46 protein-coding genes, 1 rRNA gene and 1 riboswitch (1 of these 48 running past the window's edge) are annotated in these 57,671 nt (G+C 67.7%); of the genes, 32 read left to right on the forward strand and 15 right to left on the reverse strand.

Annotated features, from left to right (window positions below; genetic code table 11):
• The first annotated feature begins 3 nt into the window (after positions 1-3).
• A 5S ribosomal RNA gene (gene rrf, locus AC5P8C_RS05015) occupies positions 4-118 on the forward strand.
• Positions 119-597: 479 nt separating this feature from the next.
• Here the strand turns inward: rrf and AC5P8C_RS05020 are convergent.
• The 3 genes from AC5P8C_RS05020 to hemH form a co-directional block, all read right to left on the reverse strand.
• Positions 598-2,703, reverse strand: coding sequence for a methyl-accepting chemotaxis protein (locus AC5P8C_RS05020; protein WP_495218395.1), 2,106 nt, complete (start codon positions 2,701-2,703; stop codon positions 598-600).
• 290 nt (positions 2,704-2,993) lie between these two features.
• Positions 2,994-3,848 carry an alpha/beta fold hydrolase gene (locus AC5P8C_RS05025; protein WP_019661775.1) on the reverse strand — a complete coding sequence of 285 codons (855 nt, stop codon included), beginning with the start codon at positions 3,846-3,848 and terminating at the stop codon, positions 2,994-2,996.
• On the reverse strand, positions 3,845-4,807 hold the full coding sequence (gene hemH / locus AC5P8C_RS05030) for a ferrochelatase (RefSeq protein WP_019661774.1): 963 nt from the start codon (positions 4,805-4,807) through the stop codon (positions 3,845-3,847). Before hemH ends, AC5P8C_RS05025 begins: the two co-directional genes overlap by 4 nt.
• 165 nt (positions 4,808-4,972) lie before the next feature.
• Here hemH and AC5P8C_RS05035 point away from each other — a divergent pair, with 165 nt between their 5' ends.
• From AC5P8C_RS05035 to tatC, 4 genes are all read left to right on the forward strand, one after another.
• Positions 4,973-5,863, forward strand: coding sequence for a lipid-binding SYLF domain-containing protein (locus AC5P8C_RS05035; RefSeq protein WP_495218396.1), 891 nt, complete (start codon positions 4,973-4,975; stop codon positions 5,861-5,863).
• Positions 5,864-5,938: 75 nt separating this feature from the next.
• Positions 5,939-6,166 (forward strand): Sec-independent protein translocase subunit TatA, encoded by a 228-nt coding sequence (gene tatA / locus AC5P8C_RS05040; RefSeq protein WP_026347229.1) that lies wholly within the window; start codon positions 5,939-5,941, stop codon positions 6,164-6,166.
• 15 nt (positions 6,167-6,181) lie between these two features.
• Complete coding sequence (tatB, locus tag AC5P8C_RS05045; protein ID WP_019661771.1) at positions 6,182-6,643, forward strand: Sec-independent protein translocase protein TatB; 462 nt, start codon at positions 6,182-6,184, stop codon at positions 6,641-6,643.
• Positions 6,640-7,389: a twin-arginine translocase subunit TatC gene (tatC, locus tag AC5P8C_RS05050; RefSeq protein WP_058979271.1), complete on the forward strand. Its 750-nt coding sequence runs from the start codon at positions 6,640-6,642 to the stop codon at positions 7,387-7,389. The genes tatB and tatC overlap by 4 nt, the downstream gene beginning before the upstream one ends.
• A gap of 85 nt (positions 7,390-7,474) precedes the next feature.
• Here the strand turns inward: tatC and AC5P8C_RS05055 are convergent, their stop codons facing one another.
• From AC5P8C_RS05055 to AC5P8C_RS05065, 3 genes are read right to left on the reverse strand one after another with little or no spacing between them, the layout of a single operon-like run.
• A complete protein-coding gene (locus AC5P8C_RS05055) occupies positions 7,475-8,386 on the reverse strand; it encodes a BPSS1780 family membrane protein (protein WP_019661770.1) in 912 nt (303 codons plus the stop codon).
• A gap of 49 nt (positions 8,387-8,435) precedes the next feature.
• Positions 8,436-9,182, reverse strand: coding sequence for a glutamine amidotransferase (locus tag AC5P8C_RS05060; RefSeq protein WP_134732171.1), 747 nt, complete (start codon positions 9,180-9,182; stop codon positions 8,436-8,438).
• Positions 9,154-10,989: a GspE/PulE family protein gene (locus AC5P8C_RS05065; protein ID WP_233653522.1), complete on the reverse strand. Its 1,836-nt coding sequence runs from the start codon at positions 10,987-10,989 to the stop codon at positions 9,154-9,156. The genes AC5P8C_RS05060 and AC5P8C_RS05065 overlap by 29 nt, the downstream gene beginning before the upstream one ends.
• Before the next feature lie 83 nt (positions 10,990-11,072).
• Here AC5P8C_RS05065 and glyQ point away from each other — a divergent pair, with 83 nt between their 5' ends.
• The 8 genes from glyQ (at position 11,073) to AC5P8C_RS05105 (ending at position 27,588) form a co-directional block, all read left to right on the forward strand.
• Positions 11,073-11,984 carry a glycine--tRNA ligase subunit alpha gene (gene glyQ, locus AC5P8C_RS05070; RefSeq protein WP_019661767.1) on the forward strand — a complete coding sequence of 304 codons (912 nt, stop codon included), beginning with the start codon at positions 11,073-11,075 and terminating at the stop codon, positions 11,982-11,984.
• A 73-nt stretch (positions 11,985-12,057) separates the two neighbouring features.
• Entirely contained in the window at positions 12,058-14,133 is a 2,076-nt protein-coding gene (glyS, locus tag AC5P8C_RS05075; protein ID WP_019661766.1) for a glycine--tRNA ligase subunit beta, read from the forward strand.
• A 206-nt stretch (positions 14,134-14,339) separates the two neighbouring features.
• Positions 14,340-16,136 (forward strand): autotransporter assembly complex protein TamA, encoded by a 1,797-nt coding sequence (locus AC5P8C_RS05080; RefSeq protein WP_495218618.1) that lies wholly within the window; start codon positions 14,340-14,342, stop codon positions 16,134-16,136.
• On the forward strand, positions 16,133-19,987 hold the full coding sequence (locus tag AC5P8C_RS05085; RefSeq protein WP_495218397.1) for a translocation/assembly module TamB domain-containing protein: 3,855 nt from the start codon (positions 16,133-16,135) through the stop codon (positions 19,985-19,987). The genes AC5P8C_RS05080 and AC5P8C_RS05085 overlap by 4 nt, the downstream gene beginning before the upstream one ends.
• 179 nt (positions 19,988-20,166) lie before the next feature.
• Positions 20,167-22,314 carry a S46 family peptidase gene (locus AC5P8C_RS05090; RefSeq protein ID WP_019661761.1) on the forward strand — a complete coding sequence of 716 codons (2,148 nt, stop codon included), beginning with the start codon at positions 20,167-20,169 and terminating at the stop codon, positions 22,312-22,314.
• 206 nt (positions 22,315-22,520) lie between these two features.
• On the forward strand, positions 22,521-25,979 hold the full coding sequence (locus AC5P8C_RS05095; RefSeq protein ID WP_495218398.1) for a hybrid sensor histidine kinase/response regulator: 3,459 nt from the start codon (positions 22,521-22,523) through the stop codon (positions 25,977-25,979).
• Between the two features lie 252 nt (positions 25,980-26,231).
• A riboswitch (yybP-ykoY riboswitch) is annotated at positions 26,232-26,321 on the forward strand.
• 88 nt (positions 26,322-26,409) lie between these two features.
• A complete protein-coding gene (locus tag AC5P8C_RS05100) occupies positions 26,410-26,985 on the forward strand; it encodes a manganese efflux pump MntP (protein WP_111098073.1) in 576 nt (191 codons plus the stop codon).
• Between the two features lie 147 nt (positions 26,986-27,132).
• Complete coding sequence (locus tag AC5P8C_RS05105; RefSeq protein ID WP_495218399.1) at positions 27,133-27,588, forward strand: REP-associated tyrosine transposase; 456 nt, start codon at positions 27,133-27,135, stop codon at positions 27,586-27,588.
• A 54-nt stretch (positions 27,589-27,642) separates the two neighbouring features.
• Here AC5P8C_RS05105 and AC5P8C_RS05110 read toward each other — a convergent pair whose 3' ends face one another.
• Together AC5P8C_RS05110 and acs are read right to left on the reverse strand one after the other, a co-directional pair.
• Positions 27,643-28,308, reverse strand: a complete 666-nt coding sequence (locus AC5P8C_RS05110) for a response regulator transcription factor (RefSeq protein ID WP_111098071.1) — start codon at positions 28,306-28,308, stop codon at positions 27,643-27,645.
• 80 nt (positions 28,309-28,388) lie between these two features.
• Positions 28,389-30,332 (reverse strand): acetate--CoA ligase, encoded by a 1,944-nt coding sequence (gene acs, locus AC5P8C_RS05115; protein WP_495218400.1) that lies wholly within the window; start codon positions 30,330-30,332, stop codon positions 28,389-28,391.
• Between the two features lie 245 nt (positions 30,333-30,577).
• Here acs and AC5P8C_RS05120 point away from each other — a divergent pair, with 245 nt between their 5' ends.
• The 4 genes from AC5P8C_RS05120 to xth all read left to right on the forward strand — a co-directional run bounded on the left by AC5P8C_RS05120 (position 30,578) and on the right by xth (position 36,302).
• The gene (locus AC5P8C_RS05120; protein WP_019661755.1) at positions 30,578-32,005 is read left to right on the forward strand and encodes a DcaP family trimeric outer membrane transporter; all 1,428 of its coding nucleotides are present in this window, start codon (positions 30,578-30,580) and stop codon (positions 32,003-32,005) included.
• A gap of 127 nt (positions 32,006-32,132) precedes the next feature.
• Complete coding sequence (locus tag AC5P8C_RS05125; protein WP_005420402.1) at positions 32,133-33,794, forward strand: MFS transporter; 1,662 nt, start codon at positions 32,133-32,135, stop codon at positions 33,792-33,794.
• 156 nt (positions 33,795-33,950) lie between these two features.
• Positions 33,951-35,360: a coniferyl aldehyde dehydrogenase gene (locus AC5P8C_RS05130; RefSeq protein ID WP_495218401.1), complete on the forward strand. Its 1,410-nt coding sequence runs from the start codon at positions 33,951-33,953 to the stop codon at positions 35,358-35,360.
• Between the two features lie 174 nt (positions 35,361-35,534).
• Positions 35,535-36,302, forward strand: a complete 768-nt coding sequence (xth, locus tag AC5P8C_RS05135; RefSeq protein ID WP_233653532.1) for an exodeoxyribonuclease III — start codon at positions 35,535-35,537, stop codon at positions 36,300-36,302.
• Positions 36,303-36,383: 81 nt separating this feature from the next.
• Here xth and AC5P8C_RS05140 read toward each other — a convergent pair whose 3' ends face one another.
• Positions 36,384-36,635 (reverse strand): GlsB/YeaQ/YmgE family stress response membrane protein, encoded by a 252-nt coding sequence (locus AC5P8C_RS05140; RefSeq protein ID WP_005411656.1) that lies wholly within the window; start codon positions 36,633-36,635, stop codon positions 36,384-36,386.
• Positions 36,636-36,719: 84 nt separating this feature from the next.
• On the opposite strand from AC5P8C_RS05140, the gene AC5P8C_RS05145 reads away from it, so the two are divergent.
• The 8 genes from AC5P8C_RS05145 (at position 36,720) to AC5P8C_RS05180 (ending at position 44,062) form a co-directional block, all read left to right on the forward strand.
• On the forward strand, positions 36,720-37,319 hold the full coding sequence (locus AC5P8C_RS05145; protein WP_019661752.1) for a 4'-phosphopantetheinyl transferase family protein: 600 nt from the start codon (positions 36,720-36,722) through the stop codon (positions 37,317-37,319).
• A gap of 39 nt (positions 37,320-37,358) precedes the next feature.
• The gene (gene rsmG, locus AC5P8C_RS05150) at positions 37,359-37,997 is read left to right on the forward strand and encodes a 16S rRNA (guanine(527)-N(7))-methyltransferase RsmG (RefSeq protein WP_012481632.1); all 639 of its coding nucleotides are present in this window, start codon (positions 37,359-37,361) and stop codon (positions 37,995-37,997) included.
• A 113-nt stretch (positions 37,998-38,110) separates the two neighbouring features.
• The gene (locus tag AC5P8C_RS05155; RefSeq protein WP_019661751.1) at positions 38,111-38,908 is read left to right on the forward strand and encodes a ParA family protein; all 798 of its coding nucleotides are present in this window, start codon (positions 38,111-38,113) and stop codon (positions 38,906-38,908) included.
• Positions 38,908-39,831, forward strand: coding sequence for a ParB/RepB/Spo0J family partition protein (locus tag AC5P8C_RS05160; RefSeq protein WP_005411652.1), 924 nt, complete (start codon positions 38,908-38,910; stop codon positions 39,829-39,831). Before AC5P8C_RS05155 ends, AC5P8C_RS05160 begins: the two co-directional genes overlap by 1 nt.
• A gap of 85 nt (positions 39,832-39,916) precedes the next feature.
• Positions 39,917-40,882: an NAD-dependent epimerase/dehydratase family protein gene (locus AC5P8C_RS05165; RefSeq protein ID WP_019661750.1), complete on the forward strand. Its 966-nt coding sequence runs from the start codon at positions 39,917-39,919 to the stop codon at positions 40,880-40,882.
• 90 nt (positions 40,883-40,972) lie between these two features.
• Positions 40,973-41,695, forward strand: coding sequence for a glycosyltransferase family 2 protein (locus AC5P8C_RS05170; protein ID WP_019661749.1), 723 nt, complete (start codon positions 40,973-40,975; stop codon positions 41,693-41,695).
• Complete coding sequence (locus AC5P8C_RS05175; protein ID WP_058979230.1) at positions 41,695-42,042, forward strand: lipid-A-disaccharide synthase N-terminal domain-containing protein; 348 nt, start codon at positions 41,695-41,697, stop codon at positions 42,040-42,042. Before AC5P8C_RS05170 ends, AC5P8C_RS05175 begins: the two co-directional genes overlap by 1 nt.
• A 247-nt stretch (positions 42,043-42,289) precedes the next feature.
• Complete coding sequence (locus AC5P8C_RS05180; protein ID WP_495218402.1) at positions 42,290-44,062, forward strand: DUF885 domain-containing protein; 1,773 nt, start codon at positions 42,290-42,292, stop codon at positions 44,060-44,062.
• A 130-nt stretch (positions 44,063-44,192) separates the two neighbouring features.
• Here the strand turns inward: AC5P8C_RS05180 and AC5P8C_RS05185 are convergent, their stop codons facing one another.
• The 5 genes from AC5P8C_RS05185 to AC5P8C_RS05205 form a co-directional block, all read right to left on the reverse strand.
• On the reverse strand, positions 44,193-47,402 hold the full coding sequence (locus AC5P8C_RS05185) for an efflux RND transporter permease subunit (protein ID WP_495218403.1): 3,210 nt from the start codon (positions 47,400-47,402) through the stop codon (positions 44,193-44,195).
• A gap of 10 nt (positions 47,403-47,412) precedes the next feature.
• Positions 47,413-48,618, reverse strand: a complete 1,206-nt coding sequence (locus AC5P8C_RS05190) for an efflux RND transporter periplasmic adaptor subunit (protein WP_241883512.1) — start codon at positions 48,616-48,618, stop codon at positions 47,413-47,415.
• Positions 48,615-49,868 (reverse strand): TolC family protein, encoded by a 1,254-nt coding sequence (locus tag AC5P8C_RS05195; protein ID WP_495218404.1) that lies wholly within the window; start codon positions 49,866-49,868, stop codon positions 48,615-48,617. The genes AC5P8C_RS05190 and AC5P8C_RS05195 overlap by 4 nt, the downstream gene beginning before the upstream one ends.
• Positions 49,869-49,924: 56 nt before the next feature.
• Positions 49,925-50,263: a hypothetical protein gene (locus AC5P8C_RS05200; protein ID WP_155030356.1), complete on the reverse strand. Its 339-nt coding sequence runs from the start codon at positions 50,261-50,263 to the stop codon at positions 49,925-49,927.
• A 228-nt stretch (positions 50,264-50,491) separates the two neighbouring features.
• Complete coding sequence (locus AC5P8C_RS05205) at positions 50,492-50,890, reverse strand: RidA family protein (RefSeq protein ID WP_106549816.1); 399 nt, start codon at positions 50,888-50,890, stop codon at positions 50,492-50,494.
• Positions 50,891-50,998: 108 nt separating this feature from the next.
• Here AC5P8C_RS05205 and AC5P8C_RS05210 point away from each other — a divergent pair, with 108 nt between their 5' ends.
• On the forward strand, positions 50,999-51,892 hold the full coding sequence (locus AC5P8C_RS05210; protein ID WP_346469323.1) for a LysR family transcriptional regulator: 894 nt from the start codon (positions 50,999-51,001) through the stop codon (positions 51,890-51,892).
• A gap of 165 nt (positions 51,893-52,057) precedes the next feature.
• Positions 52,058-52,567 carry a DNA polymerase III subunit epsilon gene (locus AC5P8C_RS05215; protein ID WP_233653538.1) on the forward strand — a complete coding sequence of 170 codons (510 nt, stop codon included), beginning with the start codon at positions 52,058-52,060 and terminating at the stop codon, positions 52,565-52,567.
• A gap of 13 nt (positions 52,568-52,580) precedes the next feature.
• Here the strand turns inward: AC5P8C_RS05215 and AC5P8C_RS05220 are convergent, their stop codons facing one another.
• Positions 52,581-53,795, reverse strand: coding sequence for a nucleotide disphospho-sugar-binding domain-containing protein (locus AC5P8C_RS05220; protein ID WP_233653539.1), 1,215 nt, complete (start codon positions 53,793-53,795; stop codon positions 52,581-52,583).
• 278 nt (positions 53,796-54,073) lie between these two features.
• On the opposite strand from AC5P8C_RS05220, the gene rpmB reads away from it, so the two are divergent.
• From rpmB to uvrD, 5 genes are all read left to right on the forward strand, one after another.
• Positions 54,074-54,310: a 50S ribosomal protein L28 gene (gene rpmB, locus AC5P8C_RS05225; protein WP_005411638.1), complete on the forward strand. Its 237-nt coding sequence runs from the start codon at positions 54,074-54,076 to the stop codon at positions 54,308-54,310.
• A 10-nt stretch (positions 54,311-54,320) separates the two neighbouring features.
• Positions 54,321-54,488, forward strand: coding sequence for a 50S ribosomal protein L33 (rpmG, locus tag AC5P8C_RS05230; RefSeq protein WP_169411268.1), 168 nt, complete (start codon positions 54,321-54,323; stop codon positions 54,486-54,488).
• A gap of 237 nt (positions 54,489-54,725) precedes the next feature.
• Positions 54,726-56,144, forward strand: a complete 1,419-nt coding sequence (gene cls / locus AC5P8C_RS05235; protein ID WP_049471149.1) for a cardiolipin synthase — start codon at positions 54,726-54,728, stop codon at positions 56,142-56,144.
• A 45-nt stretch (positions 56,145-56,189) separates the two neighbouring features.
• Positions 56,190-57,611 carry an FAD/NAD(P)-binding protein gene (locus AC5P8C_RS05240; protein WP_495218405.1) on the forward strand — a complete coding sequence of 474 codons (1,422 nt, stop codon included), beginning with the start codon at positions 56,190-56,192 and terminating at the stop codon, positions 57,609-57,611.
• Positions 57,612-57,620: 9 nt separating this feature from the next.
• Positions 57,621-57,671, forward strand: the 5' portion of a protein-coding gene (gene uvrD, locus AC5P8C_RS05245) for a DNA helicase II (protein WP_495218406.1). Its footprint extends 2,142 nt past the window's final position; 51 of the gene's 2,193 nt are visible here — the first part of the coding sequence; the start codon lies at positions 57,621-57,623; its stop codon lies beyond the right edge, outside the window.

The raw sequence follows: 57,671 nt of genomic DNA on the forward strand, positions 1-57,671 counted from the left end.
CTCCCTGGTGAAATTAGCGCTGTGGAACCACCCGATCCCATCCCGAACTCGGAAGTGAAACGCAGCTGCGCCGATGGTAGTGTGGCTCAAGCCATGCGAGAGTAGGTCATCGCCAGGGTTTACACCCAAAACCCCGCTGCTCACGCAGCGGGGTTTTTCTTTGTGCGCGGTAAACACCGGGTAGTGCCGGCCGCTGGCCGGCAACCCGACGGTGTTACATCGCCCGGTAGATCCACGCCATCCGTGGATCCCCCTGCGAGGAACAGCGGCGCCAACCAAGGTTGGCCGCTACCAACAGCAGGCGCACACAGCGGTCGTTTGCCGGCCAGCGGCCGGCAACTTTGTGCGCGGTAAACACCGGGTAGTGCCGGCCGCTGGCCGGCAACCCGATGGCATTACATCGCCCGGTAGATCCACGCCATGCGTGGATACCCCCTGCGAGGAGCAGCGGTGCCAACCAAGGTTGGCCGCTACCAACAGCAGGCCCACACAGCAATCGGTTGCCGGCCAGCGGCCGGCACTACCAGGGGCAGGTCACGCATAAAAAGACGGCGCCCTGCGGGCGCCGTCCTCATCCACTCGCTTGGCAGACCCTGATCAGGCGGCCCGCGGGACCTCGTGTGCTTCCTGCTGGCGGAAGACCGACACCGCTTCAGTCAGCGTCCCAGCCTGCGACTGCAGCTCACGTGCGGCAGCGGTGGCCTCCTCCACCAGCGCCGCGTTCTGCTGCGTGGCCTGATCCATCTGCACCACGGTCTGGTTGATCTGCTCGATGCCAACCGACTGCTCCTGAGAGGCCGCCGAGATCTCGTGCATCAGGTGGCTGACATTCTCAACGCCACCGACAATGCCCTGCATCCGCTGGCCCGCATCGGCCACCAGCTGGGCACCTTCGCCCACCTGGCGACCCGCCTCATCGATCAGCTTCTTGATTTCCTGTGCGGCGGCGGCGGAGCGCTGCGCCAGCACGCGCACCTCGCTGGCCACCACTGCGAAGCCGCGGCCCTGCTCGCCGGCACGGGCGGCCTCCACTGCCGCGTTGAGCGCGAGGATATTGGTCTGGAAGGCGATGCCATCGATCACGCCAGTGATGTCGCCGATCCGCTTCGAGGCTCCCTCGATCGCCTGCATGGTGTCGACGACCCGCTGCATGGCGACGTTGCCGTCGCTGGCGGCGCTCTGGGTGGTGATCGCCAGCTGGCTCGCCTCGCGCGCATGGGCAGCGTTCTGGCGCACGGTGGCGGTCAGCTCTTCCATCGAAGCGGCGGTTTCCTGCAGGTGCGCTGCCTGGCGCTCGCTGCGCTCGGACAGCGCGCCGTTGCCCGCAGCGATTTCGCTCGCAGCGGTGCTGATCAAGGACGCGCACTGCTGGATACGGCCCACCATGCGCGCCAGCTGGCCGGCGGTGGCGTTGGCATCGCGCTGGATCGCGGCAAAGGCGCCGTGATACTCACCATGCATGCGTCGATCGAGGTCGCCGCTGGCCAGCGCCGAGAGCATCTGCCGCACCTCGTCAACCGTACTGCCCAACGTATCCAGCAACTGGTTGATGCCACCGGTGAGGCCATCGAGGAAGCTGGCACCTTCGGTTGCCTGCAGGCGCTGGTCGAGGTCGCCGGCGGCGGCGGCCGCGACGATGCCGGCGACGGCGTTCTCCAACGCGAGCTCATGGGTACGGTCATGCCACTCCACGGCGAAGCCCAGGCGCACGCCCTGTGCGTCGAAGACCGGAGTAACCACCTGTGCGAAGTGCACCGGGCCGATCTGTACCTTGCCGTTGTGGCTGACCTGCAGGCCATTGAGGATGGCGCGGATCCGGTCCGGGTTGGCGTGGAAGCGATGGATGCTGCTACCGACCAGGCGCTCGGCATCGAAATCGGGGAAGGCCTGGCGCAACGTTGCCTGCTGGTTACGCAGCAGGGCCACCACCGAGCGGTTCACGTAGCGGATCACGTGATCGTTGTCGGCAATCATCATCGCGGTGCGCGAGGCATCGAGGGCCTGGCGGATCTGCGCGTTCTCGGCGTGTGCCTCCGCTTCGCGTCCACGCTGGGCCTGCACATGGCGTGCGGTGTCGGCCAGCGCATGGGCCAGCGAACCTGGTGCGTAGGCGGTGGTGTCAGCATGTGCACCAAGATCGGCGCCGGTGGCGATGTCGCGCGCCAGCGCGGCCAGCCGGCGGGGACCGTGGCCGAGTGCTTCGGTCTGCTGGCGGAGCCGCAGTGCGACCTGGCCAAGGAACAGGGTCAGGCCGGCCAGCATCGCGGCCTGCAGCAGCGCCGGCCACAGCGCAGTACCGTCCAGCAGCGGTGCCAGCAGGGAGAGCGTACCGACGCCACCGGCCAGCCACACCGGAAGGCGATCACGGTGGCCCAGCAGCACGCCCAGCAGCAGGGCAATCGGCAATGCCGGTGACAGGCTGATGATCGCGCACAACACGGCCAGCTGCAGCGACAACAGCAACGCCAGACCGTTGCGGGCGACGGCCCGGCCCGCCTGGGGGCCGCCCAACCACGCGGCTGGCAATACGGCGACGGCCGCCAACGCGGCGGCTTGTGCCTGCGGCCCACGCAGCGCCAGCACCAGGGCAGCCATAGCCAATATCCCGCTGCCGATCAGCAGGCGGCGGTCAGCGCGGCGCGCGAGCTGCTGCAGATGCGGCAGGCGGGCGGTATCGGGGGGACGGGAGGATGCAACGGACATCGGCGACTCCTGGGTCAGCTAAAGACAACGGCCACGCCGCAACGCACCCAGCAGGGCGTGACGAGGGCGGGTGCCGGGAATTCGGGGAATGCGACGCGATCAGCGACGCGCAGACGGGGCACCGTGGCCACATCCTGTGGATGACGGTGCAGCAGAGCGGGCATGCGGACTTCCTTGCAGGACCAGACACACGCCGCAGGCCCGACCGGGTCCGCGTGCGGCGGGCGCAGGGGCCCGCAACTGATGTATCGGCCGCAACTGCGCGGAGTGAAGTGCGCGAACGCCGCGAATCAGCCGGCGTTGTCGTTGCTGAAGAAGTGCAGGATCACGTCTGCGATCTGTTCCGGGTTTTCCATGTGCAGGTGATGGTTGCCGGGAAACACCGCCAGCCGCCCGTTGCGCAGGTGCTGCAGGCGCTCGCTGCGCATCGGCTCGGGGTAGTAGGACTGCGCAGGCGTGGCATAGATTACCTGCGTCGGGCAGGCGATGGCCTGCAGCAGGTTGTCGATCTGGCCTTCGCTGAGGCGGATCGCGGTGGGCAGCATCAGCCGCGGATCGCTGCACCAGCGGTAGCCGCCCTCGACCGGTTCCACGCCCCGCTCGACCAGCAGCCGTGCGCATCCTTCGCTGAGCTGGTTGGTCATCATCCGCGCACGGATCGGCGCGGCCAGGTCAGGGAACACGCGCAACTGCTTGCGTGCCAGTCCCCGCGTGGCGTTTACATGTTCACGCAGACGGTTGGCCGTTTCTTCCTCGGGGCCACGCAGGCCGCCCAGTGCTTCGATCGCCACCAGCCGCTCCACGCGGTCGCTGACCGAGGCGGTGAGACTGGCGATGCCGGCGCCCATTGAATGACCGAGCAGGCTGAAGCGGTCCCAGCCCAGCGCGTCGGCGACATCGAGTACGTGGCAGATCGCGGCGGCCGTGGTGTAGCTGGCACCGGCCGGCAGGTGCGCGCTGTGGCCATGCCCGGGCAGGTCGATGGCCACCAGCTGCAACGGCGACAGGTGCGGCGCCAGCGGCACGAAGCTGGCCGCATTGTCGAGCCAGCCATGCAGGGCCAGCACGCGCGGGCCGTCGCCGTGATTGCGCAGGCCGGCGACGCGCGCGCCACCGACCTCCAGTTCAAACGGCTGCAGACTCATGCCAGCGAGGCCACGGCCAGCCGCGCCAGGGCGCGAGCGTGTTCCGGATCGGCGTTGAGGCAGGGGATGTAGCGCATCGTCGCGCCGCGCTCGGCCAGCGTCTCGGTGAAGCCCAGCGCCACTTCCTCCAGCGTTTCCAGGCAATCGGTGGCAAAGCCCGGGCAGACCACGTCGATCTGCTTCACGCCGGATTCGGCCAGCGCCCACAGGCTGGGCTCGGCATACGGCTGCAGCCAGCGCTCGCGGCCGAAGCGCGACTGGTAACCCATCTGCCAGTCGTCCCTGCCCAGGCCCAGTGCGTGGGCGATGGCCTGCGCGCTTGCCTCGCAGCGCTGCGGATACGGGTCGCCCGCGTCGGCCAGGCGCTGTGGGATGCCATGGAAGGAGAACATCAGTTTCCGGCCGCGACCGTGCTGCTCCCAGTAGCGGCGGATCGATCCGGCCACGGCCTCGACCCAGCCTGGATCGACCGAGTAATCGCGCACCAGGCTGACGGTTACGCCTGGGTTGCGGCGCTGCCACGCATCGACGCGGTCTTCGACCGAGGCGGTGGTGGTGGTGGAGTACTGCGGGTACAGCGGCAGCACCACGATGCGGCGCGCGCCGTCGGCTGCCAGGCGGTCGAGCTCGCTGGCCAGCGCCGGTTCGCCGTAACGCATCGCATGGCGCACTGTCAGGGTCGGCAACAGGGCCTGCATGGCCTGCGCCAGCTGGCGTGTATGCACCATCAGCGGTGAGCCGTCGGGCAGCCAGACCTGGGCGTACTTGGCCGCCGAACGACTGCTGCGCAGGGGCAGGATCAGTCCGCGCAGCAGCGGCTGCCACAGCAGTGGCGGGATCGCGACCACGCGGCGGTCGGACAGGAATTCGGCCAGGTAACGGCGTACGGCGGGGGCCGTCGGCGTCTCGGGCGTGCCTAGGTTGACCGCCAGCACGGCGGTATCGGGTGCGTCGAGCATGGGCGGTATTGTCGCCGATCCGGCGCCGTGCCGGGATGCAGGGTTCGGATTGCAGGCATAGCGCGCATCAATGTGAGCAGGGAACGCTCATTGGGGATTCATGACAACGCTACTAATTTCAGTCACTTGCTATATCTTCCTATGGACTGACTTCTGGAGCCTGCCATGCGTCGCCCGATCCAAGCCCTGCTGATCGCCGCCAGCCTGCTGTCCAGCCAGGCCATGGCCGGACCGCAGGAAGACCAGCGTGCGCGCAATGCCGTGCGCGTGCTTGCTGAAATCCAGGAAATCCCCGAACAGGGCATTCCGGACAAACTGCTCGACGAAGGCCGCGCGGTCATCGTCATTCCCGACACGATCAAGGCCGGTCTGGTCATTGGTGGTCGTCGTGGCCACGGCCTGATGTCGGTGCGCATGCCCAACGGCGCCTGGTCCAATCCGGTGTTCGTGAAGCTGACCGGCGGCAGCATCGGCTTCCAGGCCGGCGTGCAGTCCTCGGACGTGGTGCTGGTGTTCCGCAACGACCGCAGCCTGGACAACCTGGTCAATGGCAAGTTCACGCTGGGCGCCGATGCCGGTGTCGCCGCCGGCCCGGTCGGCCGCAATGCCGCCGCTGCCACCGACGGCCAGCTGAAGGCCGAGATCTGGTCCTGGTCGCGCGCGCGCGGCCTGTTTGCCGGCGTCGCGCTGGATGGTGCGGTGCTGCAGATCGATGATGCCGCCAATCTGGATGCCTACGGCAGCAACACCACGCCGCGCATGATCTTCGAAGGCCGCGCTGCCGGTTCGCCGTCGATGGATGTGGTGGCCTTCCGTGACCGCCTGGAAGAGGCCACCTACGCTGCACGCAGCAACCGCAGCGGCAACGGCAGCGCACCGCGTCCGGCAGCGGCCCCGGCGGTTGAGCCGGCGCCTGTTCAGGCAGCACCGGCCGCCCCGGCGGAAGCCACCACGGCGCCGCTGCAGAACGTGCCGCAGACCCCGCCACCGCAGCAGCAGGGCTTCCAGCCGGTCAATGACGGCGAAATCCGCACGGAAACGCTGGGCGGGAACTGACTTTCGTCACGCGCGCCGGCTTACAGCCGGTGCGCTATGCTCGACAGCCTGATCACTAACGTAACGAGCGTCTTTATGGGCAGTTTCAGCATCTGGCATTGGTTGGTCGTGCTGGCCATCGTCCTGCTGGTGTTCGGCACCAAGCGCCTGACCAGTGGCGCCAAGGACCTCGGCTCGGCGGTCAAGGAATTCAAGAAGGGCATGCGCGACGACGACAAGCCGAACGCGCAGCTGGGCGACGAGTCGCGCAGCCAGGATGCCTCGCGCACCGTGCAGGACGAGCACGACCGCAACCCACGCTGATCCGGAGCGGTCGCGGTGTTCGATATCGGCTTCAGCGAACTGCTGGTGATTGCCGTGGTCGCTCTGGTGGTGCTCGGTCCCGAGCGCCTGCCCAAGGCGGCCCGCTTCGCCGGCCTGTGGGTGCGTCGTGCCCGCAACCAGTGGGATTCGGTGAAACAGGAACTGGAGCGCGAACTGCACGCCGAAGAGATCAAGCGGCAGATGCAGGACGTGCGCCAAGGCATGCAGGACACCGAGAACCAGCTGCGCGCCAGTGGCGAAGCGCTCCGTCGCCAGGCCCAGCAGGCGCGGCAGCAGGGCGACGATCTGGCGCAGGAAGTGCGAGCACCGGCGCAGGCCGATCTGCCGCCGCACATGATTGCCCAGCCCGGCGTGGACCCACCGGCCCAGGCTGGCGCCGTTGCCGGGGCGGCTGCAGACGCGCCCGCTGAAGCAGCCGCGACACCGCCGCCGCAGAGCACGGAGCGCCAGCCATGAGTGAACAGGATTTCGGCGAAAGCTCGCTGGTCGAGCATCTGGTGGAACTGCGCGGCCGCCTGGTGCGCGCATTGCTGGGCCTGGGCGTGGTGCTGCTGGCGCTGCTGCCGTTTACCCAGAAGCTGTACAACGCACTGGCCGAACCGCTGGTGTCGCAGCTGCCGAACGGGCAGACGATGATCGCCACCAACCCGGCCGGCGCCTTCTTCGCCCCGCTGAAGCTGACCTTCTTCGTCGCCCTGTTCGTGGCGGTGCCGTGGCTGCTGTACCAGTTGTGGGCGTTTGTTGCCCCGGGCCTGTACGCGCGTGAGAAACGCCTGGCCGTACCGCTGCTGGTGTCGTCGGTGCTGCTGTTCTACATCGGCTGCGCCTTCGCCTACTTCCTGGTGCTGCCGGCGGTGTTCCACTTCCTCACCACCTTCAGCCCGGACGTGATCGCGATCACCCCGGATGCGAACGCCTACCTGGATTTCGTGCTGGCGATCTTCTTCGCCTTCGGCGGCAGCTTCGAACTGCCGGTGGCGATGGTGATCCTGGTGCTGCTGGGCTGGGTGACGCCGCAGCAGTTCAAGGAAGGCCGTGGCTACGCAATCGTCGGCATCTTCGTGGTAGCCGCAGTGCTGACTCCGCCGGACGTGGTCTCGCAGCTGATGCTGGCGATCCCGATGTGCCTGCTGTACGAGCTGGGCATCCACGCCGCACGCTGGCTGGTGCCGTCGTCGGTAGTGAAGAAACCCGCCGCGTGATGCGGTAGCGCCGGGCCATGCCCGGCGTGCGGGGTGCGATGTGATGCCACCGCCGGGCATGGCCCGGCGCTACCGGTGGGACCGGTCAGGCGTGGAACACGTCGCTCGAGGTCGGCGTGGTCGGGATCGGCGGCGCTGCACGGCTGCCGCGATGCACGAACATCTGCTTCCACGCGGCGTAGACCGCACCGACATACAGCGGCATCAGCACCGTGGTCAGTACCAGCTGGGCGATGAAGGCCGCGGCCAGCGGGCCACCGATCAGCATCGCGATCTGGATCACGATCACGAACAGGATGTACATGCAGAACGCGGCGATCAGGCCGAGTGCGGCGAACACGATCATCGCGCCGATGTTTTCGATGCAGCCCTGCAGGCTCAGGCGCAGCGCATGCATGCCGCTCTGCTTGTCGAACACCACCAGCGCCGGCTGGGTGAACATCGCCAGCGACAGCGCCACCGCGCTCAGGAACACCAGCAGCATCCACAGCGCAATGCGCTTTGCCGGCAGGTTGGCGACCAGCGCGGCGGCATCGTCCGGCTTGATCTGCTGGCCACTGCGGCTGATCTCTTCCATCTTGGTCATGACCTCGCTGAAGGCGGTGAAGCCCTCGCGACCGATCATCATGAACAGCAGCGCGCCCAGCAGCAGTACTGCCAGCACCTGGATCGCCAGCGGCACCAGCAGGTGGCTGACGCGGTGGTCGCGGATCGGCTGCAGCAAGTGCGAGGCCAGGCCCGGGCGGCCTTCGTCGATCTCGCCCACGGCGTAGAGCATGCCGCCGAACATGATCGGCGAGATGGCCAGGGTCATCAGCTGCACGGCCATGCCTGCCGCGCCGGGAATCAGCGTGGACAACAGGGTGACCAGCCAGCTCACCAGCAGCCAGGCCAGGCCGATCCGGGCCAGCTGCAGCGGCGCACGCCGGTACAGGGAGAACGTATCCAGCAACCACTGGGCGCCCGCCGAAGCCGGCAGCTTGCGAATCTCTTTCATGGACATCCGGGAGGGACAGGAGGGGCCGGGCGGCTGCCCGTGCCGCCGATTATCCCTGTTTTGCCATCGGCTGGGCTGAAGACAGCCGCGCCTGGCGCACGAAACGGCGCAACAGCTGGCGGGCCAGCGGCGCGGCGCTGACTGCGCGCTCGATGGTGCGGGCGCAGCCGCCGTGGCGACCGATGCAGTCGGCGCGGGCACGCACGTAGCCTCGCATGTGGTGGGTGGCGAATTCCGGATGGAACTGCACCCCCCAGGCGTGGCGGCCCCAGCGGAATGCATGGCAGCCATCCAGCGGCGAGCGTGCCAGCACCTGGGCACCCTCGGGCGCACGCAGCACGGTCTGCAGGTGGGTGGCGTGGGCGGCGAAATGCTGCGGCAGGCCCTGGAACAACGGGTCCTGTGCCGCCTGCGGCTGCAGTTCCAGTTCGATCGTGCCGGACTCGCGGCCAGCCGGGTTGTAGGCCACCTCGCCCCCCAGCGCATGGGCCAGCAACTGATGGCCATAGCAGATGCCGAACACTGGCAGACCGGCGTGGGCAGTCTGGCGCAGCCATGCCGCGCTGCGCTCGCTCCAGTCGGCGTGGTCGGTGACGAAGGCGGCCGAGCCGGTCACCAGCACGCCAGCAAAGGCATGCGGATCGGGCAGAGCATCACCGTGTTCGACATCGACCACCACCGTCTCGTGTTCTTCCAGTCCGGCGGCGACGCGAATCCAGTGTGGAAAGCGCCCATAGCGGCGCAGCGGCGGCACCGGTCGGCCGGTTTCAACGATCAGGAACGGGGCTGGATTCATCCGGGGGCGGCAGTACTGACAGGACTTCCTCGATTGTAGTCAGCCCCTGCGCCACCTTTTCAAGCCCGGCCTGGCGCAGGGTCCGCAGCCCTTCAGCACGTGCGGCACGGCTGAAACCGGCCAGATCCATGTCGGCGCGGATCTGCCCGCGCAGCCGCGAGCCCAATGGCAGCAACTCATACAGGCCGATGCGGCCAAGGAATCCGGTGCGCCGGCACTCCAGGCAGCCAACCGGCCGACAGGGCGTGGCGGCATCTGGATATGCGCCATCGCTATCAGCCAGCACCGCCCAGTCGGCAGCACCAAGGGTGTGCGGCTGCTTGCAGTGCGGGCACAGCGTGCGCACCAGGCGCTGGGCGAGGATGCCGTTGAGGGTGCTGGCGAGCAGGTAGTGCGGCACGCCCAGGTCGAGCAGGCGGGTGACCGCCGAGGGCGCGTCGTTGGTATGCAGGGTGGACAGCACCAGGTGGCCGGTCAGCGAGGCCTGGACCGCCATCTGCGCGGTCTCCAGGTCGCGGATCTCGCCGATCATGATGATGTCCGGGTCCTGCCGCAGCAGGGTGCGCACGCCGCTGGCGAAGTCCAGGTCGATGTTGGCCTGCACCTGCATCTGGTTGAACTCCGGCGCGATCATCTCGATCGGGTCCTCCACCGTGCACACGTTCACGTCCGGCGTGGCCAGCCGCTTCAGCGTGGAATACAGGGTGGTGGTCTTGCCCGAGCCGGTCGGGCCGGTGACCAGCACGATGCCGTGCGGGCGCTCGACCAGCGCATTCCAGCCGGCGGCCTCCTGCGGGCTGAAACCGAGCTGGTCGATGCTCTTGAACGCGGCATCCGGGTCGAAGATGCGCATCACGCACTTCTCGCCGAAGGCGGTGGGCATGGTCGACAGGCGCATCTCGACCTCGCGGCCACCCGGCGAGCGGGTCTTGATGCGGCCATCCTGCGGGCGTCGGCGCTCGGCCAGGTCCATGCGGCCGAGCACCTTGATACGGCTGACCACCGCGGTCATCACCGCTGGCGGCACCTCGAACACCTTGTGCAGCACGCCGTCGATGCGGAAGCGCATGCGGCCCATCTCGCGACGCGGCTCCAGATGGATGTCCGAGGCGCGCTGTTCGTAGGCGTACTGCAGCAGCCAGTCGACGATGTGCACGATGTGCTGGTCGTCGGCATTGACGTCGCCGGTGCGGCCCAGCTCGACCAGCTGCTCGAAGCTGGGCAGCGTGGTGCTGGCCTCGCCGCGCACGTCGCCGCGGGCACCGCGCACCGAACGCGTCACCCCGTAGAACTCCATGGTGTAGCGGTGCAGGTCCAGCGGGTTGACCACCGCCAGCTCGATGCGGCGGCGGGTCAGGTGCTGCAGGTCACGACGCCATTCCTGCACCAGCGGCTCGCTGGTGGCTACCAGCACGCGCTCGGCATCCACCGCCAGCGGCAGGAAGCGATGGCGGCGGGCGTAGGCATGCGACACCAGCGCGGTCACCGCAGCGACGTCCACCCGGGTCGGGTCGATGCGCAGGTAACGGCTGCCGGTGCGCTGCGCCAGCCACTCGGTCAGGCGTTCCAGGGTCAGTTCGCCGCCGCCCGTGGCGGCCAGCTTGAGGTTGGACAGCAGTACCAGCGGATGCACTTCACTGGCGTTGCGCGCGCCCTGTGCGGAAAATCGCATGCGCTCGCGGTCCTGCTCGGCCACGAGCCCATCGGCGGTCAGGGCCGCGGCAATCTGCTCGAAATGCAGCCGTCCCCAGGGCAGCGGGACGCCGCCCGCCTCGCCGGGCGTGCCTGCCGGCAGCCGATGTTCCATCTGCCTGCTCCTCCCGGGTACGGAATGCCCCGCAGGTCGGCCGTTATACTAGCGCACCCCCTTGCCGGCCAAGACTCGTACGCATGTCCGCGACCCCGACCGTTCCGATCACCTTCCAGGGCCTGATCCAGACCCTGAACCAGTTCTGGGCCCAGCAGGGCTGCGTGCTCATCCAGCCGCTCGACCTGGAGGTGGGTGCCGGTACTTTCCACCCGGCCACCTTCCTGCGTGCGATCGGGCCGGAAAGCTGGAACGCGGCCTACGTGCAGCCGTCGCGGCGCCCGACCGATGGCCGTTACGGTGAGAACCCGAACCGCCTGCAGCGCTACTACCAGTACCAGGTGGCGATGAAGCCGGCGCCGGACAACATCCAGCAGCTGTACCTGGATTCGCTGAAGGCACTGGGCATCGATCCGCTGGTGCACGACCTGCGCTTCGTCGAGGACAACTGGGAATCGCCGACGCTGGGCGCGTGGGGCCTGGGCTGGGAAGTCTGGCTCAACGGCATGGAAGTGACCCAGTTCACCTACTTCCAGCAGGCCGGTGGCCTGGAATGCCGCCCGGTGCTGGGCGAGATCACCTATGGTCTCGAGCGCCTGTGCATGTACCTGCAGAACTGCGACAACGTCTACGACCTGGTCTGGACCTACGGCCCGGACGGCCAGCCGGTGACCTACGGCGACGTCTACCACCAGAACGAGGTGGAGCAGAGCACCTACAACTTCGAATACGCCGACGTGGAAGAAATGTTCCACCGTTTCGACGCCTGCGAGCGCGAAGCGCAGAAGCTGGTGGAAGTAGGCCTGCCGCTGCCGGCCTACGAGCAGGTGATGAAGGCCAGCCACACCTTCAACCTGCTCGATGCGCGCCGCGCGATCAGCGTGACCGAGCGCCAGCGCTACATCCTGCGGGTGCGCGCACTGGCCCAGGCGGTGGCCAAGGCGTATTACGAACAGCGCGAGAAGCTGGGCTTCCCGGGCGCGAAGAAGGCCTGAAGGCCGCGCTCTCCCCCTTACTCCGGGGCGCCGGACGCGTCGCGCGCTGCGCCCCCACCACAGGATTGAAACGATGAGCCAACTGTCCCCCCTGCTGATTGAACTGGGCACCGAAGAGTTGCCGGTCAAGGCGCTGCCGGGCCTGGCCCAGGCCTTCTTTGACGGTGTTGTCGAAGGCCTGCGCAAGCGTGGCATCGCGCTGGAACTGGGCGATGCGCGCCCGCTGTCCACCCCGCGCCGCCTGGCCGTGCTGCTGCCGGGCGTCGGCCTGGAACAGCCGGAACAGCACAGCGAAGTGCTGGGCCCGTATCTGAACATCGCGCTGGACGCCGAAGGCCAGCCGACCAAGGCCCTGCAGGGCTTCGCCGCCAAGGCCGGGATCGACTGGACCGCGCTGGAGAAGACCACCGACAACAAGGGTGAGCGCTTCGTGCACCGCGCGGTGACCCCGGGCGCGAGCACCGCCAGCCTGTTGCCGGAAATCCTGCGCGAGGCGATCGCGGCGATGCCGATTCCCAAGCCGATGCGCTGGGGCGATCACGCCTGGGGCTTCGCGCGCCCGGCGCACTGGCTGGTGCTGCTGCACGGTGCCACTGTGGTCGAGGCCGAACTGTTCGGCCTGCAGGCCGGTCGTGTCAGCCGTGGCCACCGCTTCCACCACGACCAGGCCGTGTCGCTGGCACAGCCGCAGGACTACGTTGAAGCGCTGCGCGCCGCGTTCGTGCTGGTCGATCCGAGCGAGCGCCGCGCACGCATCGTCGCCGAGGTCGAAGCCGCCGCAGCCAAGGCCGGTGGCAGTGCCCGCATCACCGAGGACAACCTGGAGCAGGTGGTGAACCTGGTCGAATGGCCGTCGGCAGTGCTGTGCAGCTTCGAGCCCGCGTTCCTGGCGGTGCCGCAGGAAGCGCTGATCGAGACGATGGAAATCAACCAGAAGTTCTTCCCGGTGCTGGATGCGGCCGGCACGCTGACCGAGAAGTTCATCGGCATTGCCAACATCGAGTCGAAGAACGTGGCCGAAGTGGCCAAGGGCTACGAGCGGGTGATCCGCCCGCGCTTCGCCGATGCCAAGTTCTTCTTCGACGAGGATCTGAAGCAGGGCCTGGTGTCGATGGGTGAGGGCCTGAAGACGGTGACCTACCAGGCCAAGCTGGGCAGCGTGGCCGACAAGGTGGCGCGCGTGGCCGCACTGGCCGAAGTGATCGCAGCCCAGGTCGGTGCCGATCCGGCGCAGGCCAAGCGGGCTGCCGAGCTGGCCAAGAACGACCTGCAGTCGCGCATGGTCAACGAATTCCCGGAACTGCAGGGCATCGCCGGCCGCCACTACGCCGTGGCAGGTGGTGAATCGGCCGAGGTTGCGCTGGCCATCGACGAGGCCTACCAGCCGCGGTTCGGTGGTGATGACATCGCGCTGTCGCCGCTGGGCAAGGTGCTGGCCATCGCCGAACGCGTGGATACGCTGGCCGGTGGTTTTGCTGCAGGCCTGAAGCCGACCGGCAACAAGGACCCGTTCGCCCTGCGCCGCAACGCGCTGGGCCTGGCCCGCACGATCATCGAAAGCGGCTTCGAGCTGGACCTGCGCGCGCTGCTGGCCAGCGCCAACGGCGGCCTGGCGGCGCGCAACGTGCAGGCCGACGTCGGCGAGCTGTACGACTTCATCCTCGACCGCCTGAAGGGCTACTACGGCGACAAGGGCGTGCCGGCTTCACACTTCAACGCTGTGGCCGAGCTGAAACCGGCCTCGCTGTACGACTTCGACCGCCGCCTGGATGCGATCGGCATCTTTGCGACGCTGCCGGAAGCCGAAGCGCTGGCCGCGGCCAACAAGCGCATCCGCAACATCCTGCGCAAGGCCGAGGGCGAGATTCCGGCGCAGATCGACGCGGCACTGCTGCAGGAAGATGCCGAGCGCGCGCTGGCCGAAGCGGTCACCGCCGCCATCGATGACACCGGCGCCAGCCTGCACCAGAAGGACTATGTGGCGGCGCTGGCACGCCTGGCGCGCCTGCGTCCGCAGGTCGACGCGTTCTTCGATGGCGTGATGGTCAACGCGGAAGATCCGGCACTGCGTGGCAACCGCCTGGCGCTGCTGACGATGCTGGGCGAGCGCCTGGGCAAGGTGGCGGCGATCGAGCATCTGTCGAGCTGACGCCCGTATCGGTAGTGCCGGCCAGCGGCCGGCACTACCGGAACATCGCCGGCGGATGTCCATCGGGATCATCGCCGTCGCCGCACGCGACGTCGGCATCCTCGCGTGCGATCCCGATGATCGCCACAAAGGCGCGTATTTTGACCGCCACTTAACAACCGATCTCCAACGACGTGATGCATTTCGCATCGTCACCTCCGGTCGGTATGCTGTGCCGCATGCAGCCAAAGAAATACGCCCTGCCGCTGATGGTCCTGTCGCTGGCCGCCACCTCCGTGGCCCACGCGCGCGGCACCATCGACAAGGTGGACATCAAGGGATTGGACAAGGGCGACGACGCCGCAATCATCGAGAACATCCAGGAATCGCTGTCGCTGTTCGACACGATCGGCAAGGAGCAGGGTGAATCGCGCCTGGAGTACTTGCTGTCGCAGGCCGAGCGGCAGACCCGCCAGGCGCTGGAACCGTTCGGGTACTACAACCCGGTGATCAAGGTCGAGGCGCCGCGCCAGGATGAGCACGTGCGCGTGCTCATCCATGTCGACAAGGGGGCCCCGGTGACCGTGCGCCGCGAGCACATCGACATCACCGGCCCGGCGATGTACGACCAGTACCTGCAGGACGACCTGGCCGCATTCAAGCCCCGCAAGGGCCAGCGCTTCGAGCACACCCAGTACGAAGCCAGCAAGATCACCATCACCCGGCGCCTGGCCGAGCGTGGCTACTTCGATGCCGACTACACCCAGCGCCAGGTGCAGATCACCCGCGCCGACAACGCGGCCGACATCGACCTGACCTGGGACAGCGGCCGCCGCTACAACATCGGCCCGGTGCGCTTCCAGCAGGACTACTTCGTCGACAAGCTGTTCGACCCGCTGGTGTACTGGGAGCAGGGCAGCTACTACCACGAGGGCAAGCTGGACCGGCTGCGCGAGTCGCTGACCAAGCTGGACTACTTCAGCGTGATCGACATCCAGCCGCGTCCGGACCAGGCCGACGAAAACGGCGAAGTGCCGGTAGACGTGAAGCTGACGCGCGCCAAGCGCACCATCTACACCGCGGGCCTGAGCTACGGCAGCGAGAGTGGCCCGGGTGTGCGTGGTGGCATCGAGCGGCGGTTCCTGAACAACCGCGGCCACAAGATGAACACGCAGCTGGACTATGCGCAGAAGCGCAAGAGCCTGATCACCAGCTACCGCATTCCAGCCTTCAACTGGCTTGATGGCTGGTACACCTTCGCTGCCAGCGCCTACGACGAGCAGACCGACTACATCGACCTGCGCAACTTCAAGCTGATCGCCAGCCGCAGCGGCGAGATCAACGAACACTGGACCGCGATCGCCTCGATCAACGCGCTGCGCGAGCGCTGGCGCTATGCCTCGGGCACCGAATTCACCGACGCGGTCTACAACACCTCGACGCTGGTCTACCCGCAGCTGGTCGCCGACTACGTCGACGTCGATGACGAGCTGTTCCCGCGCAAGGGCGTCAGCGGTACGGCAACGATGCGCGCCGGTGTGGAAGGTGCGGGTTCGGACACCAGCTTCGTGCAGGCCAATGCCGTGCTGCGCTGGTACATCCCGGTGGGCGATAGCAATCGCCTGATCCTGCGCGGCGAGGGTGGCACCACCTGGACCAGCGACCTGGTGGCGATGCCGCCGAGCCTGCGCTACTTCGCCGGTGGTGACCGCAGCATCCGCGGCTACGCCTACCGTGAGGTTGGCCCGCGTACGCCGAAGCCGGACAAGTATGCGCTGGGTGCCAAGAACCTGGTGATCGGCTCGGCCGAGTACGAGCACTACTTCAACGGTGGCCCCTGGGGTGCGGCGGTGTTCGTCGATACCGGCAGTGCCTTTGACAACACCATCGACCTGCATACCGGCGTCGGCTTCGGCGTGCGCTGGAAATCGCCGGTGGGCCCGGTGCGGGTGGATATCGCGCACGGCCTGAACAACCCGGATTCGCAGTTCCAGCTGTACCTCAACATCGGAGCAGACCTGTGAGTGCCCCCGCACCGACTCCGAACAGGCCGCCGCGCGTGCGTTTCTACCGGCGCCGCCGCTTCTGGGCCTGGTCCGGCGTGGGCGTGCTGGGCCTGGTGCTGCTGGCCCTGCTGGCGGTGTACTGGCTGCTGCAGACCGTGGCCGGCCGTGACGTACTGCTGGCCCAGGTGGTGGCGCGCCTGCCGGTGGGTGCCAGCTTCACCTGGGACAAGGTGGACGGCCCGGTGGCAGGGCCGCTGACCTTGTACAACGTCGACTTTCGTTACGACGACATCCATTTCCACGCCGAGCGCGCCTACCTGGAGCCGGACCTGCGCCCGCTGCTGGGCCGCAAGCTGCTGCTGGACAAGCTGGAGCTGAGCAACGCGACGTTGAACCTGGCCAAGAGCGATGAGCCGTTCAAGCTGCCGTCGTGGCCCGATTCGCTGCCGCAGATCGAGATGCCGCTGGCGATCCAGGCCGACGCCATTGCCATCGACGGCTTCCGCATCAGCCAGGCCAACGAGCCGGTGATCGACATCAGTCGCGTGCGTGGTGGCATCGAGATCGCCAATGGCGAGTTCCAGGCACGCAGGCTGGTGGTGGACAGCGACATGGGCAACTTCACCGCCCAGGGTCGCTACATCCCGGCCAAGGACTACGACACCGACGTGACCGTCACTGCCGTGCTGCCGGCACCGCGTGGGCGCACGGCCGCCACGGTGGGCCTGGTCGCCCGCGGTGACCTGTCGCACATGGAAGTGGCCGTAGCCGGGCGCGCGCCGAAGCCACTGCACGCGATGCTGGTGTTCGATGGCCGCACCGACCCGACCTGGAACGCCAGCGTGCGCAGCGACGAGCTGGATCTGGCGCTGCTGTCGCCAGCATTGGCGAGCTCGGCGATCGCGCCGTTGTCGCTGGACTTCACCGCCGCCGGCAAGGGCGGCAATGCCAACCTGCGTGGCAAGGTAAAGCAGGGCGATCAGGAACTGGAACTGGCACCGTCGGTGGTGTCATTGCAGGACCAGGTGCTGAAGGTCTCACCGCTGCTGGTGAAGGGCCTTGGCGGTGAGGCGCGGCTGGAAGGTACCGCCGATTTCAGTCAGGAAGACCAGCAGAAGCTCAACTTCTCGGTGGTCGCGCGTGACCTGACCTGGGTGCCGGCACCGGACCCGAACACCGCCGGCAGCGCACCGGTGCCGGTCACCCTGAAGGAAGCACGCTTCGGCCTGGCCGGTACCCTGAAGGCCTGGGCGGCGATCGGCCGCGCCGATGTCGAACGCGAAAAGCAGAAGGCCCAGCTGCGCTTCGACGTACGCGGCAACGACCAGGCCGCGTCGATCCACCAGTTGCAGGCGCAGACGCCGGGTGGACAGCTGCAGGTGGAAGGCCAGGTGGCGTGGGCACCGCAGCTGGACTGGGATGCCAAGGCCACGCTGAAGGACTTCGACCCTGGCTACTTCGTGCCGGGCTGGAACGGCCGGCTGTCCGGCAACCTGGCTTCGAAGGGACGGCAACTGCCGCCGCCGGCAAACGCACCGCCGGGTACCACCGGCACACTGGAAGCCACGGTCGATCTGCCGTCGCTGAAGGGCGTGCTGCGCCAGCGCAATCTCGATGCGCAGGGCAAGTTCGCGCTGCAGGGCGCGCAGGGCCAGGGCGACCTGAAGCTGTCGCTGGGCAGCAGCCGGGTGACCGCGTCGGGCAAGGTCGGCGACCGCCTCGATATCGATGCGCGTTTCGAACCGCTGCAGCTGAGCGATCTGCTGCCGGGCGCCGATGGTGGCCTGCGTGGCCAGGTACAGGTGAAGGGCCCGCGCGACGCGCCGGACATCACCGCCGACCTGGTCGGCAACAACCTCAACTGGGACGGCTACGGCGCCGAAAGCGTGAGCATCAAGGGCCGCCTGCCGTGGCGCGGCGACAGCGGCACGCTGGCGATCCAGGGCCAGCAGGTCAACGCGGGCATGCTGCTGGAGCGCTTGAACGTGGATGCGCAGGGCAGTGTCTCCAACCTGCGCCTGGCTGCGCAGACCCGCAACGAGATGGGGGCGATCGAGCTGCAGGGCAGCGTGCGCCAGCAGGGCACGCAGTGGCGCGGCGAGCTGGCCTCGCTGCGCATCGCACCGGTGAAGGGTGATGCGTGGTCGCTGCGTGCACCGGCGGCGTTCGCGATCAACGGCAGCACCTACACCCTGTCCGAAGCCTGCCTGGCCGCCGCCAGCAGCGGCGCGCTGTGCGCACAGGCCAACTGGCCGCGCGAAGGCCTGGTGGTGCGCAGTGACGCGCTGCCTCTGGCGCTGGTGCAGCCGTGGCTGCCGCCGCAGTCCGGCCGCCGCATCTATCTGCGCGGCGACGTCAGCCTGGACGCGCAGATCCGCCCGCGTGGCGCGACCTGGGAAGGCCATGTGGAAGTGCGCTCGAAGGAAGGCGGCGTGCGCCTGGGCGAGAACCGCAACACCGTGGGCGATACCACCCGCGGCGAACTGGTGCGCTATGACCAGTTCTCGCTGAAGCTCGACATGACCCCGTCCAGCATCAAGGGCTACCTGGGCATGGGCTTCCAGGGCAACGGCTTCGTCGACGCGAAGATGCAGACCGGCTGGGAAGCCAGTGCACCACTGAACGGTGAGCTCTATCTGAACATGTCGCGGCTGTACTGGCTGGAGCTGTTCTCGCCGGACATCGTGCGCCCGACCGGCCTGATCGAGGGCCACGTGAGCCTGCGCGGTACGCGCGGGCAGCCGTCGCTGGGTGGCGACGCGCAGCTGAGCAACTTCAAGGGTGAATTCCCCGCGCTGGGCCTGACCTTCGACCAGGGCAAGGGCAGCTTCGTGGCCCAGCCCGACGGTTCGGCCAAGATCACCGCGCAGGCCAACTCCGGCCAGGGCACGCTGTACGTGGACGGTGGCCTGTCGTGGTTCGGTGATGCGCAGCCCTTGCAGCTGAAGATCCACGGCGAGAACGTGCTGCTGTCCAACACCAGCGAACTGCGCATCGTCGCCAACCCCAACCTCGACTTCACCCTGGCCAAGGCAGCGATGGAGCTGCGCGGTACCGTCCACGTGCCCGAGGCCGACATCGACCTGGAGCGCCTGGACCGTGGCACCTCGGTGTCCGAAGACGTGGTCGTGCTGGATCCGGCTGATCCGGAAGAGTCGCGCACCTCGCCGCTGGACATGGACCTGACCGTCAGCCTCGGCGAAAAGGTGAAGATGACCGGGTTCGGCCTGAAGGGCGCGCTCACCGGCAAGATGCAGGTCTGGGCCAAGCCCGGCCGCGAAATGACCGCCAATGGCGGCCTGGAAGTGAGCGGCCGCTACAAGGCGTACGGGCAGGACCTGACCATCACCCGCGGCAACCTCAACTGGAACTACAACGCGGTGTCCGACCCGCGCATCAACATCCGTGCCGAGCGACGGATCGGTGATGTCACCGCCGGCATCGACGTGACCGGGCGTGCCCAGCAACCGCGTGCCGACGTGTGGTCCGATCCTGCGATGTCGCAGTCCGAGGCACTGGCCTATCTGGTGCTGGGACGCAGCCTGACCGGCGCCAGCAGCGACCAGGCGCAGCAGGTCAACGCGGCCTCGGCGGCGCTCTCGGCCGGCAGTGGCCTGCTGGCGTCGCAGCTGGGTGCCAAGCTGGGCCTGGACGATGCCGGCGTGAGCCAGTCGCGCGCGCTGGGCGGCTCGGTGATCGGCGTCGGCAAGTACATCTCGCCCAAGCTGTACGTGGGTTACGGCGTGTCGCTGGTGGGCGCAGGTTCGGTGATCACGCTGAAGTACCTGCTGCGCCGCGGGTTTGATGTGGAAGTGGAGTCGAGCACGGTGGAAAACCGTGGGTCGATCAACTGGCGGCGGGAGAAATAACCCGCCGTGGCATCCCTGTAGAGCCGAGCCATGCTCGGCTTCCGCGCGCAGCGCGGTCTGCAGGAAGAGCAGCCGAGCATGGGCTCGGCTCTACCTGACAGGCCCCCAACCATCGGCCGTTGCCCCATCCGGCCCCAGCGGCTATGGTCCCGGGCTGTTCTGTCGTACCGGATTGCCTCATGTCACCACGCAAAGCCCTTCCCACCGCCCTGGCCCTGGGCCTGACCCTCGCCGCCGGTGCTCACGCCGACGAAGGCATGTGGATGCCGACCCAGCTGCCGGAACTGGCCAAGCCGCTCCAGGCCGCAGGCTTCAAGGGCAATCCGGCCGACCTGGCCAACGTCACTGCACCGCCGCTGAGTGCCGTGGTGCGTGCCGGTGGTGGCACCGGCTCCTTCGTGTCCTCCGACGGCCTGCTGCTCACCAACCACCACGTGGCGATGGGCGTGATCCAGTACAACAGCTCGCCCGAGCACGACCTCATCAACGGTGGCTTCATCGCCAAGGACCGCGCCGACGAGCGCCCGGCCAACCCGGACTTCCGCGTTCTGGTCACCGTCGGCTTCGACAAGGTGACCGACCAGGTGCTGGCGCAGGCCCGTGGCAAGACCGGCCGCGCCTACTTCGATGCGGTGGATGCGGCCAGCAAGCAGATCGTGGCCGAGTGCGAGAAGGACGGCAGCGTGCGCTGCTCGGTGGCCAACATGTACTACGGCACCGACTTCTACCGCATCGCCCAGCTGGAACTGAGCGACGTGCGCCTGGTGTATGCGCCGCCGCGTGCGATCGGCAACTACGGCGATGAGATCGACAACTTCATGTGGCCGCGCCACACCGGCGACTTCACCCTGCTGCGCGCCTACGTGGGCAAGGACGGCAAGCCGGCCGCCTACAGCAAGGACAACGTGCCCTACCAGGCACCGGCACACCTGCAGATGTCGGTGGAAGGCCCGAAGGAAGGCGACTACGCGATGCTGGCCGGTTACCCGGGCATCACCTACCGCCACCGCACCGCGGCCGAATTCGCCGGCCAGATCGATGCCGTGCTGCCGCGCCGCGTGTCGGTGTTCCAGCAGATGATCGACACCATCGAGGCCGCCACCGCCAAGGACGCGCAGGCGCGTACCCGCTATGCCTCGCAGCTGCAGTCGCTGAAGAACAACCGCAAGCGCGCCGCTGGCGAACTGGAAGGCCTGCTGCGCAGCGACGCCAAGGCCCAGCGTGCCGCCGACGAGACCGCGATGCTGGCCGCGACCGACCGCAAGTACCAGGGCGACATCAAGGCGTTGCTGGCCAACCTGTCGCAGGGCGCGGCGGTGGGCGAGCGTGACCTGCTGCTGGACCAGATCGCCGCGCAGAGCCAGCTGCTGCGCTCTGCGCTGCTGCTGGAGCGCCTGCGCATCGAATCGGCCAAGCCTGACGCGCAGCGCGAGAGCGGTTACCAGCAGCGCGACCAGGCGATGATCGAAGGCGTGCTCAAGCAGGTCCAGCGCCGCTACGCGCCGGAGGTCGAGAAGGCCCTGCTGACCACCCTGCTGACCCGCTACCAGCAGCTGCCGGACGCGCAGCGCGTGGCCGAGTTCGACGCGGCCTTCGGCCGCACCCCGCAGCAGCTGGCCACGGCGCTGGACACCCTGTACGCCGGAACCCAGCTGGGCGATGAGGCGCAGCGCCTGTCGCGCTTTGCCGCCGCACGCGAAGGCAAGGCCCTGGCCGCCGATCCGCTGATCGCCGTGGCCGGCCCGCTGGTGGCCGCGCAGCTGCGCATCGAAAACGAGAGCAAGACCCGCGAAGGCGAGCAGCTGCGCCTGCGCCCGGCGTACATGCAGGCGCTGTTCGCCTGGCGTGCCAAGCAGGGCCGTGCGGTGTACCCGGACGCCAACCGCACCCTGCGCATCAGCTACGGCAAGGTCGAGGCGCTGCACCCGCGCGATGGCGTGACCTACTCGCCGGTGACCACCGTGGCCGGCATCGTCGAGAAGAACACCAACGCCTATCCGTTCGACGCACCCAAGCCGCTGCTGGCCGCGATCGCCAAGGGTGACTTCGGCAGCACTGCCGACCCGGCGCTGAAGACCCAGACGGTCAACTTCCTGACCAACCTGGACACCACCGGCGGCAACTCCGGCTCGCCGGTGCTCAACGCCAAGGGCGAACTGATCGGCCTGAACTTCGACAGCAACTGGGAATCGGTCAGCGCCAGCTGGTGGTTCGACCCGCGCTACAAGCGCGCCGTGCACGTGGACATGCGCTACCTGCGCTGGTTGCTGGCCAAGGTCTACCCGGCACCCGAGCTGCTGAAGGAAATGGGTGTACCGGCCCAGTAAACCGGTACCTGGCAGGCGCCCACCGCTTCCTGGTGGGTGCCCATTGATTCCCGGTAGGTGCCCACTGTCAGTGGGCACGGATGTCCCCGTCACGACCAACGGTCGTGACCCACCAGACGGACCAATGGTCGTGACCCACCGCCATGACCTACCCGCACGACCAGCGGTCGTGATCTACTGACCCCTGTCCTGACGGAAACGCACGCGTGGTCTCCAGCTGGATCCTGCTGCTGGTCTCGGTTGCCTATGCTGCGCTGCTGTTCGGCGTGGCGTGGTGGGGCGACCGTCGGCCGATGTACCCCGACCGGCCGTGGCTGCGGCCGGTGGTCTACAGCCTGGCGCTGGCCGTGTACTGCTCGTCGTGGACCTTCTACGGCGCGGTCGGCACCGCCGTTCGCAACGGCGTGGGCTACCTGCCCATCTACATCGGCCCGCTGCTGCTGCTGCTGTTCGGCTGGCGCATCATCGAGCGCCTGGCGCTGATCGCGCGCAGCCAGAACGTGGTCTCCATCGCCGACTTCATCTCCTCGCGCTTCGGCCGCTCGCGGCGGCTGGCGGCGCTGGTGGCGATCATCGCGCTGATCGGCATCATTCCGTACCTGGCCCTGCAGTACAAAGCGGTGGCGATGAGCCTGCAGGTGCTGACCGGCAACACCGGTCCGACCGGCTTCTTCACCGATCCCGCGCTGTACGTGGCGCTGCTGATGGCGCTGTTCGCCACCCTGTTCGGTACCCGCCAGGTCGATGCCACCGAACACCACCACGGCATGATGCTGGCCATCGCCTTCGAATCGGTGATCAAGCTGCTGGCGATGCTGGCCGTGGGCGTGTTCGCCTACCTGTGGCTGAGCAACCGCACCGACGCGGTGGTCGAGTCGGTGCATACGCTGTTCACCGGCCTGCCGCCGGTGGGCTTCATCTCGCAGACCCTGCTCAGTTTCCTGGCCATCATCTGCCTGCCGCGCCAGTTCCACGTGGCCGTGGTCGAGTGCGGCGATGTGCGCGACGTGCGCCGCGCGCGCTGGATGTTCGGCGGCTACCTGGTGCTGATCTCGGGCATGGTGCTGCCGATCGCCACCGCCGGCGTGACCCTGTTCGGCACCGGCGGCAGCGTCGCCGACGACTCGATGGTGCTGGCCCTGCCGCTGGCCGAGGGCCGCAACGCACTGGCGCTGATCGCCTACGTGGGCGGCTTTTCGGCGGCCACCGGCATGGTCATCGTGTCGTCCATCGCGCTGGCCACCATGGTCAGCAACGACCTGGTGATGCCGGTGCTGCTGCGTCGGAGCGGTGACCACCAGGAGGCCGCCGACGTCGCCTCGCGCGTGCTGTGGATCCGCCGCCTGGCGATCCTGCTGCTGGCGCTGATGGCGTACAGCTACTACCGCACCAGCAGCAACGACAGCACGTTGGCCTCGTACGGCCTGATGGCGTTCGCGGCGGTAGCGCAGTTCGCGCCCGGCCTGATCGGCGGCCTGTACTGGCGCGGTGCCAGCCGGCGTGGTGTCGAGGTGGGCATGCTGCTCGGCTTCGCCACCTGGCTGTACACACTGCTGCTGCCAGCGATGACCATGGCCGGCTGGGTTGATGCCGGCTGGGTGCAGCACGGTCCGTTCGGCATCGACTGGCTGCGTCCGCAGCAGCTGTTCGGCATGTCCGGCTGGGATCCGCTGACCCACGGCACGTTCTGGTCGCTGCTGGTCAACGCGGCGACGATGATGCTGGTGTCCGCGCGCTGGCGCCCCGGTGTGGACGAGCGGCTGCGCGCCGCGCCGTTCCTCGACCCGTATGCCGAGCGCCCGTCGGTGGCCGGTGGCTGGCCCGGCCACGTGCATGTGGGCGACCTGCTGGCACTGGCCTCGCGCGTGGTCGGAGAGCGCCACGCGCGGCGTTCGTTTTTCGAGCAGGCACAGTCGCTGGGGCGCGAGCTTCAGTCCTCGGCGCCTGCGGACCGCCCCTGGGTACAGTTCACCGAACGGCTGCTGGCCGCCTCGATTGGTGCGGCATCGGCGCGCCTGCTGCTCACCAGCCTGCTGCGTGGCTCGGGCATGGACCTGGGTGAAGTGGTGGCGGTACTGGACGAAGCCGGGCAGGAACTGCGCTTCAACCGCGAGATCCTGTCGACCACGCTGGAGAACATCAGCGCCGGGGTCAGCGTGGTCGATCCGGACATGCGCCTGACCGCGTGGAACCGCCGCTACCAGGACATGTTCGGTTACCCCGACGGCATGCTCTACGTGGGCCGCCCGGTGGCCGACCTGATCCGCTACAACGCCGAGCGCGGCGAGCTGGGCGAGGGCGATATCGAAGTGCAGATCAACCGCCGCATCGGCTACATGCGCGCCGGTTCGCCGCACGTGTTCGAGCGCACCCGCAGCGACGGCAAGGTGATCGAGATGCGCGGCCAGGCGCTGCCCGGCGGCGGCTACGTGACCAGCTACAACGACATCACCGACTACAAGCACGCCGAAAAGGCGCTGCTTGAAGCCAACGAGACGCTGGAACAGCGCGTGGCCGAGCGCTCGCATGAGGCCGAGGTCGCACAGCAGTCGAAGACGCGCTTCCTGGCGGCGATCAGCCACGACGTGCTGCAGCCGCTGAACGCCGCGCGCCTGTTTGCGTCCGCGCTGCGCGACAGCGATCACGTGAGCGACGAGCAGAAGCATCTGGCCGAACGCGTAGACGCGTCGCTGCGTGCGGCTGAGGAGTTGCTCGATGGCCTGCTGGACGTGTCACGGCTGGATGCGGGTGGCCTGCACCCGGTGATCGGCGAATTCGACGTGAGTGCGTTGATGCGCGAACTGGCGGCGCAGTACACGCCGGTCGCCGCCGGTCGTGGCCTGCGCCTGGACCTGTTCGCGCGCCCGGCGTGGGTACGCAGTGATCGCCGCCTGCTGCGCCGCGTGCTGCAGAATTTCCTGGCCAACGCGTTGCGCTACACCCGCCAGGGGCGCATCGTACTGGCGGTGCGCCATCGTGGCGACGAAGTGGAGCTGCAGGTATGGGATACCGGTCCCGGCATTCCCGAGCACCACATGCGGCAGATCTTCGATGAGTTCCACCGTTACCAGCAGCCGTTCGACTGGGGCGAGCAGGGTCTGGGGCTGGGCCTGTCGATCTGCCAGCGCATCTCGCGCCTGCTTGACCATCGCCTCAATGCGCGCAGCCGCGTCGGCAGCGGCTCGATGTTCTCGATCATCCTGCCTCGTGTGGCGCCGTTGCCGGGCTACGCCGAGCTGGCCACGCCGGTACAGGCGGTGGCCGCACCGGTACGCAGCGATTCGCTGGCCGGCCTGCGCGTGCTGTGCGTGGACAACGATGAGGAGATCCTCGACGGCATGCGTGCATTGCTTGGCCGTTGGCAGGTGCAGGTGATCACTGCCGCCACCGTCGACCAGGCGCTGGAGAAGATCGCCGAGCGCCCGCAGGTGATGCTGGTGGACTACCACCTGCACGACCGCATGGATGGCCTGGATGCGCTGGTGGCGTTGCGCGAAGCGGCCGGTTACTCGCTGCCGGGTGCCCTGCTGACCGCCGATGGCCGCGACGAACTGAAGCGGATGGCACGCGAACGCGGCTACCGCGTGCTGACCAAGCCGATCAAGCCGGCCTCGCTGCGCGCCTTCCTCGGCGCGCTGCGCGACGCCGGCAACAGCGATGCCTGATTGGCAACTGTAGAGCCGAGCCTACGCTCGGCTCCTGCGCGCGGCATGGTGTTCCGTGGCCCGGACGAACAGCAGCCGAGCATTGGTCGGCTCTACAAGAATCCACTTGCGCGGCCCCTCTGTAGAGCCGAGCCTATGCTCGGCTTCCGCGCGCTGCACGGCGCCGATATAGCCATCGCTATACAAACCAGCCCTGCCTGCGCGTTTCGCTGGAAATGCGCCACGCGTGGATCGCGATGCTAAGCTTCGCGTCCCCTTGGGGAGTAGCCGGATTCCTTCGCAGGAATCGTCCACGTCAACATACTCGGCCAGTGCGCCGTGGCGTGGACAACCATGATGGTTGGCGAGACCAGCGGCCCGCGCGCGCAACGTCAGGTTGGGCGCGAGCGCAGGCCGTGCGTCCGTCCTAGCCCGACCTCAGCCGCTGTCCATGTCCCCCATTTCGATCCTCCTGATCGGCTTTGCCATGTCCACCGATGCCTTCGCTGCGGCGATCGGCAAGGGTGCGGCCATGCGCAAGCCGGTGTTCCGCGATGCACTGCGGGCCGGCATCATCTTCGGCGTCATCGAGGCGATCACGCCCATCATCGGCTGGCTGCTCGGTCGCGCCGCGCTGCAGTACGTCGAAGCCTTCGACCACTGGATCGCCTTCGGCCTGCTCGGCGCGCTGGGCATCCACATGATCTACAACGGCCTGCGCCCGGACAGTGCCGAGGAAGACGAAGACCCTTCGCAGCACCACGGCTTCTGGAAGCTGGCGCTGACCGGTTTCGCCACCAGCATCGACGCGATGGCCGTGGGCATCGGCCTGGCCTTCATGGACGTCCATATCGGCGTGATGGCGGCGGTCATCGGTCTGTGCACGCTGACCATGGTCACCGTCGGCATCATGCTCGGCCGCGTGCTGGGCAGCATGGTCGGCAAGCGTGCCGAGATCATCGGCGGCGTGATCCTGATGATCATCGGCGCGACGATCCTGTACGAACACCTGCACGGCGTGGGGTAAGCAGGGAAATCTGTAGAGCCGAGCCCACGCTCGGCTGCTTTGCATGTCAGCCGAGCATGGGCTCGGCTCTACATCAGGGTTTTGGCTGACAAGCATTGCGGTGATGCACTGATGGAAGGGTTGTCATGCGTGCCATAGCCTCTTCGCATGGCCAGTCCTGCACTCCGCTTTGGTCGCTGGTCGCAGACCGGCAATGTCTACGCGATCACGGCTGTGACACGCGCACGCCGTCCTTGGTTCGACGACAAGGCCAACGTCGATCTGCTGATCGAAGCGCTGCGCACCGTAGAGCGAACGGGGCGGACCTCCTCCCTCGCCTGGGTGGTGATGCCGGATCATCTGCATTGGCTGTTCGAACTCCGTACCGGCACGCTTGCCGGCTGCATGCAGATCCTCAAATCACGGAGCGGGCGTTCCATCGGCAGGCGCGCTGATGCCAACGCGCCGATCTGGCAGCCGGGATACTACGACCACGCGCTGCGCAGCGATGAATGCCTGCGCACGCAGGCGATGTACATCGCGGCCAATCCCGTGCGTGCAGGATTGGCCACGCGCATCGGGGAATACCCCTATGTGTGGAGTCGATGGCCGCTTGAAGCGTGATCTGGAACCTGGCGAAGAGCAACCGAGCATGGGCTCGGCTCTACAGCGGAGGTCTCAGTCTTCTTCCGGCGGCAGCACGATGGCGTCGTCGTCGATCGCCAGCTTGCCGGCCATCAGCACGGCCTGGGTGCGGTTGGTTACGCCCAGCTTGCGCAGGATGGCGGTGACGTGGGCCTTGATCGTCGCTTCGGAGACGTTGAGGTCGTAGGCGATCTGCTTGTTCAAGCGCCCGGCGCCGAGCATCTGCAGGACGCGGAACTGCTGCGGGGTCAGCTCGCGCAGGCGCTGGCCGACTTCGCGTTCTTCGCTGCCGGTAGGCGGCACGTTGTGCGCTTCCGGCGGTGCCCAGGTCTCGCCATCGAGGATGGCGCCCAGCGCATGGCCGATGGTGTCCGAATCCGCAGACTTCGGAATGAAGCCCAGCGCACCGTGGTCGAGCGCGCGGCGCATCACCGTGGCTTCTTCGCGTGCGGACACCACCACCACCGGCAGGTGCGGGTGCAGCGAGCGCATGTGCACCAGCGCGTTGAAACCCTGCGCACCGGGCATATTGAGGTCCATCAGGACCAGGTCGGCGTCGTTGTGCTGGTCGGCCAGTGCATACAACGCTTCCACGCTGTCGGCCTCGAACAGCTGCACGCCGGGGATGACCCGCTGCACGGCCCCACGCAGGGCCTCGCGGAACAGCGGGTGGTCATCGGCAATCAGGAGGGTGGTCATGGTCGGGGGGAACCGTGGGGGAAAGCAGATGGGGTCAGAGCCCTTTCCTTGCGGAAAGGGATCCGACCCCGGGTCGTACGTCAGCGCACCTTGCGCTCGTCCACCAGCGACGCCACCACCGACGGATCGGCCAGGGTCGAGGTGTCGCCAAGCTGGTCGGGCGCGTTCTCGGCGATCTTGCGCAGGATGCGGCGCATGATCTTGCCCGAGCGGGTCTTCGGCAGGCCCGGCGCCCACTGCAGGTGGTCCGGCGTGGCGATCGGGCCGATCTCCTTGCGCACCCAGGCGATCAGTTCCTTGTGCAGTTCATCGCTCGGTGCCTCTTCGGCCACCAGGGTGACGTAGGCGTAGATGCCCTGGCCCTTGACGTCGTGCGGGAAGCCGACCACGGCCGCCTCGGCCACCTTCGGGTGCGAGACCAGCGCGCTTTCCACTTCGGCGGTGCCGATGCGGTGGCCGGACACGTTGATCACATCGTCTACGCGGCCGGTGATCCAGTAGTAGCCGTCCTCGTCGCGGCGGCAACCGTCGCCGGTGAAGTAGCTGCCCGGGTAGGTGCGGAAATACGTATCGATGAAACGCTGGTGGTCGCCGTACACCGTGCGCATCTGGCCCGGCCAGGAATCACGGATGATCAGGTTGCCCTCGGTCGGGCCGTCCTGGATCTCGCCATCGGCATTGACCAGCGCCGGCTGCACGCCGAAGAAGGGCAGGGTGGCCGAACCCGGCTTGAGGTCCATTGCACCGGCCAGCGGCGAGATCAGGATGCCGCCGGTCTCGGTCTGCCACCAGGTATCGACGATCGGGCAGCGGCTGTCGCCGACCACCTCGTAGTACCAGCGCCAGGCCTCCGGGTTGATCGGCTCGCCCACGCTGCCGAGCAGGCGCAGCGACGCGCGCGAGGTCTTCTTCACCGGCTCCTCGCCCTCGCGCATCAGTGCACGGATGGCGGTCGGGGCGGTGTAGAAGATGCTCACCTTGTGCTTGTCGATGACGTTCCAGAAGCGCGAGGTGTCCGGATAGTTCGGCACGCCTTCGAACATCAGCGAGGTCGCACCGTTGGCCAGTGGCCCGTACACGATGTAGCTGTGGCCGGTGACCCAGCCGACGTCGGCGGTGCACCAGTAGATGTCGTCCTCGCGCAGGTCGAACACCGCTTCATGGGTGTAGGCCGCATACAGCAGGTAGCCGCCGGTGGTGTGCAGCACACCCTTGGGCTTGCCGGTGGAACCGGAGGTGTAGAGGATGAACAGCGGGTCTTCCGCGTTCATGCGTTCCGGTTCGCAGGTGGACGGCTGGCTGTCCACCACGTCGTGGAACCAGCGGTCGCGCGGGGCCTGCATGTCCACCGCGCCGCCGGTGTGGCGCACCACCAGCACGGTTTCAACCGTGTTCGTGCCCGGCAGCTTCAGCGCGGCATCGACGTTGGCCTTCAGCGGAATCTTTCGACCACCACGCAGGCCCTCGTCGGCGGTGATGATCAGCTTGCTCTGGCAGTCGCTGACGCGGTCGGCGATCGAGTTCGGTGCGAAGCCACCGAACACCACCGAGTGGATCGCACCGATGCGCGCGCAGGCCAGCATGGCCACCGCGGCGTCGACGATCATCGGCAGGTAGATGGTGACCCGGTCGCCCTTCTTGACGCCGAGGTTGCGCAGCGCGTTGCCGAGGCGGCAGGTGCGCTCGTACAGCTCGCGATAGGTCACATGCTGGGCCGGTGCATCCGGGCCGTCCGGCTCGAACAGCAGGGCGGTCTTGTCGGCGCGCGTTTCCAGCTGGCGATCCAGGCAGTTCACGCTGGCATTGAGCTCGCCATCCTCGAACCACTTGATGCGGAAGTCGGACAGGTCATAGCTGACGTTCTTGATCTTCGTCGGCTTGCGCATCCATTGCAGGCGCTCGGCGGCCTTGCCCCAGAATCCATCCGGATCGGCCACCGACGCCTGGTACTGCTGTTCATAGGTCTTCTTGTCGATGCGTGCCTTGGCGGCGAACTGCGGATCGACGGGGTAGATATCAGCCATGGCACCCTCACTTGCACGTTGACTTTGTATGTGCGGTCGCAGCATCGCAACGACCGATCCCCCTCAGTTTGCCCCATCCACCCCCGGCCGCGTCACCACCCTGGTTAGACCATGGTCGAAAGTGAGCGCCTTGCAGGCCCGGGTTCGACCAATGGCGAATAGCCGCTATACATAATCGCCCCGCAGTCTCGGCTCGACCGTGCCCCACGCGCGGCATCACCTTGCCACTTGGGAGAGAGGGCAACATGAGCCACCGTACGTTGAAAGCCGTGCGCACACCTTTGGCGGCCTGCCTGCTGGTCGCCCTGGTCGCACCGGGCATGGCGTTCGCAGAGACCGCCAAAGAGAAGGCACTGGAAGCACGCGTTGCCGAACTGGAACGCCAGGTCCAGCTGCTGCTGTCTTCGCAGCAACAACAACAGACCCAGATCAGCCAGACCCAGCAGGCCGTGACCGAAGTGCGCACGGTGCAGGCCGGGCAGAAGCCGGTCGCACAGGTGCCGGCCGGCAAGCAGCCGATCCAGGTCACCACCCTCACCCCGGGCGCCGCGCCGGGCACCACGGTCAAGATCGGCGGCTTCATCAAGGCCGACTTCCTGGCCACCCAGACCAGCGATGGCCAGCTGGCCGACGACGCCACCGGCCGTTCGCTGTACCTGCCGGGCCAGACCCCGGTCGAAGGCGCTGGCGGCAGCGGCAAGCGCTCGGGCACCGATTTCAACGCCCATGCCAAGTTCTCGCGCTTCAACCTGGGCATCGACAACGTCAGCGAATCGGGCAACAAGGCCGGTGCGTTCTTCGAGATGGACTTCTTCGGCAACTCGCTGGGCAACCAGACCGCCACCAACACCTACGGCGTGACCCTGCGCCACGCTTACATGTACTGGAACAACTGGCTGGCCGGCCAGACCTGGTCAAACTTCATGGACGCGGCCGCACTGCCCGAAGCGGTCGACTTCGTCGGCCCCACCGACGGCGTGATCTTCGTGCGCCAGGCGCAGGTGCGCTACACCCAGGGCGGCTTCAGTGTCGCACTGGAAAACCCGGAAACCACCACCCTCACCGGCACCCGCAACCCGGTCACCGGTGCCTGGACCAACGCCAGCGCCAACTCCGACCGTGGCAGCCTGCCCGACCTGACCCTGCGCTATGGCTGGAAGGGCGACTGGGGCACCTTCGGCGTCGGCGGCATCGTCCGTCAGCTGAAGGTCGACAACCAGGCCACCGGCGCGAAGGCCGACAAGGTGGCCGGCGGCCTGACCCTGGGCGGCAAGTGGGTGATGGGTGACAGCGATTCGCTGCACTACCAGCTGACCGGCGGCGAAGGCATCGCCCGCTACATCGGCCTGGGCATCACCGCCGACAGCGCCTACGACGTGGCCCGCGATGAGCTCAACCCGACCGGCGTGCTGGCCGGCTACGTCGGCTGGCGGCATGCGTTCTCGCCGAAGCTGCGCACCAACCTGATCTACGCGCGCAGCGACTACGACAACGACAGCATCCTCGGCCCGCTGGTGACCAAGAGCGTGCAGAGCGTCCGCGGCAACATCTTCTATTCACCGCTGCCCAAGGTCGATATCGGCGCCGAGCTGATGTATGGCCGTCGCGAAGTGGAGAACGGCAACAAGGGTGACATCACCCGGTTGCAGTTCACCACGAAGTACAGCTTCTAAGAGCGTGCCGGCCAGCGGCCGGCACCTACCGAGATGGGGTGCCGGCCAAGGTCGGCATCTACCGAATTGAGTGCCGACCAACGGTCGGCACTCACCAACAACGATTGCTTCGGAGGGGAAGCGTCCCATGTCCAGTACACCCAGCACCGCACATAAGGCGGGCACCCTGACCAAGGGCCACAAGAAGGTCATCTTCGCCTCGAGCCTCGGCACGGTCTTCGAGTGGTATGACTTCTTCCTGTACGGCTCGCTCGCGGCCATCATCGCCAAGCAGTTCTTCAGCGGCGTCAATGAAACCACGGGCATGATCTTCGCCCTGCTGGCGTTCGCCGCCGGCTTCTTCGTGCGTCCGTTCGGCGCGGCCTTCTTCGGCAGCCTCGGCGACCGCATCGGCCGCAAGTACACCTTCCTGGTCACCATCCTGATCATGGGCATCTCGACCTTCCTGGTCGGCGTGCTGCCCAACTACGCCTCGATCGGTTTTGCCGCACCGGTGATCCTGATCATCCTGCGCCTGGCCCAGGGTCTGGCGATGGGCGGCGAGTACGGCGGTGCCGCCACCTACGTGGCCGAGCACGCGCCGGACGACAAGCGCGGCCTGTACACCAGCTTCATCCAGTGCACCGCCACGCTGGGCCTGTTCCTGTCGCTGCTGATCATCCTGGCCTGCCGCATGACCCTGGGCAACGAGGCGTTCGAGGCCTGGGGCTGGCGCATCCCGTTCCTGGTGTCGATCCTGCTGCTGGGCATTTCGGTATGGATCCGCCTGCAGCTGAGCGAATCGCCGCTGTTCCAGCAGATGAAGGCTGAAGGCAAGGGCTCCAAGACCCCGTTCCGCGACAGCCTGAAGGGCGGCAACCTGAAGCTGATGTTGCTGGTCCTGCTCGGTGCAGCGGCTGGCCAGGCCGTGGTCTGGTACGGCGGACAGTTCTACGCGCTGTTCTTCCTCAGCAGCATGCTGAAGGTCGATGCCACCACCTCCTACCTGCTGATCGCCGCAGCGCTGGCACTGGGCACGCCGTTCTTCATCTTCTTCGGCTGGCTGTCCGACCGCATCGGCCGCAAGAAGATCATCCTGGCCGGCTGCCTGCTGGCGGCCATCACCTACATCCCGATCTTCAAGGGCCTGACCCACTTCGCCAACCCGGCCATCGAAGAAGCCCGCAGCAGCTCGCCGGCGCTGGTCGTCGCCGATCCGGCCACCTGCTCGTTCCAGTTCGATCCGGTGGGCCTGCGCAAGTTCACCAGCTCCTGCGACGTGGCCACCGCTGCGCTGACCAAGGCCGGTGTGCCGTACGACGTGCAGCCCGCCGCCGCCGGCTCGCTGGCGATGGTGAATGTGGGCAGCGCCAGCGTCACCTCGTATGAGGCCGCCGGCCTGACCAAGGAAGAAGGCAAGGCCAAGGCCGATGCGTTCGGCGCGGAACTGAAGACCGCCCTGACCTCTGCCGGCTACCCGGCCAAGGCCGATGGTGCGCGCATCAACATTGCCGGCACCATCTTCATGCTGTGGCTGCTGGTGCTGTACGTGACCATGGTCTACGGCCCGATTGCCGCCTACCTGGTCGAACTGTTCCCGACCCGCATCCGCTACACCTCGATGTCGCTGCCGTACCACATCGGCAACGGCTGGTTCGGTGGCTTCCTGCCGGCGATCTCGTTCGCGCTGGTGGCCGGTACCGGCAACCTGTACTACGGCCTGTGGTACCCGATTGCGATCGCACTGATGTCGGTGGTGATCGGCGGCCTGTTCCTGCGCGAGACCAAGAACGTGGATATCACCAAGTAACCGGCGTGCCGACCAACGGTCGGCACCCACCGCGTTTCAGGGGCCGCGGTGCAGACCGCGGCCTTTCTGTTTCCCTGTTTTTTGGGGTCAGATCCCTTTCGCTTGCGAAAGGGATCTGACCCCATCGAGACGTCCTGCACCCCGTATAGTCGGCCCATGACCACCACCACGCCGGCAGACCTTCCCGCCATCCTGCACACCCTGCGCAGCGCCTGGCAGTCGCAGCGCCCCACGCTGGACCAGCGCGGGGCAGACCTGCGCCGCCTCCGCGAAGCGCTGAAGGCACGCCTGGACGATATGGCTGCGGCCATCGCAGAAGACTTCGGCCATCGCGCCCACGTTGAATCGAAACTGGCCGATGGCATGAGCGTGCTGTCGGCCATTGACCACCTGCGCCGCCACCTGCGACGCTGGTCGAAGCCGCAGCGGGTCGGTGCCGGTTGGCGACTGTGGCCGGCGCGCGCGCAGCTGCGACCGACGCCGTTGGGTGTGGTCGGGGTGATCTCGCCCTGGAACTACCCGGTCACGCTGGCACTGGTGCCGTTGGCTACCGCCATCGCCGCAGGCAACCATGTGCTGCTCAAGCCTTCGGAACATACGCCGCGTACCAGCGCGTTCCTGGCCGATCTGCTGGCCAGTGTGTTCCCGCCCGATCGGGTGGCGGTGGTGCAGGGCCGGGCGGACGTGGCCGCGGCGGTGTCGTCGCTGCCGTTGGACCATCTGCTGTTCACCGGCTCGACCGCCGTGGGCCGCAAGGTGATGGCGGCGGCCGCCGAGCATCTGGTGCCGGTGACGCTGGAACTGGGCGGCAAGTCGCCGGCCATCGTCTGCCGCGATTTCCCGCTGGACAAGGCCGCCGCGCGGCTGGCCACCGGCAAGTGGTTCAACGCCGGCCAGACCTGCATTGCGCCGGATTACGTGCTGATCGATACCGCGCGCCAGCGCGAGTTCGTGCAGGCGCTGCAGCAGCAGGTGCGCGAACGCTACGGCGACTTCAGCGATGCCGACGACTACACGCGGATCATCAACGACGGCCAGTACCGTCGCCTGCAGGGCTATCTGGCACAGGCGCGGCAACGCGGCGTGCCGGTGATTCCGCTGGCGCAGGTGGATGAGGCGCGCGCCGACCGCGAGCGCCTGCTGGTGCCGACCGTGGTGCTGGACCCGCCGGACGACCTGGAGCTGATGCGCGAGGAGATCTTCGGGCCGATCCTGCCGGTGCGTGCCTATCCGGATCTGGATGCTGCCCTGGCCGACGTGCTGTCGCGCGACCGGCCGCTGGCGCTGTATCCCTTCAGCCACGACAAGGCGACGGTGGAGCGCATCCTCGGCCAGGTGGTGGCGGGCGGGGTGACGGTGAATGACACGCTGCTGCACTTCGCCGCCGATGGCCTGCCGTTTGGCGGGGTGGGCGCCAGCGGCATGGGCGCGTACCACGGCCGCGCCGGGTTCGATGCCATGAGCAAGCGGCTGCCAGTGCTCTGGCAGGCGCGGTGGGCGGCCAGCGACCGGCTGCGGCCGCCGTATTCGAAGATTGCGGGGTTGTTGAAGCTGCTGCTTCGGTGAACCCAGGCAGGGCGTGGCTCTGCTGAATCAGGGCCCGGCCCGATTCTTCTGTAGAGCCGAGCCCACGCTCGGCTGCTCCTGGCTGGGTGCCGATCAATGCAGCCGAGCGTGGGCTCGGCTCTACACGGGAATCCGGCCCGAGCCCCATCCCGGCCACCCGGGTAGAATGCCCCCATGAAAATCGCCTCGTGGAACGTCAATTCGCTCAATGTCCGCCTGCCGCACCTGGAGCAGTGGCTCAAGGACTTCGGCCCGGACATCGTCGGCATCCAGGAAACCAAGCTGGAGGACCACAAGTTCCCCGATTCTGCGCTGATCGCCGCCGGCTACCGCAGCGTGTTCGCCGGCCAGAAGACCTACAACGGCGTGGCGCTGCTGTCGCGTGAGCCTGCACAGGACGTGCAGATCGGCATTCCCGGCTTCGAGGACGAGCAGAAGCGCGTCATCGCCGGCACCTTCGGCGACCTGCGGGTGATCAACCTGTACGTGGTCAACGGCCAGGACATCGGCACCGACAAGTACGAGTACAAGCTGCGCTGGCTGGACGCGGTGCATGCGTGGATCGCGCAGGAACTGCAGCGGCACCCGAAGCTGATCGTGATGGGGGACTTCAACATTGCCCCGGACGCACGCGACGTGCACGACTCGCAGGTGTGGAACGACAACCACATCCTGACCTCCACCGCCGAGCGCGGCGCGCTCAACAAGCTGCTGCAGCTGGGGCTGCACGATGGCTTCCGCCTGCACAACGACGAGGCGGGTACCTTCAGCTGGTGGGATTACCGCGCCGCCGGCTTCCGCCGCAACCTGGGCCTGCGCATCGACCTGACCCTGGTTTCCGATGCGCTGAAGAGCGGTGCGGTGGCTTCGGGCATCGACCGCGAGCCGCGCACCTGGGATCGTCCGAGCGACCATGCGCCGGCGTGGGTGCAGTTGGGTTGAGTTGAGGTAGCGCCGGGCCATGCCCGGCGAGCGCAGCGGCGGCAGGGTGACGCCGGGCATGGCCCGGCGCTACCCCTCAGATCACCGTATGCTCTTGCGGGTGAACAGGTTGACGATCGCCAGCAGGATCACCGCGCCGATCAGCGAGAACAGGAAGGTGCGGATGGTGATCGCTTCGTTGATGCCGCCGCCGAACAGCCAGCCGGAAATCAGCGCGCCGACGATGCCGACCACGATGTTGAGGATGATGCCCTGCTGGGCATCGCGCTTCATGATGATGCTGGCCAGCCAGCCTACGATGCCGCCGACGATCAGCCAGATGATGATGCCCATGATCGAACCTCCGGTGGGAAACTGTGACCAGTTGACGCGCACGGCTGTGAACCCGTCGTGCAATTGCGTGATGGGCGCGTGCGGATGAGCCTGCCAGCCACCCTCGACGGCCCCTGGCGCTTCGGCCCGGTGACGGTCTGGCGCTGCCCGCACGTGCCGGGCCAGCGCGGTGAACCGCAGGCCCGGCAGGTACTGGCGCAGGCGCTGGGCACCGATCCGCAGACGCTGCCACTGGTCCGTGACGACAAGGGCCGGCCGGAGCTGAGCGGCCCGTTGGCCCACTACGGGACCGGCTGGAGCCACAGCGGTGAGGTGCTGCTGGTGGCGCTGGGCGAAGGCGTGCGGCTGGGCGTGGACCTGGAACTGCTGCGGCCGCGGCCGCGTCTTCTGGAAATCGTGCGGCGCTTCTTCCACCCGCAGGAGGTGGCCTGGCTGGAACGCCTGGACGAGGCCGACCGCGAGCACTGGTTCTTCCGCGTGTGGTGCGTCAAGGAGGCGATCCTGAAGGCGCACGGCCAGGGCATCTCGTTCGGCCTGCACCGCCTGCAGCTGGCGCCGGGGGCCGATGGCGCCCTGCACCTGCGCTGGTGCGACCTGGAACTGGGCGAGGCCGCGCGCTGGCACCTGCACGAATGGCAGGCCAGCGGCCAGTTCCGTGCGGCGTTGGCCTGGTATCCGCACTGAAGCGGGGAATCAGCGCGCAAAACCGGCGATAATGGCGGCATGAGCGAACACCCACTTCCCGCCAGCGTGGCTGCCACGCTGGAACAGGGCCTGGCCAGCATGGGCCTGGACGCCGCGCTGGCGCCGCCGCTGTTGCGCTACCTGGCCCTGCTGCACCGCTGGAACGGCACCTACAACCTCACCGCCATCCGCGACCCGCAGGAGATGGTTACCCGCCACCTGCTCGATTCGCTGGCGATGCAGCCGTTCGTGGCTGATGGCAGCCTGGCCGACCTCGGTACCGGCCCCGGGTTGCCCGGCATCCCGCTGGCGATCGCCTGCCCGGGCCTGCAGGTCACCCTGGTCGAGAGCAACGGCAAGAAGGCGCGCTTCATGCGCGAGGCCGTGCGCCAGCTCGGCCTGGGCAACGCCCGCGTGGCCGAATCGCGGGCCGAAGCGCTGGACGAGGCCGGTCGTTACGACCAGCTGACCGCGCGCGCAATGGATACCCTGGCCGGCATCGTCCGTGTCGGTGGCCATCTGCTGCGCCCCGGTGGCGTGCTGCTGGCCATGAAGGGCGTCTACCCGCATGAGGAGATCGCGGAACTGCCGGCTGGCTGGCAGGTGCGTGAGGTGACCCCGCTGAGCGTGCCCGGCCTGGCCGGCGAACGCCACCTGGTCACCGTTACAGGTCCCTGATTCCCGCCGCCAGCCCTTTGTGGAACAACGGGTTGGCGATCCACGATTTCCGCAAGGGGCCGGTTGTACGCATAATGACCGGTCCCAACCATCCGTCGACGAGGCACACCCGCATGGCCCGCATCATCGCCATCGCCAACCAGAAGGGTGGCGTCGGCAAGACCACGACCGCCGTCAACCTGGCCGCTTCCCTGGCCAACGCACCCAAGCGCGTGCTGTTGGTCGACCTGGACTCGCAGGGCAACGCGACCATGGGCAGCGGCGTGGACAAGCGTGAGCTGGCGGCCTCCACCTGCGATCTGCTGCTGGGCGAGAACAGCGCCGCCGATGTGCGCGTGCAGACCGCCGAAGGCTACGACCTGCTGCCGGGCAACATCGACCTGACCGCCGCCGAGATCCAGCTGATGGGCCAGAGCGAGCGCGAGCAGCGGCTGAAGCGCGCGCTGGCGCCGATCCGCGACGAGTACGACTACATCCTGATCGATTGCCCGCCGGCGCTGTCGCTGCTGACGCTCAACGCGCTGGCCGCCGCCGATTCGGTGATCGTGCCGATGCAGTGCGAGTACTACGCACTGGAAGGCCTGAGCGCGCTGGTGGAAACCATCGAAGCGCTGCGCACCAGCCTGAACCCCGCGCTGGAGATCGAAGGCGTGCTGCGCACCATGTTCGACGTGCGCAACAACCTGGCCAACGCAGTGTCGGCCGAGCTCACCGAGCACTTCGGCGACCGCGTGTTCCGCACCATCGTGCCGCGCAACGTGCGCCTGGCCGAGGCACCCAGCCATGGCCAGAGCATCGTCGGCTACGACCGCGCCTCGCGCGGTGGCGTGGCCTACCTGGGCCTGGCCGGCGAGATCATCCGCCGCAACAACGAACGCAACAAGGCCGGCAAGGCCGTGGAGACCGTCTGATGACCAGCAGCAAGCCGGCAGCCAAGAAGCGAGGCCTCGGCCGTGGCCTGGACGCGCTGCTGGGCCCGAAGGGCGCGGTCAGCCAGGTGCAGGCCACCACCGCGGTGATCGAGCCGCTGCCGGGTGAAGTGCTGCGCAAGTTGCCGGTCGGCCAGCTGCAGCCAGGCAAGTACCAGCCGCGCCGCGAGATGGACGAGGGCAAGCTGTCCGAGCTGGCCGACTCGATCAAGTCGCAGGGCGTGATCCAGCCGATCCTGGTGCGCCAGCTGCCGGCGGGCAACTACGAAATCGTCGCCGGTGAACGCCGCTGGCGCGCATCGCAGCTGGCCGGGCTGGACGAAGTGCCGGTGGTGGTGCGCGAGCTGGAAGACCGCACCGTCATCGCGATGGCGCTGATCGAGAACATCCAGCGTGAAGACCTCAACCCGCTGGAAGAAGCCGAGGCGCTGCAGCGCCTGATCAGCGAGTTCACCCTGACCCATGCCGAGGCCGCCGAGGCCGTCGGCCGCTCGCGCGCGGCGGTGTCCAACCTGCTGCGCCTGCTGGAGCTGCCGGTGGCGATCCGGCTGCTGCTGGAAACCCGCCGCCTGGAAATGGGCCACGCCCGCGCGCTGCTGACCCTGGCTCCCGAGCTGGCCGGCAAGCTGGCGCAGGAAGCGGCCGATGAAGGCTGGTCGGTGCGCGAGGTCGAGCGCCGTGCGCAGGCCTTCGCCGCCGGCAAGGTGCCGAGCAACCGCCCGGTGGCGACGCCGAAGGTGCAGCAGGCCGACATCGCCTCGCTGGAAACCGAACTGTCCGAAGCGCTGGGTGCCAAGGTGGCGATCAACCACGGCCGTGGCGGCAAGGGCAAGCTGATCATCCACTACACCGATCTGGACACCCTGGACGGCGTGCTGGAAAAGCTGCGTACGCGCCAGGGCTGAACCCGGCGCCACATCACGCCGGCCGACGCATCCCCGCGACGTCGGCCACGCCGATGGCAGCGGGGTGCTTTGATCGAGACCCGCGATGACCATCCTGCTTACCGGCGCTGCCGGCTTCATCGGTGCCTACACCGCCCGCGCGCTGCTGGAGGCCGGCCAGGCCGTGGTCGGTCTGGACAACTTCAACGATTACTACGACCCGCAGATCAAGCGTGACCGCGTGGCCGCGCTGTGCCCGGCGCTGGACCTGCGCACGCTGGACCTGACCGATAACGAAGGCCTGGCCGCGCTGTTCGACGAAGTGAAGCCGACCGCCGTGATCCATCTGGCTGCACAGGCCGGCGTGCGCTATTCGCTGGAAAACCCGCAGGCCTACGTCGACAGCAACCTGGTCGGCTTCGTCAACATGCTCGAGCTGTGCCGCCACCGTGGCGTGCAGCACCTGGTGTATGCCTCCAGCAGTTCGGTGTATGGCGACTCGGCCACGCCGCCGTTCTCCGAGGACCAGCGCGTGGACCAGCCGCGCTCGCTGTACGCGGCGACCAAGGCGGCCAACGAGCTGATGGCCTACACCTACGCACAGCTGTACGGCCTGCATGCCACCGGGCTGCGATTCTTCACCGTGTATGGCCCGTGGGGCCGGCCGGACATGGCACCGCTGCTGTTCTCGCGCGCGGTGCTGGCCGGTCGGCCGATCGACGTGTTCAACGAAGGCCGCATGCAGCGCGATTTCACACATGTCTCCGACATCGTGTCCGGTATCCTCGGCGCCCTCGCGCATCCGGCCGACGGCCCGGTGCCGCACCGGGTGTTCAACCTCGGCAACCATACGCCGGTCGAGCTGGAGCGCTTCATCAGCGTGATCGAGCAGGCGGCCGGCCGCCCTGCGCAGAAGGTCTACAAGCCCATGCAGCCGGGCGACATGGTGCGCACGATGGCCGATACCCGGCGCGCACATGACGCTTTCGGCTTCGATGCGGTTACCCCGATCGAACAAGGCCTGCCGCCTGTGGTGCTGTGGTGCCGCGAGTATTTTGGCGATCGCGCCTGAGGACGGATCCTCACGCCGCCGGGTTCATCTTCGGATAACCTCGGTTTCGGAGAATGCGCGGTCTTTGTCCCCCCTTTGGCCGAGTGCCTTATGAGCCAACCCGAGCTTTCCGTTGTCGTCCCGGTGTTCAACGAGCGCGACAATGTTGCCCCGCTGGTCGCCGAAATCACCGCTGCGCTGCGTGGCCGACTGCCGTTCGAGATCGTCTACATCGACGACCACTCGCGTGATGACACCCTGGCGGTGCTGCAGGGGCTGAAGGCAACCACCCCGGAACTGCGCGTGCTGCACCATGTGAACCAGAGCGGGCAGAGCACGGCGGTGCGCACCGGCGTCAAGCATGCGCGGGCGCCGTGGATCGCGACCCTGGATGGCGATGGCCAGAACGATCCGGCCGATATTCCCAAGCTGCTCGCCGCACGCGACGCCGCCGACGCGCAGGTGAAGCTGTTCGCCGGTTGGCGCGTCAACCGGCAGGACAGCAGCAGCAAGCGCTGGGCCAGTCGCTGGGCCAATGCCATCCGTGCGCGCATGCTGCGCGACGACACCCCCGACACCGGTTGCGGCATCAAGCTGTTCGAACGCAGCGCGTTCCTCGACCTGCCGTATTTCGACCACATGCACCGCTATCTGCCGGCGCTGATGCAGCGCGCCGGCTGGAAGACCACCAGCGTGCCGGTCAACCACCGCCACCGCACCGCCGGTGTGTCCAAGTACAACAACCTCGGCCGCGCGCTGGTCGGCATCCGCGATCTGCGTGGCGTGGCCTGGCTTATCACCCGAAGCAAGCGCACCGCGGTGGAGGAGCGCTGATGGATCTGGAGCTTCACTGGCTGGATCAGCCCTTGACCTGGCTGTACTGGACCGGCCTGCATGTAACCGGCTGGAAGCTGATCGGTTACACCGGCGCACTGATGTTCGGCGGCCGCTGGCTGGTCCAGTTCATCGCCTCCAAGCGCGCTGGCAAGCCCGTCATCCCGCGCCTGTTCTGGTACATGAGCGTGATCGGCAGCCTGATGACGCTGAGCTACTTCCTGTTCTCGGCCAAGCAGGACTCGGTGGGTGTGCTGCAGAACCTGTTCCCGGCGTTCACCGCGCTGTACAGCCTGCACCTGGACATCAAGCACCGCGGCTGGAAGCGCGACAAGGCCAGCCACTGAGGCCTGCGGGGTGCCTGCCATGGGTAGAGTCGACTGTCAGTCGACTTTCGCGCGGAGCGCGGGCTTTGCTGCATGTGGCGGAAGAGCAGCCGACTGACAGTCGGCTCTACCACGCGCCTGCGCCGCTGGGGCCCCGGCCTGCGGGCGGTTCCCGGTCCTGCCTGCTGCGCAGGCAGGACCTTCGTCCCATGCCTTGGACCGTGGGCGGTGCCATGATCGGGGTCTGCCTTCCCGGGAACCTGTGCTCGTGAAAACCCGTCTTGCCGTTGCCCTGCTGCTCGCCCTGTCCGCCCCCGCTGTGGCGCTGGCTGCACCGCCCGCCACCGCCGCGCCGGCCAGCGTGACCACCGAATCGCCCGCCGACGCCGCCTTCCGTGCGGTGTACGAGAAGGAATGGAAGTGGCGCCAGGATGGCGGCGGCGAGGCCAGCGAGGACGAGGACGCCCCGGCCAATGCCACCCGCATGCCCGACGTCGGCCCGGCCGCGCAGCAGGCGCGCCTGAAGGTGTGGGACGAGACCCTGGCCGCGCTGAAGAAGATCGACCCGAAGACCCTGTCGCCCGACAACCAGGTCAACTACGCGATCTACCGCGACCAGGTGTTCAACCTGGCCGAAGAGACGCGCCTGCGTGGCTACGAGATGCCGTTCAACGCCGACTCCTCGTTCTGGTCCAACCTGTCCTTCATGGCCCGGCGCGAGATGAAGACCGTGCAGGACTACCAGAACTACATCGCACGGCTGAACGATGTGCCGCGCTATTTCGGGCAGCAGACAGAGAACATGCGCGCCGGCCTGAAGCGTGGCTTCAGCGTGCCGCGCGCGGTGCTCGATGGCCGCGAGGTGTCCATCGCCACCGTCGCCGAGTTGAAGGACCCGACCGAGTCGCCACTGTACGCGCCGTTCAAGAAGCTGCCCAACACCGTTCCGGCCGCAGAACAGGCCAGGCTGCAGGCGCAGGCGCGTGAAGCGATCAGTGGCAAGGTGGTGCCCGCGTTCCAGCAGCTGCGCACCTTCTTCGTCAACGAGTACGTGCCGCAGGCGCGCACCACCCTGGCCGCCGAAGCGATGCCCGACGGCAAGGCGTACTACAAGCAGCAGATCCACGAATACACCACGCTGGACCTGTCGCCGGACGAGATCCACCGCATCGGCCTGGATGAAGTCGCACGCATCCAGAAGGAAATGAACGACATCATCAAGCAGGTGAAGTTCAAGGGCAGCTTCGCCGAATTCCTGACCTTCCTGCGTACCGACCCGCAGTTCTACGCCAAGACGCCGGAGGAGCTGCTGTCGCGTGCCGCGTGGATCTCCAAGCGCGCCGATGGCCAGCTTGGCAAGTACATGACGCTGCCACGCGCCCGCTTCACCATCGTGCCGGTGCCGCCGGACATTGCGCCGTTCTGGACCGCCGGCCGCGGTGGCATGGGCACCTACTGGCTCAACACCTACAACCTGCCGTCGCGCCCGCTGTACAACCTGCCGGCACTGACCCTGCATGAGTCCGATCCGGGCCACGCGTTGCAGGGCGCCATCGCCGCCGAGCAGAAGAACCTGCCCGAGTTCCGCCGCAACGCCTACATCTCCGCCTATGGCGAAGGCTGGGCGCTGTACTGCGAGAAGCTGGGCGTGGAAATGGGCATCTATGAAACCCCGTACGAGGATTTCGGCCGTCTGACCTACGAGATGTGGCGTGCTGCGCGCCTGGTGATCGACACCGGCGTGCACAGCAAGGGCTGGACCCGCGAGCAGGCGTTGGCCTACCTGCGTGACCACACCGCGCTGAGCGAGCATGAAGTGACCACCGAAGTGGATCGCTACATTTCCTGGCCGGGCCAGGCGCTGAGCTACAAGCTGGGCGAGATCGCCATCGTGCGCCTGCGTGCGCAGGCCGAGAAGGAGCTGGGCGACAAGTTCGACATCAAGGGTTTCCACGACACCCTGCTCAAGCAGGGCTCGGTGCCGCTGCCGGTGCTGGAACAGCAGATCCAGGCCTACATCGCCGAGCGCAAGAAGGCCTGACCCGACGCGTCGCCGGGCATGGCCCGGCGCTACCAGAATGCGCGGTGGTAGCGCCGGGCCATGCCCGGCGAGCGTGATGCGATCGGGTCAGAGCCCCGCCCGAAGGGCGGGGCTCCGACCCCCTCTCACCTCACCCCACCGCCCGCGGCTTGGCCACGCGCGCGGCAAACGTCGGCAGCACCAGCAGGGTCAGCACGGTGGCGGTGATCAGGCCACCGATCACCACCGTCGCCAGCGGCTTCTGCACCTCCGCACCCGAACCGCTGGCAATCGCCATCGGAATGAAACCGACGATCGCCACCAGCGCCGTGGTCAGCACTGCGCGGATGCGGCTGGAGGCACCGTTGATCGCCGCCTGCAGCGGCAAGTCACCGGCGTCCAGGCGCTCGCGGATCGCCTGCATCAGCACCAGGCCGTTCAACGTGGCCACGCCGGATACCGCGATGAAACCCACCGCTGCCGACACCGAGAACGGCATGCCACGCAGCAGCAGTGCGAGGATGCCGCCGACCAGCGCCAACGGCACGCAGCTGAACACCAGAATGGCTTCCTTGCCACTGCGCAGCGCCATGAACAGCAGACTGCCGATCAGCAGGAACACCACCGGTACCACCGTCGCCAGCCGCTTCTCCGCGCGCTGCAGGTTCTCGAACTGACCGCCCCAGGTCAGGTAGGCACCCGGCGGCAGTGCCACGTCGGCCACCGCTGCCTGTGCCTCGCCGACGAAGCCGCCCAGGTCGCGGCCACGCACATTGGCCTGCACCACCACACGGCGGCTGCCATTGTTGCGGCTGATCTGGTTCGGCCCTTCGCTCACCGTGATGCGCGCCACCGACGACAGCGGAATCACCAGCCCTGACGGCGTGGCGATCGGCAGTGACGCGAGCTGGTCCGGATCGTTGCGCGAGGCATCGTCCAGGCGCACCACCACGTTGAAGCGGCGATCACCTTCGAAGATCTTGCCGGCCGCAGTGCCGCCAATGCCGGTGGACAGCGCATCACTCACGTCCGCGGCGGTCAGCCCGTACTGCGCCGCCGCCACGTGGTCGATCGCTACGTTGAGCGTAGGCAGGCCGGAGATCTGTTCCACCCGCACGTCGGCCGCGCCGTTCACCGCACGCAGCTTCAACGCCACCTGGTCGGCCACCTTCTGCAGCTGGCTGAAGTCATCGCCGAAGATCATTACGGCCAGGTCGGTACGCACGCCGGAAATCAGCTCGTTGAAGCGCAGTTCGATCGGCTGGCTGAACTCGAAGCTGTTGCCCAGCTGCTGCCCGGCCAGTTTTTCGAAGCGCGCCACCAGTGCTTCCTTGTCCAGCTTCGGATCGGGCCAGTCCTTGCGCGGCTTCAGCACGATCACGCTGTCTGAGATGTTGGTCGGCATCGGATCGATCGCCGCCTCGGCGGTACCGGTACGTGAGAACACGGTCTCCACTTCCGGCTGCGTGGCGATCGCCTTTTCCAGTGCCAGCTGCATGGCCAGTGACTGCTCCAGCGAGGTCGATGGCACGCGCAGGGCCTGCATCGCCACGTTGCCTTCGTCCAGCGTCGGCATGAACTCGCGGCCCAGCAGCGAGAACGAGCCGATGCCCACCACCACCATCATCACCGCACTGGCCACTACCGTGCGCGGATGCGCCACGGCCTTGCGGATCACCGGCTCGATGCGCGCACGCAGCACGCGTATCAGCCTGGTCTCGTGCTCGCCGTCGTCCGCATGCGCATCGCCTTCCTTCACCTTGGGCTCGCGCACCAGCAGCGCGGCCATCGCCGGCACGAAGGTGAAAGAGAAGAGGAAGGCACCGACCAGGGCCAGCATGAAGGTCGCCGCCATCGGGTGGAACGTCTTGCCCTCCACGCCTTCCAGGGTGAGGATCGGCGCGAACACCAGCAGGATGATCAGCTGGCCGAACGCCGCCGGTCGCGCCATCTTCATTGCCGAATCGGCGGCCACGCGCAGCCGTTCCATCGCGGTCAACGCACGGCCCAGTTCGGCGCGGCGCTGGCCCAGCATCAGCAGGGTCGACTCGACCACGATCACCGCGCCATCCACCAGGATGCCGAAGTCCAACGCACCCAGGCTCATCAGGTTGCCGCTGATGCCGAAGCGGTTCATGCCGATCACTGCGAACAGGAACGACAGCGGAATCACCAGCGCGGTGATCGTCGCCGCACGCAGGTTGCCCAGCAGCAGGAACAGCACCACCACCACCAGCAGTGCGCCCTCGGTGAGGTTCCTGGCCACGGTCTTGATGGTGGAATTGACCAGCACGCTGCGGTCCAGCACCGGTGCCGCCACGATGTCGGCCGGCAGCGATTTGTTCACCTGTTCCAGGCGTGCCGCAGCGGCCTGCGCCACGGTGCGGCTGTTGCCACCGGCGATCATCAGCGCGGTACCCAGCACGGCTTCATGGCCATTGCGGCTGGCCGCACCCAGGCGCGGCGCGCGGCTCAGGTCGACGTCGGCCACATCGGCCACGCGCACCACCACGCCATTGCGGGTGGCGACCGGCGCCTGCGCCAGGTCGTCGGTGGTCAGCGCCAGGCCGTCGGCACGTACCACCAGGCCCTCGCCGGCACGCTGCACGAAACCGGCACCGGCCTGCACGTTGGAACGCTGCAGGGCAGTGACCAGGTCGGCCAGGCCGAGGCCGTGCGCGGCCAGCTTGGCACTGTCCGGATGCACGCCGTATTCCTTGACGTAGCCACCGACCGTATCGACGCCGGCCAGCCCCGGACTGGAACGCATCTGCGGCGCGATGATCCAGTCCTGCACGGTGCGCAGGTAGGTCGCGCGTTCCTCCGGCGTGCGCAGCAGGTTGCCTTCCGGTGTGCGGTAGACCTCACCGGCCTGCCAGCCGGCTTCACCGGGCTTGGCCAGCTTGGCTGGGTCGAACGTGGTGAAGTCCACCGTCCACATCAGCACTTCACCGAGGCCGGTGGTGACCGGCGACAGCATCGGTGATGCACCATCGGGCAGGTCTTCCGACGCTTCGCGCATGCGCTCGGCTACCTGCTGGCGGGCGAAGTAGATGTCGGTGGCATCGGTGAAGATCGCGGTGACCTGCGAGAAGCCATTGCGCGACAGCGAACGGGTGGTGGTCAGGCCGGGAATGCCGGCCAGCGCGGTTTCCAGCGGATAGGTCACCTGCCGTTCGATCTGCTCCGGGGTCAGCGCCGGGGCCACCGTGTTGATCTGCACCTGGCGGTTGGTGATGTCCGGCACCGCGTCGATCGGCAGCTTGCCCAGCTGGAACAGGCCCACGGCGGCGATCAGCGCCGCCATGAACACCACCAGCCAGCGGTGGCGCACCGCTGTTTCAATGATCAGCTTGAACATGATCGCCTCCTCAGTGGCCGTGCTCGGCTTCGCCCTTGGCCAGCTCGGCCTTGAGCAGGAAGGCGTTGGCACCGACGATGCGCTCGTTGCCACTCAGGCCACCGAGGATCTCGATGCGGTCACCGGCACGGCGCCCGGCCAGCACTGGCTGCGCCTTGAAGCCACCTTCGACGGCGACGAACACCGCGCTGCTGCCATCAACGTTCTGCACCGCATCGGCGGGCACGCTGAGCGAGCCGTCCTGGCCTTCGGTGACCACCACGGCCGATACCGGCGAACCGGCTGGCGGCAGCGACGCATCCACCGGTGTGGCGCGGATCACTGCGACGCCGCCCTGCTGCCGTACATCGGCGGCCGAACCGGTGACGGTAGCGGTGAAGCTGCCACCCGGCACGCTCACTTCCAGCTTCATGCCCGGCGTGACCTGCGCGGCCAGCGCCGGCGGTGCGGTGAACACCAGCTCGTTCATCGACGGGTCGGCGACATCGGCGACTGCGCTGCCGGCAGCGACCACACCACCCGGGGTGACCTGCACGTTGCCGACGATGCCGGCCACCGGGCTGGTGATGCGCACGCGTCCACTGGCATCGGGCGCACCGTTGGCGGCGGCCTGGGCCTGTGCGGCAGCGGCCTGGGCCTGTGCCGCCAGCGAACGCGCACGCGAGGCTTCCAGCTCCTGGCGGGCGACCACGCCCTGCTCGACCAGGGCCTTGTCGCGGCCATAGGCCAGGCGTGCGGCTTCGGCTTCGGCCGAGGCGGCCAGCGCATTGGCACGGAACACCGCCGCTTCGCCACTGACCACGATGGCCAGGGCCTGGTTCTGCTTCACTGCGGTGCCCGGTGCGACCAGCACGCGTTCGACGCGGCCGGTCACGGTCGACGCCACCGAGGCACGGGCACCGACCGAGGGTTCCACCCGACCGGCGAGGCGGGTGGAACCGCCACCGCCGCGACCGACGGCAACCACTTCGATACCGGACGCCTTGATCTGCTCAGGGGTCAGCGGTACCACGCCTTCATCGGCGTCAGCCGGCGCCTTGGCGGCTTCCGCCTTGGCTTCCTTGCTGTCGGTCGCGTGGCCATGGCCATCGTCGGTGCCCGCCTTGGCCGCGGCGGGGTCTTCATTTGCAGGTGTCTGCGCGTTGCCAGCGCAGCCGGCCAGCAGCACGGTCAGCAGCACGCCGCCGATCAGCGGGAAGGTACGGGAGAGAGTCATGGGGCCTCCACAAAAGGTGCGCGCCCTTCAAGGCGGGCAAGATCGATTTCCGCGCCGACGCGCGACAGGCGCGCATCCACGGCGGCGCCGCGGGCGGCGATAAGGGCGCTGCGCGTGCTGCGCAGTTCCAGCTGCGAGATGCGTCCGGCGTCGAAACCGATGCGTGCAAGGCGGTAGGCCTCTTCGGCGGCGACCACGCTTTCATCGGCGGCACGGGTGCGGCTGCCGGCCGCCTTCAGCCCGGCCACGGCGGACAGGCGTGCGGCCTCGCTGTCGCGGCGCTGCTGGTCCAGGCGTGCCTCGGCCGCGCGCTGGTCGGCATTGGCGGCGCGGATGCCACCGCGGTTACGGTCGAACAGCGGGATGCTGAGGCTGAGCCCGAGGTTGTAGGCACGCTCGCCGCCTTCGCGGAAGCGGGTCTGTGCGGCGGTGACGCTGAGGTCGGGCAGGGCGCGCTTGCGCTCCACGTCGACCAGCTTGCTCGCCGCATCGGCTTCGGCTTCGGCAATGCGCACTGCCAGTGCGGTATCGGTGGCACCGCGCGGCAGCGGCGGTGCGCGATCGAGCAGGCTGTTGTCGATCGACTGCACCGGCGCATCCAGCAGCGCGGTGCCGGCCAGGCGGGCCAGCGCGGCATCGCGGAACGCCTGTGCTTCATCCAGCGACGCCATGGCATTGGCTACTTCGCTCTGCGCTTGCACCGCGCGCAGCTGTGGTTCGCGGCCCTGCTTGACCATGGCGTTGACGGCGTTGGCGTCATCGCGGGTCAGTGACAGTGCTTCCTCGGCCAGGGTGTAGCGGCGCAGTGCACTTTCCGCCTGTGCGTAGACCGCCGCCAGTTGGCTGGCGACATCGCTGCGGCTCTGCGAACCACGCAGGGCAGCGGCTTGTGCCTCGGCCCGGGCGGCACGAACGCGCGCGCCACGCTGGCCCCAGACCTCCAGCGGCTGGGACAGGGTGAGCACGGTATCGGCCTTGCCCATGCCACGGTAGGTGCCGGAGCCCCAGGCATTCTCAGCCGACCAGGAAAGGGAGGGATTGGGCAGCGCACGGGCCTGGTCGGCGCGCGCATCGGCGGCCTCGGCCAGTGCCGTACCCACACGGGTGCCGGGCAGCTGGTCCAGGCGTTCAAGCAGGGTGTCGTAGGAGGGGGCGGCTTGCGCCATCACCGATGCCGCCGAGGCCAGGCCCAGCAACACGGCGACGACCAGCCCGGCCGCACGCGGCGACCGAGGTGTCAGGATCGACATAGGGGGATTCCGGTTGTGAGTGAAACGGGAGCCCGCAATCGCGGGACGCGCTCAACTCACGCCCGGGGTGGACGCGTCAATTCATCCTGGGCGACCGCATAGGTCGCCGCATCGCCCGCACTCATCCAGCGCGCCGGCAGTGGCGCCCCGAAGGCGGCGATCGTGTGCGCCGGCAGGCTCAGGTTGGAGTGGTGGCAGTGGTTGTGGCTGCAGGCACCGGCGTGCTTGCTGTCACTGTCACCCTCGGCATCGTTGGCGTTGCTTTCCACGTGCACCGCAGTGGTGTCGTGCGGTTCGACCGCGCAGGCCAGCACGTCGGCCACCGGCACGACCACGAACGCCGCCATCAGCAGCATCAGCAGGGTCGAACGGAGGTGGCGGGTGATCCAGCGCATGAAGGGGAGGCTAGCAAGCGGTTTTCGCCGGATACAATATCAATGGCCGCCTCGGGAATACGTCGGAATCTCCCGTTCAGGTGGGGCGGGCCTTTCGGCCCACCGGGCTGCGCTTCTGTAGAGCCGAGCCCACGCTCGGCTGCTTTCGCACGATCAGCCCCCCGGTAGGGGTCGACCTTGGTCGACACGCTTTTCGCCCCCCGACACATTGCCGGCCAGCGGCCGGCACTACCGGTCTGCAGGCAGCTTCGCGATCACCTTGATCTCGAACTGGAACCCGTACAGCCAGGTCACGCCGATACCGGTCAGGGTCGGGTGCGGGGCCTCGCCCCAGTACTCGGGCACGATCGCCCAGGCCTTCTCGAAGTTCTTCTCCGGATCGACCAGGAACACGGTCACGTCGATCACGTCATCGAAGGTGCAGCCGGCGGCAGCCAACACCGCATTGAGATTCTCGAAGGCGCGGCGCACCTGCGTCTCGAAGTCCGGCTCGGGCGAACCGTCCTCGCGGCTGCCGACCTGGCCGGAAACGAACAGGAAGCCGTCGGACCGGATCGCCGGCGAGTAGCGGTTGCGCTCGTACAGGGCCTGGCGCCCGGCGGGGAAAACGACATCACGCTGTGACATGGGGAAGATCCCGTGGGAGAGAACGCCATCCTCCTCGCGAGCGCTGTCTGGATAAACCGCGATGATCGGCCTAGATTGATTGCCAATCCCAAATAATCACGGCCGGCCATGGACCGTTTCGAGGCGATGCGGGCCTTTGCCCGCGTGGTGGAAACCGGCAGCTTCACCCGCGCCGCGCACACCCTGCAGATCAGCCGCACCACGGTTACCCAGCTGGTGCAGCAGCTGGAGGCGCACCTGCGGCTGCGCCTGCTCAACCGCACCACCCGGCGGGTCAGCGTCACCGCCGACGGCGCGGCCTATTACCCGCGCATCGCCCGCCTGCTGGCCGAACTGGACGAGGTCGAAGGCGGGCTGGGCGACGCGGCCGCCCAGCCGCGTGGCCGCCTGCGCGTGGATGTGCCAGGGCCCTACGCGCGGCTGCGGCTGGTACCGGTGCTGCCGGATTTCCAGGCGCGCTACCCGGAGATCCAGCTCGACGTCGGCGTGAGTGATCGCGAGGTCGATGTCATCGCCGACAACGTCGATTGCGTGATCCGTGGCGGCACCCCGGCCGACCCGGCGCTGGTGGCGCGGCCGCTGACTGCACTGCCGATCGGCTTCCACGCCAGTCCAGGCTATGTGCAGCGCTTCGGCCTGCCGACCGACCCGCGCGCGCTGGAAGGGCCTGATCATCACATGGTCGGCTTCCTCAGCCCGCGTAGTGGCCGGGCGAGAGTGTTCAGCGCGCAGCGCGGCGAGGAGCGCGTAGAAGTGCAGAGCCGCTATACGGTTGGCTTCGATGACGGCAATGCCTATCTGGCCGCTGCGTTGGCGGGGCTTGGCGTGGTCGCGCTGCCCAGCTACATGGCCGCGCCGCACGTGGCGCGTGGCGAACTGCTGCCGCTGCTGCAGGACTGGCAGCTGCCACCGATGCCGATGCACGTGATGTTCCCGCCGAACCGGCACATGAGCCAGCGGCTGCGGGTGTTCATCGATTGGGTGGTGGAAGCGTTGGGGTGATGCACACGCACCTGTAGAGCCGAGCCCACGCTCGGCTGCTTCTCGCTCCAACGCTCAAGGCCCGCGCTTCGCGCGTGAGCCGAGCACGGGTTCGGGTACAGGGAGGGCTTCCTGCTGCAGGCATGCGAAAATCATCGCGGCACGCAACAGGAACCATCGCCACGCATGAGTCGCATCGTCGCACTGGATACCGAAACCACCTGCATCTCCCACCGCCTGGGGCATCGGGTGATCGAAATCGGTGCCGTCGAGCTGATCGATGGCCAGCTCACCGGTCGCCAGTTCCACACCTACCTGCAGCCGCAGCGCAGGGTCGATTGGGGCGCACAGCGCGTGCATGGCATCAGCGATGCGATGCTGGTGGGCAAGCCGCTGTTTTCCAGCAAGGCCGCCGAACTGCTGGACTTCCTGCGCGGCAGCGAGATGGTCGCGCACAACGCCACCTTCGACGTGGGCTTCCTCGACAACGAGCTGCGCCTGGCTGGCATACCCGGCACGCTGGCCCAGCACTGTCGCATCACCTGCAGCCTGAAGCTGGCGCGCGGGCGCTGGCCCGGCCAGGGCAACAAGTTGGACGATGTGCTGCAGCGCCTGCGCATCCCCGGCAACCGGGGCCTGCACGGTGCGCTCAAGGATGCCCATCTGCTGGCCCAGGTGATTCCGCACCTGCGCTGAGGCTTGCCCGCTGTTACATCGGCCGTAACCAGCGCTCGATCATCGCCACGCCACAGGCCACCCCGTCTTCATCGCTCATCGCCACGCCCAGGGCCGCCGCGCGCGCGCGTACTGCGTCGGCTTCTGCGAAGGTGATGGCTGCTGCCAGCGTTGCTGCATCCAGTCGCTTCGGTGACAACGGTGCCGGTGCCACGCCCAACCGACACAGGCGATCGGCCCAGAAGAACTGATCCGCAGCGAACGGCATCACCAGCGAGGGAATGCCGGCGCGGCAGGCCGAATGCGTGGTGCCGCTGCCACCATGGTGGATGGCGAGTGCGCAATGCGGGAACAGTGCTTCGTGTGGCGTCGGGCCGAGCACGAACACATCTGCTGGCAGCGCACCCGTCGGCAATCCGGCCCACCCTGGAAACAGCAGCACCCGGCGCGGTGCCAGCGCCTGCAGCAGGGCCGGCAGCACGCGCTCGCGATCAAACCCGGTCATGCTGCCAAAGCCCAGGTACACCGGCGGCGGCCCGGCATCGAGGAAGGCCTGCAGATCGACCGGGGGCGTCCAGGGCGCATCAGGTAGCCGCCACTGGCCACAGACGATGTGGTTGGCCGGCCAGTCCGCCGGTGGCGGCAGCAGCTGCGGCGAGATGCCATAGAGCATCGGCAGGCCGGACCACAACGCGCGGCGCGGCGATTGCCCCAGTTGCTGGCGTGCCGCGTTGATCGGCCGGCGGAACTGGCGCCAGATCAGGCCGTTGACCAGCCCATAGCTGGCGCGGTTCAACCAGCCCGGCGAGCGTCCCGGTGGCAGGAACGGAGAGCGGAAGGTCCGCGTCGGGGTCAGCGGGATCATGCCGGTGCCGATGACCGGCATTCCGCGGCGTTCGCCCACGCTCATGCCGACAAAGGCCGCCAGGCCACCGGTCAGAATCGCATCGCAGCCTTCTGCGGCCGCATCGGCCTGGCGCATCCAGCCGCTGACATGCTGCAGCGCCATCCGTGCCAGACCGGAACTGGCGGCGGCAACACCGTTGCCACGCGACACCAGGGCGACCACTTCGTCATGGATGTCGCCCTCAAGGGCCGCGTGGGGCACATCCAGGGCCTGCGCGCTGCCCAGGGTGCCGCCATCGGCCAGCAGTGTCACCGCGTGGCCTGCGCCGATCAGCCCATGGCAGAGCATGGCCAGCGGGCGCGTATCGCCTTCGGTTCCGTAGGTCAGGGCCAGCAGCCGCATGGAAAGCTCCGCAGTGATCCGGGCCAGTATGCCGGTTGGCGGGCTCCCGGCCCTGCCGGTTCAGCCGCAGCCTGTGGGTAACTTGCGCAAGTGCTTGAACCCGTGCATAATGCGCGGCTCGCTGTGTCCGGTTTTCTACCGGGCGGCGCCCCCGGGAGCACGTCCCCGGCCGCCCAACGCCAGCGTAACCCTTTGATTCTCTTGACGTGTGGTGGGCAACCATCGAGGCCGCCGTCTCCCGGGCTACGGGCTGACAACTACTACTATCGAGGTGCGCAATGTCCCGCGTATGCCAGGTTTCCGGCAAGCGAGTGCAGACGGGTAACAACGTCTCGCACGCCAACAACAAGACCCGTCGTCGTTTCCTGCCGAATCTGCACGAGCGCCGTTTCTGGGTGGCCAGCGAGAACCGCTGGGTCAAGCTTCGTGTTTCCGCGCATGCACTGCGCACCATCGACAAGAACGGCATTGATTCCGTTCTGGCTGAGCTGCGTGCGCGCGGCGAAAAGGTCTGAGGAGTAAAGCATCATGGCAGGCAAGCGCGATAAGGTCCGTATGATTTCCTCGGCCGGTACCGGCCACTTCTACACGACCGACAAGAACAAGAAGAACACCCCGGGGAAGATGGAATTCCTGAAGTACGATCCGGTCGTGCGCAAGCACGTCCTGTACAAGGAAGGCAAGATCAAGTAATCCGCACGGATTGCTGATCCCCGCGAAGAAACCCGCCCTTGTGGCGGGTTTTTTCATGCCTGGCATCCAGGTGGTGGGTGCCGACCGTTGGTCGGCACGCTCTCCCCGCACCCGGTAGCTGTCGACCCTGGTCGACACGCTGGCTCTCTGCCGTCGGTTCGAAAGGCAGTCGAGCATGGCTCGACTCTACAAATCCTGCTGGGCAGAATGGCCCATCACCTCCCGACGGGCGACGCGATGCTGTTCGAGTGGTTGCTGGGTTCGTATCTGCTGCTGATCGACTGGCTGATCCGGCTGGTCGCGCTGTGCTGGATTCCCACCCGCACCACGCCGGGGGCGGCGCGCAGCTGGCTGCTGCTGGTCGGCTTCGTGCCGCTGCTGGGCCTGCCGCTGTACCTGCTGTTCGGCCACCCATGGCTGTCGCGCGAGCGCATCCGCCGCCAGGCCGAGGCCTCGCAGGTCATCCGCGAGGAACAGGCGCTGCAGCATCGCCTGCGCTGGACACCGCAGCCGGACACCGCCAGCGCCGAGATCGTGCCGCTGGTGCAGCGCCAGGGCGACTTCATGCCGGTGCACGGCAACGCCGTCGATCTGCTGACCGACTACGACGAATCGCTGCACACGCTGATTGCCGATATCGACCAGGCCGAAGACCGGGTGCACCTGCTGTACTACCTGATGTTCGACGACGCGGTGGGCGAGGCTATCGTCGAGGCACTGCAGCGTGCGGCTGCACGGGGCGTGCAGTGCCGTGTGCTGCTCGACGCGGTGGGTGCCAAGCGTGGCCTGCGCGCCTATCGCAAACGCCTGGAAGCTCGCGATATCGAAGTGCGCGCGATGCTGCCCGGTGGCCTGCGCTGGCGCCGCAGCGGGCGCATGGACCTGCGCAACCACCGCAAGATAGCGGTGATCGACAACGAAGTGGCCTATGTCGGTTCGCAGAACCTGGCCGGTCCGCAGTTCGTGCCCGGCCACCCGAACCGCGAGCTGGTGGCGCGCGTGCGTGGCCCGGCCGTGGCGCATCTGGAAGCGGTGTTCGCCAGCGACTGGTACATGGAAACCGGCCAGCGCCTGGACGTGATCGCCGATGTGCCCGAGTGCAGCGACGACATCGCCACCCAGCTGCTGCCCAGCGGTCCCGCCTATCCCTACAGCAACGCACGCGATGCGGTGGCGGCGCTGATCCACCTGGCGCGGCGCCGGCTGGTGATGGTCACCCCGTATTTCGTGCCCGACGAAGCCACGCTGAGCGCCTTGCGCATTGCGGCCTTGTCCGGCGTGCAGGTGCAGCTGATCCTTTCGGCCAGCAACAACCAGCGGCTGACGTCATGGGCGCAGGAGGCCTACTACGACGAGCTGCTGCGCTGTGGCGTGCGCATCGCGCTGTACGAGCCGCAGTTCCTACATGCCAAGCACATGAGCGTGGACGAGGACATCGCCGTGCTCGGCTCAATCAACATGGACATCCGCTCGTTCGCGCTGAATGCCGAAATCGGCCTGGTCTGCTACGACCGCGCGCTGGTGCAGCAGCTGTGCGCGATCGAGGATGGCTACCTGCGCGAGTCGCGACAGCTGGACCTGCAGCAGTGGCGCAGTCGCCCCACGTGGCGGCGCAGCCGCGAAGGCATCGCACGGCTGGCCGATGCGTTGATGTGAGGTGGCGGCAACCGTCCGCTTCGGCAACCCGGCCCGTCATCGCCGATGGCCTACAATCGGCGCATGACTGATTCACCGCGTAATGGCGAACTGGACCTGGCAATCATCGGTGGTGGTGCGGCCGGGGTGCTGGTGGCGATCCAGGTGTTGCGCCAGGCCCAGGCGCCGCTGGCGCTGGCCATCTTCGAACCGGCTTCGCAGCTGGCGCAGGGCATCGCCTATGCCACGCCGTGGCCGGAGCACCTGCTGAACGTGCCGGCGGCGAAGATGAGTGCGTTTGCCGACCAGCCTGGCGATTTCCTCGACTACCTGATGGCCGCCAACGCCTACCCGGGCGAGGCGCGCGAGGTGCTGGGCGAGCGTTACGTGTGCCGCCACTACTTTGCAGCGTACCTGCAGCAGCGCCTGCAGGAGGCCGCCGCGGCCAGCCCGGCGCAGCTGCAGGTGATCGCGCAGCCGGTGCTGGGCCTGCAACCGAATGACCATGGTTACCGGCTGCAGCTGGGTGATGGCCAGACGCTGCATGTCGCGCAGGCGGTGCTCGCCACCGGCAACAGCATGCGGCCGCTGCCGGTGGCCGGTGCCGACGCACTGCCCGCCGATGACGTGATCGAGGCCTGGGACTACGACGGTGTGCGTACCCTGGCCGGTGAGCAGGCCGTGGCCATTGTCGGCTCCGGCCTGAGCATGGCCGACACCGTGCTGGCGCTGGTCGCCGCCGGTCATACCGGCCCGCTGCATGTGATCTCGCGCCATGGCCTGCTGCCGTTGCCGCACGCGCACGGCGGCCTGCCCAGCTTCGATCCGGCGGTGCTGCCGCCGATGAACCTGCGCCAGCGCCTGCGTGCGCTGCGTGGCTTCGCCCGTCAAGCGCAGGCCGATGGCCTGCCGTGGCAGGGCGTGATGGACCGCATCCGTCCGCACGGGCAGGCGCTGTGGTGCAGCCTCGACGAGGCCGACCAGCGTCGTTTCCTGCGCCATGTGGTGCGCTACTGGGACGTGCATCGCCACCGCATCGCCGAAGAGGTCGACGCACAGCTGCAGGCGCTGACCGAAAGCGGCCAACTGCGCATTCACCGGTCCCGCCTGCAATCCGTCGGCCGCGAAGGCGATGCCCTGCGGCTGTCGGGTCGCGATGCCAACGGCAATGAACAGCACTGGACGATCGGCGGTGTGGTCAACGCCACCGGCGTGGAAACCCGCGCCAACGCGTTGCGCAATCCGTTGCTGCAGCAGCTGCAGGCCGAGGGCCTGGCTCGCCCCGGCCCGCATGGGCTGGGCCTGGACAGCACGGTGCCGGGCGGCCGCCTGCGCGCCGCCGGTGGCCAGCCGCAGGCGCGGCTGGGCGTGCTCGGCAGCCTGCGCATCGGCAGCCTGTGGGAAAGCCTGGCGGTGCCTGAACTGCGTCAGCAGGCGCAGGCGCTCGCCACCGAAGTGATCGCAGGAGCCGCGACGGCGATGCCGTAAAATGGGGGCATGGATGTCTCCCACCTGCTTGATGGCCTGAACCCGGCCCAGCGCGAAGCC

The sequence above is a fragment of the Stenotrophomonas sp. YJH_SMC_46 genome (assembly GCF_059370315.1).

What these genes read in the sequence shown, in the direction of transcription:
- AC5P8C_RS05020 (WP_495218395.1), bottom strand. Translation starts at nt 2,703, where the DNA reads ATGTCCGTTGCATCCTCCCGTCCCCCCGATACCGCCCGCCTGCCGCAT.
- AC5P8C_RS05025 (WP_019661775.1), bottom strand. Translation starts at nt 3,848, where the DNA reads ATGAGTCTGCAGCCGTTTGAACTGGAGGTCGGTGGCGCGCGCGTCGCC.
- hemH (WP_019661774.1), bottom strand. Translation starts at nt 4,807, where the DNA reads ATGCTCGACGCACCCGATACCGCCGTGCTGGCGGTCAACCTAGGCACG.
- AC5P8C_RS05035 (WP_495218396.1), top strand. Translation starts at nt 4,973, where the DNA reads ATGCGTCGCCCGATCCAAGCCCTGCTGATCGCCGCCAGCCTGCTGTCC.
- tatA (WP_026347229.1), top strand. Translation starts at nt 5,939, where the DNA reads ATGGGCAGTTTCAGCATCTGGCATTGGTTGGTCGTGCTGGCCATCGTC.
- tatC (WP_058979271.1), top strand. Translation starts at nt 6,640, where the DNA reads ATGAGTGAACAGGATTTCGGCGAAAGCTCGCTGGTCGAGCATCTGGTG.
- AC5P8C_RS05055 (WP_019661770.1), bottom strand. Translation starts at nt 8,386, where the DNA reads ATGAAAGAGATTCGCAAGCTGCCGGCTTCGGCGGGCGCCCAGTGGTTG.
- AC5P8C_RS05060 (WP_134732171.1), bottom strand. Translation starts at nt 9,182, where the DNA reads ATGAATCCAGCCCCGTTCCTGATCGTTGAAACCGGCCGACCGGTGCCG.
- AC5P8C_RS05065 (WP_233653522.1), bottom strand. Translation starts at nt 10,989, where the DNA reads ATGGAACATCGGCTGCCGGCAGGCACGCCCGGCGAGGCGGGCGGCGTC.
- glyQ (WP_019661767.1), top strand. Translation starts at nt 11,073, where the DNA reads ATGTCCGCGACCCCGACCGTTCCGATCACCTTCCAGGGCCTGATCCAG.
- glyS (WP_019661766.1), top strand. Translation starts at nt 12,058, where the DNA reads ATGAGCCAACTGTCCCCCCTGCTGATTGAACTGGGCACCGAAGAGTTG.
- AC5P8C_RS05080 (WP_495218618.1), top strand. Translation starts at nt 14,340, where the DNA reads ATGCTGTGCCGCATGCAGCCAAAGAAATACGCCCTGCCGCTGATGGTC.
- AC5P8C_RS05090 (WP_019661761.1), top strand. Translation starts at nt 20,167, where the DNA reads ATGTCACCACGCAAAGCCCTTCCCACCGCCCTGGCCCTGGGCCTGACC.
- AC5P8C_RS05100 (WP_111098073.1), top strand. Translation starts at nt 26,410, where the DNA reads ATGTCCCCCATTTCGATCCTCCTGATCGGCTTTGCCATGTCCACCGAT.
- AC5P8C_RS05105 (WP_495218399.1), top strand. Translation starts at nt 27,133, where the DNA reads ATGGCCAGTCCTGCACTCCGCTTTGGTCGCTGGTCGCAGACCGGCAAT.
- AC5P8C_RS05110 (WP_111098071.1), bottom strand. Translation starts at nt 28,308, where the DNA reads ATGACCACCCTCCTGATTGCCGATGACCACCCGCTGTTCCGCGAGGCC.
- acs (WP_495218400.1), bottom strand. Translation starts at nt 30,332, where the DNA reads ATGGCTGATATCTACCCCGTCGATCCGCAGTTCGCCGCCAAGGCACGC.
- AC5P8C_RS05120 (WP_019661755.1), top strand. Translation starts at nt 30,578, where the DNA reads ATGAGCCACCGTACGTTGAAAGCCGTGCGCACACCTTTGGCGGCCTGC.
- AC5P8C_RS05125 (WP_005420402.1), top strand. Translation starts at nt 32,133, where the DNA reads ATGTCCAGTACACCCAGCACCGCACATAAGGCGGGCACCCTGACCAAG.
- AC5P8C_RS05130 (WP_495218401.1), top strand. Translation starts at nt 33,951, where the DNA reads ATGACCACCACCACGCCGGCAGACCTTCCCGCCATCCTGCACACCCTG.
- xth (WP_233653532.1), top strand. Translation starts at nt 35,535, where the DNA reads ATGAAAATCGCCTCGTGGAACGTCAATTCGCTCAATGTCCGCCTGCCG.
- AC5P8C_RS05140 (WP_005411656.1), bottom strand. Translation starts at nt 36,635, where the DNA reads ATGGGCATCATCATCTGGCTGATCGTCGGCGGCATCGTAGGCTGGCTG.
- AC5P8C_RS05145 (WP_019661752.1), top strand. Translation starts at nt 36,720, where the DNA reads ATGAGCCTGCCAGCCACCCTCGACGGCCCCTGGCGCTTCGGCCCGGTG.
- rsmG (WP_012481632.1), top strand. Translation starts at nt 37,359, where the DNA reads ATGAGCGAACACCCACTTCCCGCCAGCGTGGCTGCCACGCTGGAACAG.
- AC5P8C_RS05155 (WP_019661751.1), top strand. Translation starts at nt 38,111, where the DNA reads ATGGCCCGCATCATCGCCATCGCCAACCAGAAGGGTGGCGTCGGCAAG.
- AC5P8C_RS05160 (WP_005411652.1), top strand. Translation starts at nt 38,908, where the DNA reads ATGACCAGCAGCAAGCCGGCAGCCAAGAAGCGAGGCCTCGGCCGTGGC.
- AC5P8C_RS05165 (WP_019661750.1), top strand. Translation starts at nt 39,917, where the DNA reads ATGACCATCCTGCTTACCGGCGCTGCCGGCTTCATCGGTGCCTACACC.
- AC5P8C_RS05170 (WP_019661749.1), top strand. Translation starts at nt 40,973, where the DNA reads ATGAGCCAACCCGAGCTTTCCGTTGTCGTCCCGGTGTTCAACGAGCGC.
- AC5P8C_RS05175 (WP_058979230.1), top strand. Translation starts at nt 41,695, where the DNA reads ATGGATCTGGAGCTTCACTGGCTGGATCAGCCCTTGACCTGGCTGTAC.
- AC5P8C_RS05185 (WP_495218403.1), bottom strand. Translation starts at nt 47,402, where the DNA reads ATGTTCAAGCTGATCATTGAAACAGCGGTGCGCCACCGCTGGCTGGTG.
- AC5P8C_RS05190 (WP_241883512.1), bottom strand. Translation starts at nt 48,618, where the DNA reads ATGACTCTCTCCCGTACCTTCCCGCTGATCGGCGGCGTGCTGCTGACC.
- AC5P8C_RS05195 (WP_495218404.1), bottom strand. Translation starts at nt 49,868, where the DNA reads ATGTCGATCCTGACACCTCGGTCGCCGCGTGCGGCCGGGCTGGTCGTC.
- AC5P8C_RS05200 (WP_155030356.1), bottom strand. Translation starts at nt 50,263, where the DNA reads ATGCGCTGGATCACCCGCCACCTCCGTTCGACCCTGCTGATGCTGCTG.
- AC5P8C_RS05205 (WP_106549816.1), bottom strand. Translation starts at nt 50,890, where the DNA reads ATGTCACAGCGTGATGTCGTTTTCCCCGCCGGGCGCCAGGCCCTGTAC.
- AC5P8C_RS05210 (WP_346469323.1), top strand. Translation starts at nt 50,999, where the DNA reads ATGGACCGTTTCGAGGCGATGCGGGCCTTTGCCCGCGTGGTGGAAACC.
- AC5P8C_RS05215 (WP_233653538.1), top strand. Translation starts at nt 52,058, where the DNA reads ATGAGTCGCATCGTCGCACTGGATACCGAAACCACCTGCATCTCCCAC.
- AC5P8C_RS05220 (WP_233653539.1), bottom strand. Translation starts at nt 53,795, where the DNA reads ATGCGGCTGCTGGCCCTGACCTACGGAACCGAAGGCGATACGCGCCCG.
- rpmB (WP_005411638.1), top strand. Translation starts at nt 54,074, where the DNA reads ATGTCCCGCGTATGCCAGGTTTCCGGCAAGCGAGTGCAGACGGGTAAC.
- cls (WP_049471149.1), top strand. Translation starts at nt 54,726, where the DNA reads ATGCTGTTCGAGTGGTTGCTGGGTTCGTATCTGCTGCTGATCGACTGG.
- AC5P8C_RS05240 (WP_495218405.1), top strand. Translation starts at nt 56,190, where the DNA reads ATGGCCTACAATCGGCGCATGACTGATTCACCGCGTAATGGCGAACTG.